Annotated in this window: 54 protein-coding genes; 30 read left to right on the top strand and 24 right to left on the bottom strand. The window is 59.4% G+C overall.

All coding sequences use genetic code 11. The features are described 5' to 3' along the window. Positions 1-212 precede the first annotated feature (212 nt). From H8S56_RS19125 to H8S56_RS19135, 3 genes are all read right to left on the bottom strand, one after another. The gene (locus H8S56_RS19125; RefSeq protein ID WP_024688041.1) at positions 213-854 is read right to left on the bottom strand and encodes an oxidoreductase; all 642 of its coding nucleotides are present in this window, start codon (positions 852-854) and stop codon (positions 213-215) included. A gap of 27 nt (positions 855-881) precedes the next feature. Then, on the bottom strand, positions 882-2609 hold the full coding sequence (locus tag H8S56_RS19130) for a C13 family peptidase (RefSeq protein ID WP_187519507.1): 1728 nt from the start codon (positions 2607-2609) through the stop codon (positions 882-884). A gap of 137 nt (positions 2610-2746) precedes the next feature. Beyond that, entirely contained in the window at positions 2747-3202 is a 456-nt protein-coding gene (locus tag H8S56_RS19135) for a MaoC family dehydratase (RefSeq protein ID WP_024688039.1), read from the bottom strand. Positions 3203-3406: 204 nt separating this feature from the next. Between H8S56_RS19135 and H8S56_RS19140 the strand changes: the two genes are divergently transcribed. Genes H8S56_RS19140 through H8S56_RS19150 form a run of 3 tightly spaced genes read left to right on the top strand, consistent with a single transcriptional unit; the run spans position 3407 to position 5083 of the window. Continuing rightward, positions 3407-3769, top strand: a complete 363-nt coding sequence (locus H8S56_RS19140) for a CidA/LrgA family protein (protein WP_187519508.1) — start codon at positions 3407-3409, stop codon at positions 3767-3769. Further along, entirely contained in the window at positions 3766-4482 is a 717-nt protein-coding gene (locus H8S56_RS19145; RefSeq protein WP_024688037.1) for an LrgB family protein, read from the top strand. The genes H8S56_RS19140 and H8S56_RS19145 overlap by 4 nt, the downstream gene beginning before the upstream one ends. Before the next feature lie 10 nt (positions 4483-4492). After that, a complete protein-coding gene (locus H8S56_RS19150) occupies positions 4493-5083 on the top strand; it encodes an LON peptidase substrate-binding domain-containing protein (RefSeq protein WP_024688036.1) in 591 nt (196 codons plus the stop codon). Positions 5084-5222: 139 nt separating this feature from the next. Here H8S56_RS19150 and H8S56_RS19155 read toward each other — a convergent pair whose 3' ends face one another. Both H8S56_RS19155 and H8S56_RS19160 read right to left on the bottom strand, forming a co-directional pair. After that, positions 5223-6539 (bottom strand): bifunctional DedA family/phosphatase PAP2 family protein, encoded by a 1317-nt coding sequence (locus tag H8S56_RS19155; RefSeq protein ID WP_024688035.1) that lies wholly within the window; start codon positions 6537-6539, stop codon positions 5223-5225. Between the two features lie 3 nt (positions 6540-6542). Next, entirely contained in the window at positions 6543-7214 is a 672-nt protein-coding gene (locus tag H8S56_RS19160) for a DNA-3-methyladenine glycosylase (protein ID WP_187519509.1), read from the bottom strand. 271 nt (positions 7215-7485) lie between these two features. Between H8S56_RS19160 and H8S56_RS19165 the strand changes: the two genes are divergently transcribed. From H8S56_RS19165 to lipA, 12 genes are all read left to right on the top strand, one after another. Beyond that, positions 7486-8751, top strand: coding sequence for a glutamate-5-semialdehyde dehydrogenase (locus tag H8S56_RS19165; protein WP_024688033.1), 1266 nt, complete (start codon positions 7486-7488; stop codon positions 8749-8751). 13 nt (positions 8752-8764) lie between these two features. Continuing rightward, on the top strand, positions 8765-9433 hold the full coding sequence (gene nadD, locus H8S56_RS19170) for a nicotinate-nucleotide adenylyltransferase (protein WP_187519510.1): 669 nt from the start codon (positions 8765-8767) through the stop codon (positions 9431-9433). A 61-nt stretch (positions 9434-9494) separates the two neighbouring features. Next, the gene (gene rsfS, locus H8S56_RS19175; protein ID WP_073168650.1) at positions 9495-9881 is read left to right on the top strand and encodes a ribosome silencing factor; all 387 of its coding nucleotides are present in this window, start codon (positions 9495-9497) and stop codon (positions 9879-9881) included. A 9-nt stretch (positions 9882-9890) separates the two neighbouring features. Then, positions 9891-10358, top strand: a complete 468-nt coding sequence (rlmH, locus tag H8S56_RS19180) for a 23S rRNA (pseudouridine(1915)-N(3))-methyltransferase RlmH (RefSeq protein WP_187519511.1) — start codon at positions 9891-9893, stop codon at positions 10356-10358. Positions 10359-10386: 28 nt separating this feature from the next. Continuing rightward, positions 10387-12282, top strand: coding sequence for a penicillin-binding protein 2 (gene mrdA / locus H8S56_RS19185; protein ID WP_187519512.1), 1896 nt, complete (start codon positions 10387-10389; stop codon positions 12280-12282). Positions 12283-12313: 31 nt separating this feature from the next. Beyond that, complete coding sequence (gene rodA / locus H8S56_RS19190) at positions 12314-13417, top strand: rod shape-determining protein RodA (RefSeq protein WP_005753105.1); 1104 nt, start codon at positions 12314-12316, stop codon at positions 13415-13417. 17 nt (positions 13418-13434) lie between these two features. Then, positions 13435-14442 (top strand): lytic murein transglycosylase B, encoded by a 1008-nt coding sequence (mltB, locus tag H8S56_RS19195; protein ID WP_024688028.1) that lies wholly within the window; start codon positions 13435-13437, stop codon positions 14440-14442. Continuing rightward, positions 14442-15467 (top strand): septal ring lytic transglycosylase RlpA family protein, encoded by a 1026-nt coding sequence (locus H8S56_RS19200; RefSeq protein WP_024688027.1) that lies wholly within the window; start codon positions 14442-14444, stop codon positions 15465-15467. Before mltB ends, H8S56_RS19200 begins: the two co-directional genes overlap by 1 nt. A 244-nt stretch (positions 15468-15711) precedes the next feature. Next, positions 15712-16872: a D-alanyl-D-alanine carboxypeptidase family protein gene (locus tag H8S56_RS19205; protein ID WP_073168660.1), complete on the top strand. Its 1161-nt coding sequence runs from the start codon at positions 15712-15714 to the stop codon at positions 16870-16872. A 94-nt stretch (positions 16873-16966) separates the two neighbouring features. After that, positions 16967-17242, top strand: a complete 276-nt coding sequence (locus H8S56_RS19210; RefSeq protein ID WP_024688025.1) for a DUF493 domain-containing protein — start codon at positions 16967-16969, stop codon at positions 17240-17242. Then, on the top strand, positions 17242-17898 hold the full coding sequence (gene lipB, locus H8S56_RS19215; RefSeq protein WP_024688024.1) for a lipoyl(octanoyl) transferase LipB: 657 nt from the start codon (positions 17242-17244) through the stop codon (positions 17896-17898). The genes H8S56_RS19210 and lipB overlap by 1 nt, the downstream gene beginning before the upstream one ends. After that, a complete protein-coding gene (gene lipA / locus H8S56_RS19220) occupies positions 17891-18898 on the top strand; it encodes a lipoyl synthase (protein ID WP_024688023.1) in 1008 nt (335 codons plus the stop codon). Before lipB ends, lipA begins: the two co-directional genes overlap by 8 nt. 162 nt (positions 18899-19060) lie before the next feature. Here the strand turns inward: lipA and H8S56_RS19225 are convergent, their stop codons facing one another. The 6 genes from H8S56_RS19225 to leuS all read right to left on the bottom strand — a co-directional run bounded on the left by H8S56_RS19225 (position 19061) and on the right by leuS (position 25352). Further along, positions 19061-20389, bottom strand: coding sequence for a lytic murein transglycosylase (locus tag H8S56_RS19225; protein ID WP_024688022.1), 1329 nt, complete (start codon positions 20387-20389; stop codon positions 19061-19063). Positions 20390-20471: 82 nt separating this feature from the next. Further along, positions 20472-20627: an alternative ribosome rescue factor ArfA gene (gene arfA / locus H8S56_RS19230; protein ID WP_024688021.1), complete on the bottom strand. Its 156-nt coding sequence runs from the start codon at positions 20625-20627 to the stop codon at positions 20472-20474. Between the two features lie 135 nt (positions 20628-20762). Further along, entirely contained in the window at positions 20763-20963 is a 201-nt protein-coding gene (locus tag H8S56_RS19235) for a hypothetical protein (RefSeq protein ID WP_024688020.1), read from the bottom strand. Between the two features lie 7 nt (positions 20964-20970). Continuing rightward, positions 20971-22008 (bottom strand): DNA polymerase III subunit delta, encoded by a 1038-nt coding sequence (gene holA, locus H8S56_RS19240; protein ID WP_024688019.1) that lies wholly within the window; start codon positions 22006-22008, stop codon positions 20971-20973. Between the two features lie 42 nt (positions 22009-22050). Then, on the bottom strand, positions 22051-22656 hold the full coding sequence (locus H8S56_RS19245; RefSeq protein WP_024688018.1) for an LPS-assembly lipoprotein LptE: 606 nt from the start codon (positions 22654-22656) through the stop codon (positions 22051-22053). Between the two features lie 89 nt (positions 22657-22745). After that, positions 22746-25352, bottom strand: a complete 2607-nt coding sequence (gene leuS / locus H8S56_RS19250; protein ID WP_187519513.1) for a leucine--tRNA ligase — start codon at positions 25350-25352, stop codon at positions 22746-22748. Positions 25353-25663: 311 nt separating this feature from the next. Here leuS and H8S56_RS19255 point away from each other — a divergent pair, with 311 nt between their 5' ends. Next, positions 25664-26014, top strand: coding sequence for a hypothetical protein (locus tag H8S56_RS19255; RefSeq protein WP_187519514.1), 351 nt, complete (start codon positions 25664-25666; stop codon positions 26012-26014). Positions 26015-26116: 102 nt separating this feature from the next. Next, positions 26117-26878: a YdcF family protein gene (locus H8S56_RS19260; protein WP_187519515.1), complete on the top strand. Its 762-nt coding sequence runs from the start codon at positions 26117-26119 to the stop codon at positions 26876-26878. An 86-nt stretch (positions 26879-26964) separates the two neighbouring features. On the opposite strand, the gene lnt is transcribed toward H8S56_RS19260, so the two are convergent. From lnt to miaB, 5 genes are all read right to left on the bottom strand, one after another. Further along, the gene (gene lnt / locus H8S56_RS19265) at positions 26965-28485 is read right to left on the bottom strand and encodes an apolipoprotein N-acyltransferase (RefSeq protein ID WP_187519516.1); all 1521 of its coding nucleotides are present in this window, start codon (positions 28483-28485) and stop codon (positions 26965-26967) included. Between the two features lie 29 nt (positions 28486-28514). Then, the gene (locus tag H8S56_RS19270; RefSeq protein WP_024688013.1) at positions 28515-29357 is read right to left on the bottom strand and encodes an HlyC/CorC family transporter; all 843 of its coding nucleotides are present in this window, start codon (positions 29355-29357) and stop codon (positions 28515-28517) included. A gap of 5 nt (positions 29358-29362) precedes the next feature. Beyond that, the gene (ybeY, locus tag H8S56_RS19275) at positions 29363-29860 is read right to left on the bottom strand and encodes an rRNA maturation RNase YbeY (RefSeq protein ID WP_024695648.1); all 498 of its coding nucleotides are present in this window, start codon (positions 29858-29860) and stop codon (positions 29363-29365) included. Continuing rightward, the gene (locus tag H8S56_RS19280) at positions 29853-30875 is read right to left on the bottom strand and encodes a PhoH family protein (protein WP_024688011.1); all 1023 of its coding nucleotides are present in this window, start codon (positions 30873-30875) and stop codon (positions 29853-29855) included. The genes ybeY and H8S56_RS19280 overlap by 8 nt, the downstream gene beginning before the upstream one ends. Before the next feature lie 168 nt (positions 30876-31043). Continuing rightward, the gene (miaB, locus tag H8S56_RS19285) at positions 31044-32372 is read right to left on the bottom strand and encodes a tRNA (N6-isopentenyl adenosine(37)-C2)-methylthiotransferase MiaB (RefSeq protein ID WP_024688010.1); all 1329 of its coding nucleotides are present in this window, start codon (positions 32370-32372) and stop codon (positions 31044-31046) included. Positions 32373-32500: 128 nt separating this feature from the next. On the opposite strand from miaB, the gene H8S56_RS19290 reads away from it, so the two are divergent. After that, a complete protein-coding gene (locus H8S56_RS19290; RefSeq protein ID WP_024688009.1) occupies positions 32501-32827 on the top strand; it encodes a DUF1820 family protein in 327 nt (108 codons plus the stop codon). A 39-nt stretch (positions 32828-32866) separates the two neighbouring features. On the opposite strand, the gene H8S56_RS19295 is transcribed toward H8S56_RS19290, so the two are convergent. Both H8S56_RS19295 and hemL read right to left on the bottom strand, forming a co-directional pair. Continuing rightward, the gene (locus H8S56_RS19295) at positions 32867-33415 is read right to left on the bottom strand and encodes a tetratricopeptide repeat protein (RefSeq protein ID WP_024688008.1); all 549 of its coding nucleotides are present in this window, start codon (positions 33413-33415) and stop codon (positions 32867-32869) included. 307 nt (positions 33416-33722) lie between these two features. Further along, positions 33723-35006 (bottom strand): glutamate-1-semialdehyde 2,1-aminomutase, encoded by a 1284-nt coding sequence (hemL, locus tag H8S56_RS19300; protein ID WP_024695645.1) that lies wholly within the window; start codon positions 35004-35006, stop codon positions 33723-33725. A gap of 196 nt (positions 35007-35202) precedes the next feature. Here hemL and H8S56_RS19305 point away from each other — a divergent pair, with 196 nt between their 5' ends. Continuing rightward, entirely contained in the window at positions 35203-36648 is a 1446-nt protein-coding gene (locus H8S56_RS19305; protein WP_187519517.1) for a DNA-3-methyladenine glycosylase 2 family protein, read from the top strand. Continuing rightward, positions 36645-37166 carry a methylated-DNA--[protein]-cysteine S-methyltransferase gene (locus H8S56_RS19310; RefSeq protein WP_024695643.1) on the top strand — a complete coding sequence of 174 codons (522 nt, stop codon included), beginning with the start codon at positions 36645-36647 and terminating at the stop codon, positions 37164-37166. The genes H8S56_RS19305 and H8S56_RS19310 overlap by 4 nt, the downstream gene beginning before the upstream one ends. Positions 37167-37330: 164 nt before the next feature. Here the strand turns inward: H8S56_RS19310 and thiE are convergent, their stop codons facing one another. After that, on the bottom strand, positions 37331-37960 hold the full coding sequence (gene thiE / locus H8S56_RS19315) for a thiamine phosphate synthase (RefSeq protein WP_073168706.1): 630 nt from the start codon (positions 37958-37960) through the stop codon (positions 37331-37333). A 23-nt stretch (positions 37961-37983) separates the two neighbouring features. Continuing rightward, entirely contained in the window at positions 37984-38781 is a 798-nt protein-coding gene (locus tag H8S56_RS19320; RefSeq protein ID WP_024685289.1) for a hydroxymethylpyrimidine/phosphomethylpyrimidine kinase, read from the bottom strand. A 409-nt stretch (positions 38782-39190) separates the two neighbouring features. On the opposite strand from H8S56_RS19320, the gene H8S56_RS19325 reads away from it, so the two are divergent. The 4 genes from H8S56_RS19325 (at position 39191) to H8S56_RS19340 (ending at position 45167) form a co-directional block, all read left to right on the top strand. Next, the gene (locus H8S56_RS19325; RefSeq protein WP_187519518.1) at positions 39191-41185 is read left to right on the top strand and encodes a sensor histidine kinase; all 1995 of its coding nucleotides are present in this window, start codon (positions 39191-39193) and stop codon (positions 41183-41185) included. Between the two features lie 117 nt (positions 41186-41302). Further along, positions 41303-42952: an acyl-CoA dehydrogenase family protein gene (locus H8S56_RS19330; RefSeq protein ID WP_187519519.1), complete on the top strand. Its 1650-nt coding sequence runs from the start codon at positions 41303-41305 to the stop codon at positions 42950-42952. Between the two features lie 52 nt (positions 42953-43004). After that, a complete protein-coding gene (gene amn / locus H8S56_RS19335; protein ID WP_187519520.1) occupies positions 43005-44468 on the top strand; it encodes an AMP nucleosidase in 1464 nt (487 codons plus the stop codon). Positions 44469-44534: 66 nt separating this feature from the next. Further along, positions 44535-45167: a pseudouridine synthase gene (locus H8S56_RS19340; protein WP_235986819.1), complete on the top strand. Its 633-nt coding sequence runs from the start codon at positions 44535-44537 to the stop codon at positions 45165-45167. 22 nt (positions 45168-45189) lie between these two features. On the opposite strand, the gene H8S56_RS19345 is transcribed toward H8S56_RS19340, so the two are convergent. Continuing rightward, positions 45190-45669, bottom strand: coding sequence for an Lrp/AsnC family transcriptional regulator (locus tag H8S56_RS19345; protein ID WP_024685294.1), 480 nt, complete (start codon positions 45667-45669; stop codon positions 45190-45192). A 392-nt stretch (positions 45670-46061) separates the two neighbouring features. Here H8S56_RS19345 and H8S56_RS24725 point away from each other — a divergent pair, with 392 nt between their 5' ends. Continuing rightward, positions 46062-47255, top strand: coding sequence for a DUF6515 family protein (locus H8S56_RS24725; protein WP_328803431.1), 1194 nt, complete (start codon positions 46062-46064; stop codon positions 47253-47255). Positions 47256-47261: 6 nt separating this feature from the next. Here the strand turns inward: H8S56_RS24725 and H8S56_RS19355 are convergent, their stop codons facing one another. Both H8S56_RS19355 and H8S56_RS19360 read right to left on the bottom strand, forming a co-directional pair. Next, a complete protein-coding gene (locus H8S56_RS19355) occupies positions 47262-48155 on the bottom strand; it encodes a cation diffusion facilitator family transporter (protein WP_187519521.1) in 894 nt (297 codons plus the stop codon). Between the two features lie 27 nt (positions 48156-48182). Beyond that, positions 48183-48602, bottom strand: coding sequence for a polyribonucleotide nucleotidyltransferase (locus tag H8S56_RS19360; RefSeq protein ID WP_024685298.1), 420 nt, complete (start codon positions 48600-48602; stop codon positions 48183-48185). A gap of 481 nt (positions 48603-49083) precedes the next feature. On the opposite strand from H8S56_RS19360, the gene hrpB reads away from it, so the two are divergent. Then, positions 49084-51618 (top strand): ATP-dependent helicase HrpB, encoded by a 2535-nt coding sequence (hrpB, locus tag H8S56_RS19365; protein WP_187519522.1) that lies wholly within the window; start codon positions 49084-49086, stop codon positions 51616-51618. Positions 51619-52295: 677 nt separating this feature from the next. Continuing rightward, the gene (locus H8S56_RS19370; protein WP_187519523.1) at positions 52296-53156 is read left to right on the top strand and encodes a hypothetical protein; all 861 of its coding nucleotides are present in this window, start codon (positions 52296-52298) and stop codon (positions 53154-53156) included. A gap of 545 nt (positions 53157-53701) precedes the next feature. On the opposite strand, the gene H8S56_RS19375 is transcribed toward H8S56_RS19370, so the two are convergent. After that, positions 53702-54106, bottom strand: coding sequence for a hypothetical protein (locus tag H8S56_RS19375; RefSeq protein WP_187519524.1), 405 nt, complete (start codon positions 54104-54106; stop codon positions 53702-53704). 52 nt (positions 54107-54158) lie between these two features. On the opposite strand from H8S56_RS19375, the gene H8S56_RS19380 reads away from it, so the two are divergent. From H8S56_RS19380 to H8S56_RS19390, 3 genes are all read left to right on the top strand, one after another. Beyond that, complete coding sequence (locus H8S56_RS19380) at positions 54159-54641, top strand: hypothetical protein (protein ID WP_187519525.1); 483 nt, start codon at positions 54159-54161, stop codon at positions 54639-54641. Between the two features lie 155 nt (positions 54642-54796). After that, positions 54797-55621, top strand: a complete 825-nt coding sequence (locus H8S56_RS19385) for a hypothetical protein (RefSeq protein ID WP_187519526.1) — start codon at positions 54797-54799, stop codon at positions 55619-55621. A 280-nt stretch (positions 55622-55901) separates the two neighbouring features. After that, the gene (locus tag H8S56_RS19390) at positions 55902-56801 is read left to right on the top strand and encodes a HEPN domain-containing protein (RefSeq protein ID WP_187519527.1); all 900 of its coding nucleotides are present in this window, start codon (positions 55902-55904) and stop codon (positions 56799-56801) included. The last annotated feature ends 81 nt before the right edge of the window (positions 56802-56882 follow it).

Genomic DNA, 56882 nt, shown 5'->3' on the forward strand with positions numbered 1-56882 from the left:
ACCTGTAGGAGTGGACTTGTCCACGAAGACTGCCTTCCAGACGCACCACTTCGGCTGAATACACCGCCCCTTCGCGGACAAGTCCGCTCCCACGGGATGAATGTACCGATCTATTCGCGAGCAAGCTTGCTCTCACGAAAGCGCGTGTAATCGGTAAGTTGCGTTGGGTTCGACAGGATCAGGCATGTGCGCTATCGCCGCGCGTGTGCTGTTTATTTCCCGAGCTTGCGCAGTTCATCCGACTCGACGATACGCTCGCCATCCTGCTCTTCCAGCGCCAGTCGCCAGAGGGCTCGGGCCAGTTGGCAGGCTTCGATGGCGCCGTATTTGCCGGGGATCAGCTTGGCGATCGGCGCAGCCAGTTGTTCGGCCCAGCGGGTGTCCGGGCGATTGCCTATCAGCAGAGAGGGGCGGGCAATGGTCAGTTGCGGCCAGTCCTGACTTTTGAGCGCCTGTTCCATCTCGCCTTTGACACGGTTGTAGAACACGCTGGATTTCGCGTCGGCACTCACGGCACTGATCACCAGCAGGTGCCGGGCTCCCAGCTCGCGTGCACGCTTGGCAAATGCCACGACCAGATCCAGGTCCACAGCCTTGAAGGCGTCCTGCGAGCCGGCCTGCTTGATGGTCGTGCCCAGGCAGCAGAAGGCGATGTCTACCCGACCACCCAGCGACGGCAGCAGCGTGGTCAGGTCGCCTACCGGGTTTTCAAGATGGGGATGTTCAGCCAGAGGCCGGCGAGTCGGGGCGAGTACACGGCTGACGGTGGGCTCATTGAGCAGGCGATCCAGCAGATGTTCGCCGGTCAGGCCTGTCGCACCTGCGAGCAGAATGTGTTGCGGCGTCAAGTACATAATGTTTCTCCCTTGATACGGATAAGCCTAGCGGCTAGTCGAGGTCTTCGCTTCCTTGCGATTCAACGCCGTATTCAGCGCGCGTTCTGCCTGATTCTTGCGTAACAGCTGCCAGCGGGCAATAACGCCTTTGGGGGCCCAGATCTGCGGTTCTGAAGCTTCAAAATTATCTTCGGTTTCGCGTCGGGCGACATAGGCCTTGGCGTCGTTGAACGCCTGCTGCAAGTCATCGGTTTGGACCAGCGCCCTGCCGAATAGTGCATCGCCGAAATAGGTGAAGTCTGCCTCTTCCGAGCAGCCGAACGAAACCCGGTCGGCGCGCGATGCGGTCATCACCAGCGTGCGCTCGTCTTTGAGGTCCGGAATGAACCCGCCGGAGTAACAGGCCGAAATCACCACGACCTTGTCGCGATTCTTCAACGGGGCGAGGGCCGCGGCCAGCGCGTCGGCGGGCAGGTCGGCCAGCGACAGGCGTGGCTGGTCCAGCACCAGTTCATGGTCCTGAGTGCCGTGGCTGGTCAGGTAGATGAATATCAGGTCTTCAGGGCCGCTGCGCTGCGCCAGTGTCTGCACGGCACGGGTGATGGTCTCGCGGGTGGCCATCGGCCGGTCATCCATGTGGTCGCGATGGTTGACCAAGCTGATCTGTCCCACTGCGCCAAAGCGTGTGGCCAGCAGATTGCTGACATAGTCCGCTTCGCGCATGAAGACACTCTGCTTGCCATCGCCGCCCACTACCAGGCTGTACAGCTCAGGCGTCGAGGTGGAGGCGGGCACGGCGGCCAGCGCTTTTTCCAGTAGCGAGCCCTGTGCGAGCAGGCCCGCTTCCAGCGCGTCGGGCAACAGTTTGCCCTTGGCGTCGCGAATGCGTTGGCCATTGGCCCAGATGCCGCGCTGCACGGCTCCATCGGCCGCCGTCAGGACGCCGTCACCGTGGTAGGTGTCGTCAGCGAACTCTCCGACATACTGACTGCCATCGGGCAGTTGCAGTCGACCTTGTCCAGAGAAGCGCCAGTTGTTGAATTCGCCCTGATAGCGGCTACCGTCGGAGCCGATCAGCTCGCCCTTGCCTGTCAGCGCGCCTTCTCTGAACTCGCCGCTCCACACATCACCGTCGCTGTTTTCATAGCGGCCGGTGCCGTCGAGTTGATTGTTGCGAAAGCGACCCACGTACTGGTCGCCATCAGCGCTGCTGAAGCTGCCGTTGCCTTGCAACTGGCCATCGACGAACGTGCCGCTGTACTGATTGCCGCTGGCATCGCTGCGCACGCCTTCGCCGTTGGGTCTGCCATTGGCGAAAAGGCCTTGAAACTGGCTGCCGTCTTCAAGCTCCAGGCGGCCTGGGCCCTCATACACGCCCGCCTTGAACTGGCCGCGGTACAGCATGCCTTTGTCTTTCTGGGTGCCTTCGCCGTCGCGCAGCCCCAGCCTGAAGCCGCCGACATAGGTCGCGCCGCTGCGAGTGGTCAGTCGACCCTGGCCGCTGTAAAGGCCCTGTTCGAAGCCACCTTTATAAATGTCGCCATTGCTGGCGTGCAGTTCGCCCGCACCTTGTCTCATGCCGTGATCGAACTGGCCCTCATACCAACTGCCGTTGGGGTAATCGATGCGGCCCCGGCCCTGCAGCAGGCCGTCAACCACATCGCCGCGGTAACGCCCGCCATCCGCAAGACGGCCGTCGGGAGGCAGCAGTGATTCGCCATCACCGCAACCTGCGATCAAGAGTGTCAAAGCCAGTGGGGCGAGCGCGCGCATGTGAGATCCCGAACGAGTGATTCAGCGTTGAACCGGCTCTGCTGGGCAGATGTATTGGTTTCAACCGTCGGAGAGTATGCCGCAGTGAGTAACGGGTACGAAACAGTCTGTTACGACTGTTTCGTTTTTCAGAGGTGTTACACGAAGCACATGGACAGCGGTTCAGCCACAAAGGCCGGCTTTTCCTGGCCCTCTATCTCCAAGGTCGTGGTTGCCTTGAGCAGCCATTGGCCAGGCTTCTTTTCCGTGGCGTCGGTCAGCACGACCTTGAGGCGCACGCGGGAGTTGACCAGCACCGGCTGGATGAAACGCACGCTGTCCAGTCCATAGTTGATCACCATCTTCATCCCTTCCGGCATCACCAGCAGGTCACCCATGAGCTTGGGGATTAGCGACAGCGAGAGAAAACCGTGCGCGATGGTGGCGCCAAACGGGGTGTGTGCAGCCTTGACCGGGTCGACATGGATGAACTGGAAATCCCCCGTCGCTTCGGCGAACAGGTTGATACGCTCCTGATCGATGGTGAGCCAGTCGGAACATCCCAGTTCCTTGCCGATGTAGTTCGTGAGTTCTGAAACAGGTACAACAGGCATGTCACTCTCCTTGTCTTTTGGTGTTGTAGCGTAATGCTGATGACCGCGTAGGATATCGCCCGCGGGCGAACCACAAGATCAGCAGAGGGTTGCCGGTTGGTCAAGCAGCGTCATGCGTGCGAATACCTGCTCATAGGCACTGGCGTGTCATGTTTATAATGCGGCCGTGAATTCGCCGGATCTGTCTAGCGTGCGGGAGTGCTCATGTTGCTACGGGGTTTGACATGGCTGGTGCTGTTCCAATTGTTGGGAACGGCGCTCAACCATCTGTTTCTATCGATGCTGCCAGGGCCGATCATCGGCCTGGTACTGCTCATGGGCTATTTGATGCTGCGCGGTGAGGTGAGCGAGCCGGTCAGCATGGCCGCCAGTAGCCTGCTGCGTTATCTACCGCTGCTGCTGGTGCCGCCAGCGGTGGGCGTGATGGTGTACGCCGCCGCCATCGCCGAGGATTTCTGGGCCATTTTCGGCACCCTGTCGCTGTCCTTGATGATTTCGCTGACATTCGTGGGCTGGCTGATGCAGAAGCTTATCGAGCGTCAGGCTCGCCGCCGGGAGCCGTCATGAATCTGGACTGGTACGGCGCGTGGGCATCGGTGATCCACCATCCGTTATTCGGGATTGCCATCACACTGGGTGCTTATCAACTGGCTATCGTCGCGTATGAGAGAACCCGTTGGCTGTTTCTACAGCCGGTGCTGGTGTCCATGCTGGTGGTGATCGGTATTCTGCTTATTTGTGGTCTGGATTACGCCGAATACCGTAAAAGCACTGAAATACTCGGCATTCTGCTGGGCCCTGCGACGGTTGCGCTGGCCGTGCCGCTTTATCTGAATCTGCGCCGGATTCGCCAGTTGTTCTGGCCGACCTTGACTACGCTAGTGATTGGCGGCGTTTTTGCGACGGGGCTGTGCGTGGTATTGGGAATCCTGTTCGGCGCCGATCACATGATTCTGATGACCATGGCACCTAAATCGGTCACCTCGCCCATTGCCATGCTGGTGGCCGAGCAGATGGGTGGCGTGGCCGCGCTGGCAGCGGTGTTCGTGTTGATTACCGGCGTTTTCGGTGCCATTTTCGGCCCAGGGCTGTTGTCGTTGGCCGGTGTCGAAAACCACGCTGCCCGAGGCATGGCGCTGGGCCTGACCGCACACGCGGTCGGCACGTCCGTCGCGCTTCAGGAAGGCGAGGAGGCAGGGGCTTTCGCTGCGTTGGCGATGAGTCTGATGGGGGTTGCGACGGCATTGTTTCTGCCGTTGGCAATGTCGTTGGTCGTTTGAGGGGCTTGTTATGACGTTGCCTTTGTTTCCACTGAACGCTGTGCTGTTTCCGGGGTGCGTGCTCGACCTGCAACTGTTCGAGGCGCGCTATCTGGACATGATTGGCCGCTGCATGAAGCAGGGTGCTGGGTTTGGTGTCGTGTGTATTACCCAGGGCAGCGAAACCGGTTCGGCACCGGGTGGCTACTCGCTGATTGGCTGCGAGGCGCTGGTTCAGGACTTTCAGCAGCAGGACAACGGCCTGTTGGGCATTCGCGTGGTGGGCGCACGGCGCTTTCGGGTGGTGGGCGCAGAGGTACAGCGCGACCAGTTGCTGGTAGGTGAGGTCGAGTGGCTGGAAGAACCCGAAGAGCGCCCGCTACAGGAAGAGGATGCCGATCTGGTGGCGCTGCTCGAAGCGCTGGCCGAGCACCCGATGGTCGCGTCGCTGAACATGGGCGTGACCGCTGAAGGACAGCAATCGCTGGCCAATCAACTGGCGTACCTGCTGCCGTTCGCTGAAGAAGACAAGATCGAACTGCTGGAAATCGACGATCCCGAAGAGCGTCTGGATGCGATTCAGGAATTGCTGGATGAAATGCAGGGCGATTTGCAGGCTTGAGCCTGCGCCGCCTGGCAGTTGATCAAGCTGTGGGAGGCGGCTTGCCGGCGAAGCGGTATCTGAAGCGCCTGATGAGTGACTGATCAGGCGCAATCGCCGGAAAGCCGCCTCCCACAAGTTTTGCGTTTATCCAGCACCATCAATACTGATAACGCAGCACACCATGCGACAAAGCGTGCACCGCAAAGGTACCCAGCAGCGCAGTCAGGGTCGGTAGGACCAGCCACCAGACCTTGGGCGACATGGCAGGCAGCGGTTCTTTGTGCTGAATGATCGCAAGGCTCGCGGCGCAGATGCAGAATGCCAGCAGCATGCCGGCCAGGATATCCGTTGGCCAGTGCACGCCCAGATAGACCCGCGACAGGGCAATCGCCAGGGCCGGAATTCCGAATACAAGTAACCAGGTCAGGCGCAGGCGCACCGGCTGGCCTCGGCCCGCCAGGACCGCCAGAGTCATGAACAGCGCAAACGCCGCCGAACTGTGTCCGCTCGGCATGCTGTAAGTGGTGAGTGGATCGACCAGTACTTCTGGCCGGGCGCGGGCAAAAAATGCTTTCAGCGTGCCGTTCGCGACGGCGGTGCCCAGCGTGGTCGCCAGTGCGAACGCTGCATGACGCCATTGCCTTGCGACCAGCAGCGCTATGATCAGCAGCGCAGCCGCCAGCAGTTGCGCCTTGAAGTCGCCGATGCTGGTGACCAGCACCACAATGTGTTGAGCGGTTTCGCTGCGGTGCTCCTGCACCAGGGTCATCAGGCCATTATCGAAATCCGTCAGGTACGGCCAGCCGATGAACAATGCGGCAACCAGTGCCAGGCTGATCAGTGAAATCGCCTTGGTCGCGTAGCGTTTCTGCCGAATGCTGCTTTGAATGCTCAAACCGAACAGCAGCGCCAGACCTGCGCCGACGAACGCGGCCTCGGTCCAGAAACCTTCTGGGAGTGGCAGCCTGATCGCCGCACCGGCTGCCCACCCTGGCATCAGGTAAGCGATCGACCAGCCAGCGGCGGCCACGACACTCACCGCCGCAAAACGCGGGAACGGCATGTCGCACATGCCGGCGATCATCGGCAGCATGGGCCGCAGCGGCCCGATGAAGCGTCCGACCAGCAGGCTGGCAATGCCATACTTGTGGAAATAGGACTCAGCACCTGTCATCCATTCCGGGTGCGTTCGCAGCCCTGGCAACTGGCGGATGTTCTGGTGGAAGCGACGGCCGATGAAATACGAGACCGCATCACCCAGCAACCCGCCCAGAAAACCCAGCAACAACACTTCGCTCAACGGCAGGATGCCACTGCCGGCCAGCGCGGCAATGGCGAACATGATCACTGTGCCCGGCACAACGATCCCGACAATCGCAACGCATTCTATGAATGCCACCAGAAAAATCGCGACGGCAACCCAGGAAGGGTTTGCCGTCAGCCAGCCGGTCATGCCATTGAGCAGGTCGCCCATGGGTCAGTTTCCTTGATCGAGAAGTAAGTAGTCGCGGCCTTCGACCTGACCGCGCCTGAGAGGGTTCCGCGTACAGAAACGCGCGTAATCGGCATCGACGAAGCGGTACATCAGGTGTTCATCACGACCGGCAGGAATGCCGAGCCGAGTGGTCTGGATGATGCGGGTCGGTTGCTCGCCCACATCCTCCACCAGCAACCTGAGGGGATCGAAACGTTTTGCGTCCCACGTCGGGACTTTCAGGCCCAGCGCCTTGCACAGCAGGGTCTGGCCTGCGCACAGTCGCTGTGGCGGGCGCATGGCACCGCTAGCATCGGGGTTGTTGAGCTGCATCTGTGCCAGCGCGTTTTCGTCGCTGACGGCATCTATCCACGGATGTGCTGACTTGATCAGCACCGCGTTGCCGGGACCTTCAGCGCTGAAGTTCAGCGAGTCGCCGCCCCGCGCGTAGTACATATAGATGTGGCCGCCTTCCAGAAACAGCGCCTTGCGCTTCTCGGTGTAGCCCAGCGAGGCGTGGCTGCCTTTTTCTGCGCAGTAATAGGCTTCGGTTTCGATGATGCGCACGGCGAGCCATAGCCCGCCGACCTTGTGCCGAATGACCTTGCCGAGCAGATCGCGCGCGAGCACCTGGGCGTCGCGATTGAAAAAACAGTCGGGAAGGGCGGTGGGCATAGGCAGGCAACTGAAAACGGGAAGGTGCCGATAATAACAAGCGCATTTTGAATTGCAGCTGAATGTGTCATCCAGGGCGACTTTGTTGTTTCTGAACGTGACTGGCTGCACACACGTCTGATGCCGCCATGGCGGTGTCTGGACCACTCCCGATCACGGCAGTTGCAGAAAACTGCGCACTGTTATCGACCATCCGCCTGTCTGCGCTGTCGTTCGGGCGGCACGACAGCTATAATCGGCCGCTTTCCTCTCTGCCAAGACCTCTGAGACCATGACTGAGTCCGTTCTTGACTACATGACCCGCCTGGGTCGCGCCGCCCGCGAAGCTTCGCGAGTGATCGGCCGTGCCAGCACCGCGCAGAAAAACCGCGCCCTGCTGGCTACTGCCGCCGCTCTGGACGAAGCCCGTGCCGAGCTGTCTGCCGCCAATGCGCTGGACCTGGCCAACGGTCAGGCCAACGGTCTTGAGCCGGCCATGCTGGAACGTCTGGCCCTGACCCCCGCACGCATCGATAGCATGATCGTCGGGTTGCGTCAGGTCGCCAGTCTGCCGGATCCGGTGGGTGCTATCCGCGACATGAGCTATCGGCCATCGGGTATTCAGGTCGGCAAGATGCGCGTGCCGCTGGGTGTTGTAGGCATCATCTACGAGTCGCGTCCGAACGTGACCATCGACGCTGCAAGCCTGTGTCTGAAGTCCGGTAACGCGACCATTCTGCGCGGCGGTTCCGAGGCCATTCATTCCAATCGTGCGATTGCCGCCTGCATCGAACGGGGTCTGGCGGACGCCGAACTGCCGGCTGCTGTGGTGCAAGTGGTCGAAACCACCGACCGCGCTGCCGTGGGCGCGTTGATCACCATGCCTGAGTACGTGGACGTCATCGTACCGCGTGGCGGCAAGGGTTTGATCGAGCGCGTCAGCCGTGACGCCCGCGTGCCGGTCATCAAGCACCTGGACGGTATCTGCCATGTGTATGTGAGTGCCCATGCCGATCTGGCGAAGGCGCAAAAGATCGCGTTCAACGCCAAGACCTATCGTTACGGTATTTGCGGCGCGATGGAAACCCTGCTGGTCGACCAGACCGTCGCCGCCGATTTCCTGCCGCCGATGGCTGCGCAGTTTCGTGAGAAGGGCGTCGAGCTGCGTGGCTGTGAACGCACCCGCGAGCTGATCGACGTGATTGCGGCGACCGAAGAAGACTGGCACACCGAGTATCTGGCGGCGATTCTGTCGATTCGCATCGTCACCGGTCTGGATGAAGCCATCGAGCACATCAACCACTACGGCTCGCACCACAGCGATGCCATCGTCTCGGACCATCAGGGTCAGACTCGCCGGTTCATGGCCGAGGTCGACTCCAGTTCGGTCATGGTCAATGCGCCGACCAGCTTCGCCGATGGCTTTGAATACGGGTTGGGTGCCGAGATCGGCATTTCTACTGATAAGCTGCACGCCCGCGGTCCGGTCGGCCTTGAAGGGCTGACCTGCGAGAAGTACATCGTGATCGGTGACGGTCAACTGCGCGGACAAGCCTGACTTGAGCGAGCCCATGACAGCGTTGCCCAGACGTATCGGCATGCTTGGGGGCACGTTCGATCCGGTGCACATCGGTCACTTGCGCGGAGCGCTGGAAGTGGCCGAGCTGCTGGAACTCGATGAGTTGCGCCTGACGCCCAGCGCCAGGCCACCGCATCGCGACATGCCGAGTGTCACGGCCGAGGATCGTCTGGCGATGGTCCGCAGTGCTGTGCAGGGCGTGTCACTTTTGACGGTGGATGACCGTGAGCTGAAACGGGACAAACCGTCGTATACCCTCGACACCCTGGAATCGATGCGCGCCGAACTCGCGCCTCAGGACCAGTTGTTTCTGTTGCTGGGTTGGGATGCCTTTTGCGGGCTGCCCTCCTGGCATCGGTGGGAAGAATTGCTGGAGCACTGCCATATCGTGGTGCTGCAACGCCCGGACGCAGACAGCGAGTCGCCAGATGCCATGCGCAACCTGCTGGCGGCACGCGCTGTAAGCGGTCCCAAGGCCCTTAAAGGCCCGGGCGGCAACATTACATTCGTCTGGCAGACGCCTTTATCGGTGTCTGCCACCCAGATCCGTCAACTGCTGGCCAGCGGTAAGTCGGTACGTTTTCTGGTGCCAGACGCGGTACTGGCCTATATCGATGTGCACGGGCTTTACCGTGCGCCGAACACAGATGGGTCGTCCTGAAACTGCTTTTTACAGATAAGCGTTTGGACGCTCCCACACATACGAGCTGAATGAGTTTTATATGACAAAGCAAAAAATGAGCAGTGAAGAAGTCGTCGCCGTGGCAACCGCCGCACTGGAAGACGTCAAGGGCGCAGACATTCTGGCCATCGACGTGCGCGACAAGACCAGCATCGCCGACTACATGCTGATCTGCACCGGTACTTCCAACCGCCAGTTGAACGCTCTGGTCGACAGCGTTCGCGAGAAGGTCAAGGCTGCAGGCCTCATGCCGTTGAGCGAAGAAGGCAAGGGCGACAGCGACTGGGTATTGCTGGACCTGGGCGACGTCATCGTTCACGTGATGACTGCTGCTGCACGCCAGTTCTATGACCTGGAGCGTCTGTGGCAAGGTGCCGAGCAGAGCCGCGCAGCCAGCGCTGCACACCACACTCCAGGTAACGAATAAGGCATTATCGTGCGTTTGCGTCTGATCGCCGTTGGTTCGCGCATGCCCAAGTGGGTGGAAGAAGGTTGGCACGAGTACGCCAAACGGATGCCCTCCGAGCTTGCGCTTGAACTGGTGGAAATTCCGCTCAATACCCGTGGCAAGAACGCTGACGTCGCGCGCTTCATTCGTCAGGAAGGCGACGCGATGCTGGCCAAGGTTCAGCCGGGCGAGCGGATCGTCACGCTGGAGGTGCACGGAAAACCGTGGAGCACCGAGCAACTGGCGGTCGAACTCGATCGCTGGCGCCTGGATGCCCGCACGGTCAACCTGATGGTCGGCGGCCCCGAGGGGCTGGCGCCGGAAGTCTGTGCACGCAGCGAGCAACGCTGGTCGCTGTCGCCGTTGACCTTGCCGCACCCGTTGGTGCGTATCCTGATCGGCGAGCAGATGTATCGCGCCTGGACCGTTCTGTCCGGGCACCCTTATCACAAGTAGCATCGTTTTTATTGTGAATACGGCCTAAATGTCTCAACCGATCCGCCTAAAAGACCACGAGAAAGACGCACGCCTGGTGCGCGGCAGGGTCGTGTTCGGTGCTGTGGCGGTCGTGTTGCTGGTGTGCGTGCTGGTCGCTCGTTTGTATTTCCTGCAGGTCATTCAGTACGACTACCACTCGACCCTGTCTGAAAATAACCGGGTTCACGTTCAGCCGATTCCACCCAGCCGTGGCCTGATCTACGACCGCAACGGCGTGGTGGTAGCCGATAACCGGCCCAGTTTCAGCCTTTCTGTCACACGCGAGCGCTCCGGCGACTGGTCCGCTGTACTGGACACCATTGTCGAGATCCTGCAACTCACGCCTGACGACCGCATCATTTTCGAAAAGCGCATGAAGCAGGGGCGACGGCCGTTCGAGCCGGTGCCCGTCCTTTTTGAGCTGACTGAAGAGCAGATTGCGCTGATTGCGGTCAATCAGTTCCGCCTCCCGGGCGTCGAGGTGGTGGCGCAACTGGTTCGGCATTATCCGCAGGGGCCGCACTTCGCGCATTCGGTCGGTTACATGGGCCGGATCAACGAGAAAGAGCTCAAGAGCCTCGATCCGGTCAACTACAGCGGCACCCACCACATCGGCAAGACCGGCATCGAGCGTTTCTACGAGCCTGAGTTGCATGGTCAGGTGGGTTATGAAGAAGTCGAGACCAACGCCCGAGGCCGTGTATTGCGGGTGCTCAAACGCACCGATCCTATCCCCGGCAAGGACATTGTCCTGAGCCTGGACATCAATCTGCAGGAAGCCGCCGAGGCCGCGCTGGGCGGGCGTCGAGGTGCGGTCGTGGCGCTGGACCCGAAAACCGGTGAGGTGCTGGCGATGGTCAGCGCGCCGAGCTTCGACCCGAACCTGTTCGTGACCGGTATCAGCTTCAAGGCCTACGCCGAGTTGCGCGATTCCATCGACCGGCCGCTGTTCAACCGCATTCTGCGCGGCTTGTATCCGCCCGGTTCGACCATCAAGCCGGCGGTGGCCATTGCCGGGCTGGATGCCGGTGTCGTGACACCTGCTTCGCGGGTGTTCGATCCGGGCTTTTATCAGTTGCCCAATTACGACCACAAATACCGTAACTGGAACCGTACCGGTGACGGCTGGGTCGATCTGGACACCGCCATCATGCGCTCCAACGATACCTACTTCTACGATCTGGCCCACAAGCTGGGTATCGATCGGCTTTCCACCTATATGAACAAGTTCGGCATCGGCCAGAAGGTCTCGCTGGACATGTTCGAAGAGTCCGCAGGCCTGATGCCGTCGCGGGACTGGAAACGCGCCACTCGCAGGCAAGCCTGGTTCCCCGGCGAGACGCTGATTCTGGGGATCGGCCAAGGCTATATGCAGGCCACACCGCTGCAACTGGCGCAGGCCACTGCGCTGGTGGCCAACAAAGGCGTGTGGAACCGGCCGCATCTGGCCAGAACCATTGAAGGCAAGCCGCCGGTGGACGAGAACCCGATGCCGGACATCATCCTGCGCGACCCGGCCAACTGGGCCAGGGTCAACCACGGCATGCAGGAAGTGATGCACGGCGCGCGCGGTACGGCGCGCAAGGCCGCCATCGGTGCGCAATACCGCATCGCCGGCAAAAGCGGCACGGCGCAGGTCGTGGCAATCAAGCAGGGCGAGAAGTACGACCGCACCAAGGTTCAGGAACGGCATCGTGACCACGCCCTGTTCGTCGGCTTCGCGCCTGCCGACAATCCAAAAATCGTTGTGGCAGTCATGGTGGAGAACGGCGAGTCCGGCTCCGGCGTGGCTGCTCCCGTGGTCCGTCAGGTGATGGATGCCTGGCTGCTCGACGAGAACGGCCAGCTCAAGCCTGAGTACGCCGGCTCCCTGAATCTGGAGGCTGCGGCCCGTGAAGAGTAATTTCGACCGCATCCTGTCCAGCGAAGATGTGATGCGCCGTCGCGCCACCTTCCTGCAGCGCATCCATATCGATGGTCCGCTGCTGATCCTGCTGCTGACGTTGGCGGCGGGTAGCCTGTTTGTCCTGTATTCGGCCAGCGGCAAGAACTGGGACCTGCTGATCAAGCAGGCCAGCTCGTTCGGCATCGGTCTGGTCGCCATGGTGGTCATCGCCCAGCTCGAGCCCCGTTTCATGGCCCGCTGGGTGCCGGTTCTGTATGTGCTCGGCGTGCTGTTGCTGGTGGTCGTGGACGTGATGGGCCATAACGCCATGGGCGCGACCCGCTGGATCAACATTCCCGGGGTCATTCGCTTCCAGCCCTCGGAATTTCTCAAGATCATCATGCCGGCGACCATTGCATGGTACTTGTCCAAGCGCACCTTGCCGCCGCACCTCAAGCATGTGGCCGTGAGCCTGGCGCTGATTGGCGTGCCGTTCATTCTGATCGTGCGTCAGCCGGACCTTGGCACGTCGTTGCTGATTCTGGCTTCGGGTGCATTTGTGCTGTTCATGGCCGGCCTGCGCTGGCGCTGGATCATCAGCGTGCTGGCCGCGGCCGTACCGGCGGCCGTCGCGATGTGGTTTTTCTTCATGCACGATTATCAGAAGCAGCGCGTGCTGACGTTCCTCGATCCTGAAAGTGATCCGCTGGGCACCGGCTGGAACATCATCCAGTCCAAGGCGGCCATCGGTTCGGGCGGCGTGTTTGGCAAGGGTTGGCTGCTGGGCACGCAGTCGCATCTGGACTTCCTGCCGGAAAGCCACACCGACTTTATCATTGCGGTACTGGGTGAAGAGTTCGGGCTGGTGGGGATCTGTGCGCTGCTGATCATCTATATGTTGCTGATCGGTCGCGGGCTGGTCATTACCGCTCAGGCGCAGACGCTGTTCGGTAAATTGCTCGCAGGCGCGCTGACCATGACGTTTTTTGTTTACGTTTTCGTCAACATCGGTATGGTCAGTGGCCTGCTGCCGGTTGTAGGTGTCCCGCTGCCCTTCATTAGTTACGGCGGAACTTCGCTCGTGACCCTACTGTCAGCGTTTGGGGTTTTGATGTCGATCCACACACATCGCAAATGGATCGCTCAGGTTTGATTAAGGTGAACAACTCAATGCAAGCAATGCGTAACTGGGCTCGATATGCTCCGGTGGTCGGCCTGGTGGGCATCCTTGGATCGGTGCAGGAGGCTTTGGCCGGGGATTACGAAGGCTCGCCCCAGGTAGCCGAGTTTGTCGGCGAAATGACCCGCGACCACGGCTTTGCCGGTGAGCAGTTGATGGCGCTGTTCCGTGAGGTCGAGCGCAAGCAGCCGATTCTCGATGCGATCTCCCGTCCTGCCGAGCGTGTCAAGCAATGGAAAGATTATCGGCCGATGTTCATGACCGACGCTCGCATCGCGCGCGGCGTGGATTTCTGGCGTCAGCACGAGGCCGCGCTGGCCCGTGCCGAGCAGGAATATGGCGTTCCGGCACAGATTATTGTGTCGATCATCGGCGTTGAAACCTTTTTTGGCCGCAATACCGGCAATTACCGGGTGATCGACGCATTGTCGACGCTGGGCTTCGATTACCCGCCCCGCGCGCCATTCTTTCGCAAGGAGTTGAGGGAATTCCTGCTCCTGGCACGTGAACAGCAGGTCGACCCGCTGACACTGAAGGGCTCCTACGCCGGAGCCATGGGGTTGCCGCAGTTCATGCCGAGCAGCTTTCGTGCTTACGCCGTGGACTTTGATGGCGACGGCCATATCAACATCTGGACCGATCCTGACGATGCAATTGGCAGCGTGGCCAGCTACTTCAAGCGCCATGGCTGGGTCGCCGGGCAGCAGGTCGTCAGTCGCGCGGATGCCCGAGGCGACCGCGTCGATGAAGGTTTGAGTCCTGCCCTTGATCCGGTGATGTCGGTCGGGGAGTTGCGAGGCCTGGGCTGGGCGAGTCATGATGCGCTGCGCGACGACCTGCCGGTGACAGCGTTTCGCCTGGAAGGCGACAATGGCCCGGAATACTGGATGGGTTTGAACAATTTTTACGTAATCACCCGTTATAACCGCAGTGTGATGTACGCCATGGCCGTGTATCAGCTGTCTGAATCGTTGGTTCAAGCTCGAGGCGTCAAGTAATGCGGGCATTGCCGATTCGTACATCATTGAAGTTACTGGGCTTTACAGGGCTGGCCCTGTTGGTCGCCAGTTGCTCGTCTCCTTCACGCACCACACAGCAGTCGCCCAAAGGCGGCGCGGTGGTGCGCTCCATGCCCGGGCTGGACATCAACCGTGCCCACAAGGACGGCGCGCCGTGGTGGGACGTGGATGTTTCACGCATCCCGGATGCCACGCCGACCCTGCACACCGGTCCCTACAAGGCCAACCCTTATACCGTGCTGGGCAAAACCTACTTTCCGATGAGTGAGTCCAAGCGCTATGTCGCTTCGGGCACCGCATCCTGGTACGGCACCAAGTTTCATGGTCAGAACACCGCCAATGGCGAGGTCTACGACCTGTATGGCATGAGCGCGGCACACAAGACCCTGCCGCTACCCAGCTACGTCAAAGTGACCAACCTGGACAACAACCGCACGGTGATTCTGCGGGTCAACGACCGCGGGCCGTTCTATTCCGATCGCATCATCGACCTGTCTTACGCGGCCGCCAAAAAACTCGGTTACGCCGAAAGCGGAACTGCGCGGGTCAAGGTCGAAGGTATCGATCCACAGGAATGGTGGGCCCAGCGCGGTCGTCCAGCGCCGCTGATGCTCAATCAGCCGCAAGTGATGGCCCAGGCCACACCGCCTGCGTTGAGCACGTCCACCGGGACGGTCGAGCAATACACGCCGCCGCCTCAGCAACACGCCGCTCCCGTTGTACCGGTTCAGGTTGACGCAAAAAAAAACGCTTCAGGACAAGCCGCTGGGCTATTTCTCCAGGTGGGAGCCTTCGCGAATCCGGACGCTGCGGAGCTCCTGAGATCGAAGCTGAGCGGGATGGTTCGAGCCCCGGTTTTCGTGAGCTCGATAGCACGCAATCAGCAAACGCTTTACCGCGTGAGGATGGGACCCGTCGGCACGCCGGGTGAAGCCCAGCAGTTGCAGGACAGCGTCCGGTCGGCCAACCTCGGCCAGCCAAGCGTCGTGACATCTGACCAGTAACGGATTTTTTGACAGTCGTCCTCCGGCAACAGTGGAGGATGAACGGCAGTCGCAGGCGGCGCGTATTCGCCATCAGGCAAGCGCCGCCGGTAACTGCCCCACGAGGTCGTGTGTCGAACAGACGACTTTGTCAGCCAGGGATGTAGCCTGGCGCCACGAGCCGTACCGAGGCGTATATGCTTCGCCGGTCTGTTCAGCTTTGCCCGCAAGGGCATGTTTGCCCATTAGCATTTTCGAGAGACGGATGAACATCACCACCTTTGCAAAACGTTTGTGCCTGCTTGTACCCCTGATAATCACTCCGGCTGCCTGGGCCGCAGAGCAGATGACACCGGCTGCGCCGCAACTGGCCGCCAAGTCTTATGTTCTGATGGATGCCACCAGTGGCAATGTCCTGGTCGAGAACAATGGTGATCAGCGTCTGGCTCCCGCGAGTCTGACCAAGCTGATGACCGCCTACATCGCGACTCTGGAAATCCGTCGTGGCCAGATCGGCGAGAACGATCCGGTGACCATCAGTGAAAATGCCTGGCGCACGGGCGGTTCGCGGATGTTCATCAAGGTCGGCAGCCAGGTGACCGTCAGCGACCTGCTGCACGGCATTATCATTCAGTCGGGTAACGACGCCAGCGTCGCGATCTCCGAGCACATCGCCGGCAGTGAAGATGCGTTCGCCGACATGATGAACAAGACAGCTGGCGATCTGGGCATGACCAACAGCCACTTCATGAACCCGACCGGTCTGCCGAACCCCGAGCACTACTCGTCGGCTCATGACATGGCGAAGCTGGCCCGCGCGATCATCCACGAAGACCCGGCTCACTACGCGATCTACTCGCAGAAAGAGTTCTTCTGGAACGGCATCAAACAGCCTAACCGCAACCTGTTGCTGTGGCGCGACAAGACCGTTGACGGTCTGAAAACCGGCCACACCGAAGAAGCAGGCTACTGCATGGTGTCGTCGGCCGTACGTGACGGCATGCGTCTGATTGCCGTGGTGTTCGGCACCAACAGCGAACAGGCTCGTGCCGCCGAGACCCAGAAGTTGCTGACCTATGGTTTCCGTTTCTTCGAAACCCAGAACTTCTACCAGAAAGGCACTGAGCTGGCCCAGGCTCCGGTCTGGAAAGGCACTGTGCGTCAGGTCAAGGCCGGTCTGGCTGACGATCTGAGCATGACCATGCCAAAAGGCGACATGAAAAAACTGTCGGCCAGCATGACCATGAACCCTCAGCTGGTTGCACCTATCGCCAAGGGCGATGTGATCGGCAAGGTTGAAGTGAAGATGGAAGACAAGGTGGTTCACACCGCTAATCTGATTGCGCTGGAGCCTGTCGAGGAAGGTGGCATTTTCCGCCGCGTGTGGGATAGCATCCGCCTGTTCTTCTACGGCTTGTTCAACTGACCTTATTAGTAATCAATGCCGACCTTCTCGCGGCCTGCTCATGATCTGAGCGGGCCGCGTGTCCGTCGTCACGGCTTGTGAGACCTTTACTGCCATGACCGATACCGACGTCAAGTCGCACAAAATCGAATTTCCCTGCGCCGACTATCCGATCAAAGTGATCGGTGACACCAGCGTTGGCTTCACGGATGCTGTGATCGAGGTCTTGAGCAAGCATGCCAAGATCGACATCAAGACGCTTGCCGAGCGTCAGAGCAGCAACGGCAAATACACCACCGTACAACTGCACATCGTCGCCACCGGCGAAGACCAGTTGCGCGATATCAATAGTGCTCTGCGCGCTACGGGTGTCGTGCACATGGTGCTCTGATGGGCGAGACCCTGGGCTTTCGTGATCTGGGTCTGATCGATTACGAAACCGCCTGGCACGCCATGCAACGTTTTACCGACGGTCGCGGCAAGGATGCCGCGGACGAAGTCTGGCTGGTGCAACATCCTCCTGTATTTACCCAGGGCCAGTCTGGCAAGGCCGAACATTTGCTGTTGCCGGGCAATATTCCTGTCGTACAGGTCGATCGTGGCGGCCAAGTGACTTATCATGGCCCCGGTCAACTGGTGGTCTACCTGATGCTGGATGTCAGGCGCCGCGGTTTCGGCGTGCGCGATCTGGTGACCCGGATTGAAAACACGCTCATCGCCCTGCTGGACAGTTACGGGGTGGCGGCGGCCGCCAAGGCGGATGCCCCTGGCGTTTACGTCGACGGGGCCAAGATCGCGTCGCTGGGTCTGCGCATTCGCAATGGTTGCTCGTTTCATGGTCTGGCGCTGAACGTCGACATGGACCTTGAGCCGTTCCGCCGGATCAACCCGTGTGGCTACGCCGGGCTGGCAATGACCCAACTGTGCGATCACGCAGAGCAGATAGAATTTTCCGAGGTAAGTGCCCGACTGCGCGCGCAGCTCGTCAGACACCTCGACTACGCTGAGCAGGCGACCCTAACGGGCGGAATAAACGAATATGACTGACACCGTGCAAACCTTGATCCCGGCGCTCGACGTATCCGAGCGCGTGGCCCGTCCGAAAGTCGAAGCCGGCGTGAAGCTGCGCGGTGCGGAGAAGGTTGCGCGCATCCCGGTGAAGATCATTCCGACCGTCGATCTGCCGAAGAAGCCTGACTGGATTCGCGTCCGTATTCCGGTCTCCCCGGAAGTCGACCGCATCAAGCAATTGCTGCGCAAGCACAAGCTGCACAGCGTCTGCGAAGAAGCCTCCTGCCCGAACCTGGGCGAGTGCTTCTCCGGCGGTACCGCGACCTTCATGATCATGGGCGACATCTGTACCCGTCGCTGCCCGTTCTGCGATGTGGGTCATGGTCGTCCGAAGGCGCTGGATACCGATGAGCCGATGAATCTGGCTGTCGCGATTGCCGACCTGCGTCTGAAATACGTCGTGATCACCTCGGTTGACCGTGACGACTTGCGTGACGGTGGTGCTCAGCACTTTGCGGACTGCATCCGCGAAATCCGTCGTTTGTCGCCGGGCGTGCAGCTCGAAACGCTGGTGCCGGATTACCGTGGCCGAATGGACGTGGCGCTGGAAATCACTGCGGCCGAACCACCGGATGTGTTCAACCACAACCTGGAAACCGTGCCACGTCTGTACAAGGCGGCGCGTCCGGGTTCGGACTACCAGTGGTCGCTGACCCTGCTGCAGCGCTTCAAGCAGATGGTCCCTCACGTACCGACCAAATCCGGCCTGATGCTGGGCTTGGGTGAGACCGATGAGGAAGTGATCGAAGTCATGCAGCGCATGCGCGAGCACGACATCGACATGCTGACGTTGGGTCAGTACCTGCAGCCGTCGCGCAATCACTTGCCGGTACAGCGCTTTGTGCACCCGGACGTGTTCGCCTGGTTCGCCGAAGAAGGTTACAAGATGGGCTTCAAGAACGTCGCTTCCGGCCCGCTTGTACGTTCGTCGTACCACGCTGATGAGCAGGCCAAGATCGCCAAATCGATGCTTTGACGTCTTGCGGCAATACAAAACGGGCCAGGTAGTGATACCTGGCCCGTTTTTTTATTCCGGTATTATCGAGTGTGCCTGCAATCCTGAGCGCTTGAATGGGCCTCAGGCAGATCTATGCAAGGCAGCGTAAGCGGTGACGTGCCTAAGCGTTTTGTCGCATTCTCAAGGCTTGCGCAGGTTGTTCAGCAACTCATGTGTCGGATAACCATCGGCGGGCCAGCCGAATGACTGCTGTGCGCTGCGGATAGCCTTGCGCGTATTGGCGCCGATAATGCCGTCTGGCGCGCCTGCGTCGTACTGACGGGCCGAGAGCAGTGTTTGCAGTTCGATGCGCTCAGAACGGCTTAGCGGCAGGTCTCCGCGTGGCCAACTGCCCACGACATAACCCGCGCCCTTGAAACGGTCGGACAACAGGCTGATTGCCAGCGCATAGGACGTCGAGTTGTTGTACTTGAGGATCGCGCGGAAGTTATCCAGCACCAGAAATGCCGGGCCACGATAACCGGCAGGCAATAGCAGCGCCGCTTGCTGTTGGCTGGCGGCGACCGGGATTGCTGAACCGTCAGGCTGTTTCAAACCTAATTGCTGCCACTCGGCCAGGCTCTTGCGTGTGGTCGAGTCAGCCAGCGCGTAGTCGAAGCCCGAACTCAGGACCACTTCAAAGCCCCACGGCTGACCCCGCTGCCACCCCGAGCTTTGCAGATAGTGGGCTGTAGACGCCAGGGCGTCGGCAGGGGTATTCCAGATGTCGCGGCGGCCATCGCCATCGAAATCGACGGCATGGGTGTTGTAGGTGGTCGGAATGAATTGCGTCTGACCCATGGCACCCGCCCAGGAGCCCAGCATCTTGTCTGGCGTGATATCACCGTGCTGCAGGATTTCCAGCGCTGCGAGCAACTGGCTTTGCGCAAAGCCAGGGCGACGACCTTCGTAGGCCAGCGTCGCCAGCGAGCGGATGACCGACTGTGAACCCTGGAACTGGCCGAAGTTACTTTCCATGCCCCACACCGCGACCAGCGCCTGACGATCGACGCCGTATTGCTGTTCGATCTTTTGCAGGTCATCCGCGTATTGCGAAAGCAGGGCCTGGCCCTTGCGCACGCGGGCGGCAGAAATTGCGCCATCCAGGTATTCCCACACCGGGCGGCTGAACTCAGGCTGGCTGCGGTCGGCCTTGACCACGCTCATGTCTGGGGTCACGCCGGCAAACGCCTGGTCGAAAACATCAGCGCGAATCCCTGCCTTGAGGGCCTGGGCGCGAAAGCCGGCTTGCCATTCAGCGAAGCTCACGGCGGGCTGAATGGTCAACGAATCATCCACAACCAGTGCGGGCGTTGGCGCTACGGCCGGAGGGGCGGTCTGGGCTTTGCTGGCTTGCAGAGGAGTTGCATCGGCTGCAGTAGGTTTTTCTGCGCAAGCTACCAAGGCAATAAGGCTGGAGGCGGCGATGAGTTGGCGCAACTGCGGGCGATAGGTAAAACAAGAAGGCATGCTTGAGTCCAATGGTATTACCGTTAGATGCAGACCATAACACGGCCAAGGCGTTGAAAGCGCCCCGCACATGCTGCCCGGTTCAGGCGGCCATAATGCAAGAAGCCTCCCAGCTTTTAGACTGGAAGGCTTCGCGGCGGTAGCTGCCTTTGCCTTTGGAGGGACGTTCCTGTCGGCTGCGGAACAAAGGCTGGGCGATGATGGATTTGGCCTTGTTCGGCCGTTTTGGCTTGCTCATGGCGGGGTGCTCCTTGGCGGGGTATCGGTTGCGCTGTGAATGATCGGGCAGCGCGGGGCAGCTGTCCAATAGTCGTGCGCTATAGCGGTTGATATGAGCTGAGTCTTCAGATGCCATGTCGCCTGATGGGGTGTGTTAAAAAACAAACTGACCAAAGAGGGCCATCATCAGGACCACCAGGACCGCGAGCCCGGTTCCGACAGCCCATTGTGCTGGCGCCGTTTCCGAGAACCACGAACCGGGCAAGGGATATTTGCCTCGCGTCACGAGTTTCACGATTGGCCAGCCGATGGGATAGCAGATCGCTGTCAAGACTACTTCCAGCAGTGCTTCCAAATCAGGCTTACTCCGCTGGTAAAGGCAGCCGTTGTCCGGCCATCAACAGCGCCAGCCGACTCAGGCTGCTCCACGGCGAACCCGCAGCCTGACCTTTGATCTGCGCATCGATGCGTTGCGCATCCATGAGCAACTGGCTCCAGCGTTTGGCCGAGAGGCGTTGCAGGGCCTTGCTCATCAACGGTTTGCGTTTGTCCCACACGGGTGGGCGCGCCGAGCTGAAGATTTTGTCCAGTGGCACGCCCTGGCTGAATTGCAGCGACATGTTGGCCAGCGCGCGCAGTTCACGGGTCAGCGCCCAGAGAATGACAGGGGTTTCGACCCCTTCGCCGCGAAGTCCCTCCAACATGCGCAGGGCGTGTGCCGCTTCGCCGTTGAGCACGGCGTCGGTCAGGCCGAATACATCGAAACGTGCGCTATCGGCCACGGCAGCCTGCACGGTTTCGACCGTGATCTGTCCGTCTTCGGCCATCAGCTTGAGTTTTTCGATTTCCTGCGCGGCGGCCAGCAGGTTGCCCTCGACGCGAGCGGCGATCAGTTCGACTGCATCCTGGGTCGCGGCCAGACCTGCCTGCGAAAGACGCTGACGAATCCATTGCGGCAACTGACCGATGTCCACCGGCCAAATCTGCACAAATTGAGTGTGCGCGCCTTCGACCAGCGCCTTGCCCCACTTGGTTTTCTGCGCGCTGCCGTCAAGCTTGGGCAGGCTGATCAGCAGCAGCGTGTCCTCGGCGGGGCGGGCGCAATATTCCATCAACGCAGCAGCGCCCTTGTCGCCAGGTTTGCCGGAGGGTAGACGCAGTTCCAGAAGGCGACGCTCGGCGAACAGCGACATGCTGGCACCGGCCTGCAGGAGCGTGCCCCAGTCAAAGCTGGCATCGGCACTGAACACCTGACGTTCGTCGAAACCTTGCTGGCGAGCAGCGGCACGAATGGCGTCGGCGGCCTCCTGGCAAAGCAGGGGGTCGTCGCCGCTGATCACATACACAGGCGCGAGCGCACCTTGCAGGTGTTTACCGAGTTGGGCGGGGGCGAGTTTCATCGTTCAGAGAATGCCGGGGCCAGGCGGGCTGGCCCCGAACACTTAGCGGCTCGGAATTTCGACAGGCGACTGCTGAGGCGTTTCGTCACGGATGCGTTGAGCTGCTTCCAGTGCATCGGCTTCAGCCTTGGCTTGTGCGTCAGCCTTGGCCTGCAGTTCATCCAGACGGCCTGGCGTCAGCTGTTGCAGGCGCGAGAGCATTTTCTGGATCAGCTCGTTGCGCATTTCCTGACGAACCTGAGCCGCTTCCTGATCGGAGCCTGTCAGGTTGTTGCCATCGTGTACGTAGGAGCGATCAACGCTGACCTTGTCGCCCAGCAGGAAACGGTCTTTCTCACCGCGCATTTCATAATTGAGCGTGGTGGTGAGCTGGTACTCGGCAGAGCGGCCTGAGCCCGAGAAGCTCGCGGTACGCTGGGTTTCTGCTTCATTGACCAGGACCAGCTTGTAAGGCGCACCAGTGTAGACCTTAACGCCCGAGCTTTTCAGCAGGCGGTCGAGCTGGGTGACGGTTTCGCCATAGGCATTGCGAGCGCTGACATCCAGTTCCGTGATGGCCAGTTCGGTGGTGCCGGTGCCACGCAGCTGGAAGCCACAGGCACTCAAGAGAACGGCCAGGCCCATCACCAGCAAATTGCGTTTGATCATCTTGTTGCTCCCCTTGAATCCGTGTGGGCCGACTTCGCGGCCCTTGGCAATATGTTCAGCGCCCGTCACAGGACGGGCGCCTGATCCAGTCAGCTTGCGACGATGTTGACCAGCTTGCCTGGTACGACGATCACTTTGCGGATCGTCAGGCCATCGGTGAAGCGCAGTACGTTTTCGTTGACCCGCGCCGCCGCTTCGACGTCTTCGCGGCTGGCGCTGGCTGGCATTTCGATATGCCCGCGCAGCTTGCCGTTGACCTGAATTACCAGCTGCAGGCTGTCCTGCACCAGTGCGCTTTCATCCAGCACTGGCCAACCCGCGTCGATCACCGCAACGTCGTGGCCCAGTTGCTTCCACAGCTCATGGCTGATGTGCGGCGTGATCGGTGCGAGCAGCAGGGCGACGGTTTCCAGTCCTTCCTGAAGCAGTGCACGATCCTGAGCTGTCGCTTGCGCTGCTTTTTCCAGGACGTTCATCAGCGTCATCACTTGCGCGATGGCCGTGTTGAATTTCTGGTTCTGGCCAATATCCTGGCTCGCCTGCTTGATCGCCTGATGGATCGAACGGCGGATGGCTTTCTGTTCATCGCTGAGTGCCGCCAGATCCGGCTTGCCTGCAACGCCCTGGCCAACATGGGCCTGCGCCAGACGCCAGACGCGACGCAGGAAACGGTGCGAGCCCTCGACGCCGGAGTCTGACCATTCCAGGCTCGTGTCTGGCGGAGACGCGAACATCATGAACAGGCGGCAAGTGTCTGCGCCGTACTGGTCGATCATGGTCTGTGGGTCGATGCCGTTTTTCTTCGACTTCGACATTTTCTCGGTGCCGCCGATTTCAACCGGCAGACCGTCGCTGGTCAGCCTGGCGCTGATGACCTTGGCCTTTGCGTCACGCTCAAGCGTGACGTCAGCAGGGTTGATCCAGGTCTTCTTGCCGCTGGCTTCCATACGGAAATAGGTTTCAGCGTTGACCATGCCTTGGGTCAGCAGGTTCTTGAACGGCTCGTTGGACGTGACCAGACCTTCATCGCGCATCAGCTTGTGGAAGAAGCGTGCGTACAGCAGGTGCAGGATCGCGTGCTCGATACCGCCGATGTACTGGTCCACCGGCAGCCAGTGGTTGGCCGCGTTCGGCTCGACCAGGCCACCCTCGTAATGCGGGGAAGCATAGCGGGCGTAGTACCAGGACGATTCGACGAAAGTGTCCATCGTGTCGGTTTCACGCTTGGCCGGTGCACCGCATTTCGGGCAGTTGCACTCGTAGAACTCGGGCATGCGCGCCAGCGGCGAGCCAGCGCCGTCAGGCACGACGTCTTCCGGCAACACGACAGGCAGTTGATCTTCAGGCACCGGAACGTCACCGCAGGTGTCGCAATGCACGATCGGAATCGGGCAGCCCCAATAGCGTTGACGGCTGATGCCCCAGTCGCGCAGGCGGAACTGGGTACGGGACTGCCCCAGGCTTTTCTTGACCAGTGCGGCTTCCATGGCGTCGAAAGCGGCGGTGAAGTCCAGGCCGTCGAACTCGCCCGAATTGATCAGCGTGCCGTGCTCGCCATAGGCTTCCTGCCAGGGTGCAGGGGTTTCGTCACCGGCGCTGGTGCGCACCACGGCCTTGATCGGCAGGTGGTACTTGGTGGCGAATTCGAAATCGCGTTCGTCGTGCGCCGGTACGGCCATGACCGCGCCGTCACCGTAGTGCATCAATACGTAGTTGGCGACCCAGACCGGCAGCTTCTCGCCCGTCAGCGGGTGCTCGACGAACAGTGACGTCGGCAGGCCTTTCTTTTCCTGGGTCGCAACGTCGGCTTCAGCAACGCTGCCGCCTTTGCATTCATCGATGAATGCTTGCAACTGGGCATCGTCCTTCGCCGCCAGGGTCGCCAGCGGATGCTCGGCAGCCACAGCCACATAGGTCGCGCCCATCAGCGTGTCGGGGCGGGTGGTGAAGACTTTCAGCGCGCCGGCTTCGCCGATGCTGGTCTGGTCGTACGGGAACTGCACTTCCATGCCACGGGATTTGCCGATCCAGTTGCGCTGCATGGTCTTGACCTGTTCAGGCCAGCCTGGGAGCTCGTCAAGGCTCTCCAGCAGCTCGTCCGCATAGGCAGTGATCTTGAAGTAGTACATCGGGATTTCGCGCTTCTCGATCAGCGCGCCCGAACGCCAGCCACGGCCGTCGATGACCTGCTCGTTGGCCAGGACGGTCTGGTCGACCGGGTCCCAGTTCACGGTGCCGTTCTTGCGGTAGATCACGCCTTTTTCGAACAGGCGAGTGAACAGCCATTGTTCCCAGCGATAGTAGTCAGGCTTGCAGGTGGTGATTTCACGCGACCAGTCGATGGCCAGACCCAGGCTCTTGAGCTGGGTCTTCATGTAGTCGATGTTTTCGTAGGTCCACTTGGCCGGCGCGACATTGTTGTCGATGGCGGCGTTTTCAGCGGGCATGCCGAAAGCGTCCCAGCCCAGTGGCTGCAGGACATTCTTGCCCAGCATGCGCTGGTAACGGGAGATCACGTCACCGATGGTGTAGTTGCGCACATGGCCCATGTGCAGCTTGCCGCTGGGGTAAGGGAACATCGACAGGCAGTAGTAGGTTTCCTTGCCTGGCTGTTCACTGACTTCAAAAGACTTTTGCTCTTCCCAGAAGGTCTGGGCGGCGGCTTCGATTTCGCGGGGCTGATAGAGTTCGTGCATGGCTACTTTTGACTAAAGATTAGTGACCCTTGACCTCTTCATTGCTTCGCCGAGTCAGGTCTGCATCGCTTGCCGGACAATTGCAACTGTCTGTGCGGTGCGTACGGGCTCAAGAGCGCGGAAGTGGAATGACAGGAAGCGTCGTAGCATACATGAGCGCCGTCTATCGAGGGAAACCCTGATTGCTTTGTACGCCTCTCAAAGCCCGCACGAGGGCGCTCTCTGGCCGTTGGTCGCCGTTTTCTGCTGGTTCCGGCAGCAGCGCTAAGCTGAGGGTCGAGGGTATGTTCTATCTTCGATGAGGTGAACGGATGACAGAGTTGCAGCACACAGTAAGCACTTCTGAGCTGTATGAACGTTTGATTGATCGTCTTGGGCTTGCACTTGAAACGGCAAGTACTGCGGTTCGGCTCCGAAACGAGTCGCCTGCCGTACTTGAGCTCAAAGGGTTGAGCAGTGCGGAGTTCGAATTGATCGAGGCCTACCTTGAGAAAGGTGTGATGGCGGCAAGCGGGGCTGTTAAGGGCAAGTCAAAGGGCAGTTTCACCGCACTACCGGAGCAGACCAGTCCGGCCAGGGCGCCTAAACAATCAGCCACTATCATCTGGCTGAAAGACAGACGGCGCGCCCGGTCCTCGATCAGGTCAGGCCGCAATAACTGATACGACCTTCAGGCGTTATCCCGGCAGGCTTCGGGCCTGCTTCATAAGCATTGTTGCTTAGCTTCAAACATTCTAGGCTTCGGGCATCTCTGGAGATGTCCGATGCCTTTGCGTTACCTGCTCAAAACCCTTCTGCTACCGCCCGGTATTCTTTTTCTGTTGCTGATTGCGGCCTGGTGGCTGCGCCGTTCGCGCCCGCGTCTGGCCGCTCTTTGTTTCCTGACGGGCCTGGGCGGGCTGTGGCTGATGAGCCTGCCGGTGGCGGTGGAGTGGGCGGCGGGCAAAATGGAGCAGGTCGCGCCTTTGCCACAGTCTCAATGGGCGGACCTTGCGCAGCAGGCCGATGCGATTGTGGTGTTGGGCAGCGGGCGCGAGCGCAACTCGCCGACCTGGGGTGGCGACGTGCCGACAGGCATCGGTCTGGAGCGACTTCGGCTGACGGCGCGCCTGTCCAGGGCATCCGGGCTGCCTGTGCTGACCACAGGCGGTCTGCACTATGACGAGCCGCCCAGCGAAGCCGCCATCATGGCCCAATCGCTGCAGGATGATTTTGGCGTTGCGGTGCGTTGGCAGGAAGGCCTGAGCCGAACCACCTGGGAAAACGCCACGCTGAGCGCAGGTCTTCTGCAGCCGCAGGGCATCAGGCGCATCGTGCTCGTGACGCAGGCCTGGCACATGCCGAGGGCGCGCTGGAGCTTCGAAAAGGCAGGTTTTACGGTGGTGCCAGCACCCGTAGGATTTCTGGGTGTGGATAACGCCCGGCCGTTTAGTGGCTGGCTGCCGGAAAGTCGCGTCTTCACGCAGAGCGGTGTGTTGCTCAACGAAGCGATCGGCTCGCTGGTTTATCCGTGGATCTATCCTTAGGCTCTGAACCTAAAGTCGGCGAGCGCAGCCCGTTTGCGTAAAGAGCCTGGGCAACGACCTTGAGTGGCCGTCGCCTGAGGGGCTGATCAGACAGTCTTGGCAATACGCGCCGCCAGCAACGCCCAGCCGAACAGAAGCAGGCAGACAATCGCCAGGGGCCAGGAACGCCAGTGCAGATAAGGCGTGAGTCCCTGCATCGGCACCACATCGCCGTACAGCACACCACGCTCGAACTGCGGGATTTGCACTGTGATCCTGCCGAACGGGTCGATGAGTCCGGTAACACCATTGTTAGTGGCGCGGATCATCCAGCGTCCGGCTTCCAGAGCGCGCATCTGGGCCATTTGCAAATGCTGCAACGGGCCGATCGAGGTGCCGAACCAGGTGTCATTGCTGACCGTGAGCAGCAGGTCGCTCTTGGCTGACAGGCCAGCGGCGAACTCGGGATAGACCACTTCGTAGCAGATGAACGGCGCGATGTGATAACCCTTGGCTTGCAGCAGTGCCTGATCATCCGGACCACGGGCGAAGTCGGACATCGGCAGATCGAAGAACGCGATCAACCCACGCAACACGTCCTGCAGCGGCACGTATTCGCCGAACGGAACGAGCTTCTGCTTGTAATAAGTGCCATCACCCTGGCCGGTCACGGTAATGCCGTTGTAGTAACGGTATTCGCCGCGTCCGGTCAATTCACGCACCGGTACGCCAGTGATCAGTGCTGCGTTGCGGTCGGCCGCGAACTTGCCCATCATCGACAGGTAGCCTTCTGCGCTTTCCTTGAGGACCGGCACTGCGGTTTCCGGCCAGACGATCAGGTCGGCCTGCTGCGATCTGAAGGTCATGTCGCGATACAGCGCCAACTGGTCGTTCAGCTTCTGCGGGTCCCACTTCATGCTCTGTTCGATGTTGCCCTGCATGGCGACCACTTTCAGTGGTTTGCCGGACGGCGCTGTCCAGGCGTAACCCTTCAGTGCCAGCCCGGCGATCCAGGGTGCAAGCAACAGCAGCACCCCGGCTGCGAGAAATGACTTGCGCGCCCGCAAGCGGTGCAGGTTGCACAACAATGCAGCGGTCAGTCCCAGCGCAAAGGAGATCAGCCAGACGCCGCCGACCGGCGCCAGGCCCGCCAGTGGTCCGTCGAGCTGACTGTATCCGGAGTACAGCCACGGGAAACCCGTGAGAAACCAGCCGCGAAACGCTTCCTGGCCCAGCCACAGTGCCGCAAAAGCGAGGGCGTCAGCCAGCGGCGCTTCATTGCGCCTCAGCCAGCGCGCCCACACCCAGGCGGGGAGGGCGAAGAACAGCGCGATGGCGGCGATGAATGCCAACATCAACAGTCCCGCCAGCAGCACCGAAGCGCCGCCGTAGGTGTGGATGCTCACATAGATCCAGCTGGTGCCTGCGCCGAACAGGCCGAAGCCATAGCACCAGCCGCGCCCGAAGGCCTGGCGCGGGCTCAGCTCGCGCAGCCCGAGATAGAAGACCGCGACCGCGATCAGAATCAGCGGCCAGATATCGAACGGCGCCAATGCCAGGGTCGTGATCCCGCCGGCGACGACGGCCAGCAGGTTGCCGGGCCAGCCGGGACGCGTTATCCAGCGCATGTAGATTCCTTAAAGCGGCAGCAGAGTGGTTACGGGCGTGAGATCGGGCTCAGGCGCAGCAAGTGGATGCGGCGGCTGTCTGCGCTCAGGATGCGGAAACGATAGGCACCGATTTCGGTGATTTCGTTGCGCTTGGGCAGATGGCCGAAAGCATTCATCACAAGGCCGCCGACGGTGTCGAACTCATCGTCGGAGAACGCGCTGTCGAAGAATTCGTTGAAGCTTTCGACCGGCGTCAGGGCCTTTACCAGAAAGTCGCCGCTGGGCAGCGGCTTGATGAAGCTGTCTTCCTCGACGTCATGCTCGTCCTCGATGTCGCCGACGATCTGTTCCAGCACGTCTTCAATCGTCACCAGACCCGCCACGCCGCCGTATTCGTCAATGACGATGGCCATGTGGTTGTGGTTGGCGCGGAACTCGCGCAGCAGCACGTTCAGGCGCTTGGACTCGGGCACGAAGGTCGCCGGGCGCAGCAGCTTCTTCACGTCGTCGCTGTCGCCGTCAGGCTTGAGGATCAGCGGCAGCAGATCCTTGGCCAGCAGCACGCCGAGCACGTCGTCGTGGCTCTCGCCGATCACCGGATAGCGCGAGTGCGCAGCGTCGATGACAGCGGGGAGGAATTCGCGGGGTGTCTGGGTCGCCTTGATGCTGATCATCTGCGAGCGCGGCACCATGATGTCGCGTACTTGCAGGTCGGCAACCTGTATGGCGCCTTCGACGATGGCCAGCGCTTCGCTGTCCAGCAGTTTGTTCTGGTGGGCTTCGCGCAGCAGCTCAAGCAGCTCCTGGCGGTTTTTCGGCTCATGGACAAAAGCCTGGGTCAGTTTACCCAGCCATGACTTTTGTCCGTTGCTCGATCGGTCTTCGCTCATAGCCCTTACTCGTGGTCCTTGCTTGGTGTATCTGAATGTTGAGGTTCGGTGTCGTCGTCGGCATAAGGGTCGGGGTAGCCCAACTCTTCAAGCAACGTTCGTTCCAGCGCTTCCATCTCTTCGGCTTCTTCATCGTCGATGTGGTCAAAGCCGAGCAGATGAAGGCACCCATGTATCACCATGTGCGCCCAATGGGCGTCAACGGCCTTGCCTTGTTCAGCCGCTTCGCGGTTCACCACCGGTACGCAGATGACCAGGTCGCCCAGCAGCGGGATGTCCAGCATGTCGTCTGGCACATCCGCTGGAAAGGACAACACGTTGGTGGCGTAGTCCTTGTGCCGCCAGGTGTGATTGAGTTCACGTCCTTCGACTTCGTCGACCAGTCTGATGGTCAATTCGGAGTCGGCACTGCGCGCGCGCAGGCCCATTTCACACCAGAGGCGGAATTGGGCTTCGGTTGGCGCAGGGGTCTGACTGGCAACTTGCAGGTCCAGCTCAAGCATCGCGGTTCTTGTCCCGTGAGTAACTGTTGCTGTTCGACGAGCCATCGCTCAAACGATCATCGAAACGCTCATAGGCTTCCACAATGCGCTGCACCAATGGGTGACGAACCACGTCCTTGGGCTTGAAGTGCGTGAAACTGATGCCTGGCACGTCCTTGAGCACGTCGATGACATGCGTCAGGCCGGACTTGGTGCCCTTGGGCAGGTCGACCTGAGTGATGTCGCCGGTGATCACGGCGGTGGAGCCAAAGCCAATACGGGTCAGGAACATCTTCATCTGCTCGACGGTGGTGTTCTGACTTTCGTCGAGAATGATGAAGCTGTTATTAAGGGTGCGTCCGCGCATGTACGCCAGCGGTGCCACCTCGATGACCTGCTTCTCGATCAGCTTGGCCACGACCTCGAAGCCGAGCATCTCGTAGAGCGCGTCGTAGAGCGGTCGCAGGTACGGGTCGATCTTCTGCGCCAGGTCGCCGGGCAGGAAGCCCAGTTTTTCACCCGCTTCGACTGCCGGGCGCACCAGCAGGATGCGACGGATCTGCTCGCGTTCCAGGGCATCCACCGCACAGGCAACCGCCAGGTACGTCTTGCCGGTACCCGCAGGGCCAATGCCGAAGTTGATGTCGTTGCCGAGGATCTCTTTGACGTAACGCTGCTGATTGATGCCGCGCGGGCGAATCATGCCCTTCTTGGTGCGCAGCGCAACGCCGACTTCGGCGGCAGGGTGGTTGTCCAGCCCGTCGACGCCTGATTCCTGCAGGAACAGGTGAACCATGTCCGGCGTCAGGTCGGTACCCTTGGTTTCCCGGTACAGACGGCGCAACAGATGTTCGGCCGAGGTGGTTTGTTTAGTGTCGCCAATAAGCTCGAATTGATTGCCGCGATTGCGGATCTCGATCTCCAGGCGTTGTTCGATCAAGCGCAGATGCTCGTCGAGTTGCCCGCACAGGTTGGCGAAACGATGGGCCTCGAAGGGTTCGAGGGTAAAACGATGAGGTTCTATGGGTGCGTTCAAGGTCTTTTAATGGCCGTCCGGCGGCAATTGAGATGTATTGAAGAATACCCCTAGCGGTGGTCAGGCGAAAGCCTTGCCTTCTGCTTAGAGGATTCACCGTGCTCAATGGTAGGGACCGCACGGAAACGAATTCATTCGGCCATTCGTTTCCGTGTCGGGGCGCAAAGGTTATTGAAGCAGAGATCCGCGCAGGGAATGGGGTTGTGCATCATCAATATGTACATCGGCGAACTGCCCGATCAGCTTGGGGTTGTCACAGCGGAAATTGACGATCCGGTTGTTCTCGGTACGGCCCTGCAGCTCGCCAGGGTCCTTTTTGGAGTAATCGGTCACCAGAATACGCTGCGTGCTGCCGACCATCTGCCGGCTGATCTCGAAGCCCTGCTGATTGAGGCGATGCTGCAGCGCAGCCAGACGCTCCTTCTTCAAGGCTTCTGGCGTCTCGTCTTTGAGGTCGGCCGCCGGGGTGCCGGGACGCGGGCTGTAAATGAACGAGAACGAGAAGTCGAACCCGACGTCTTCGATCAGCTTCATGGTGTTGTCGAAGTCTTTCTCGGTTTCACCCGGGAAGCCGACGATGAAGTCGGAGCTGATGCAAATGCCCGGTACAGCCGCCTTGAGCTTGCGCAGCTTGGACTTGTATTCCAGCGTGGTGTGGTTGCGCTTCATGGCCGCCAGGATACGGTCCGAGCCCGACTGCACCGGCAAGTGCAGGTGCTTGACCAGCTCCGGCACTTCGGCGTGGGCCTGGATCAGGCTGTCGGAGAACTCCAGCGGGTGCGAGGTGGTGTAGCGAATACGATCAATGCCATCGACGGCTGCCACCACGCGTATCAGGTCGGCCAGATCCGCGACACGTCCATCGTGCATGGCGCCGCGATAGCCATTGACGTTCTGGCCCAGTAGCGTGATTTCACGCACGCCATGTTCGGCCAGGTGAATGACTTCGGTCAGGACGTCATCGAACGGCCGGCTGACCTCTTCGCCGCGTGTATAAGGCACAACGCAGAAGGTGCAGTACTTGCTGCAACCTTCCATCACCGACACGTAAGCGCTAGGGCCATCGACACGAGGCTCGGGCAAATGGTCGAATTTTTCGATTTCCGGGAACGAGACGTCGACCTGCGGCAAGCGCGTGATGCGTGCGGCGTCGATCATTTCCGGCAAACGGTGCAGGGTCTGCGGGCCGAAGACCACGTCCACGTAGGGCGCGCGGTCGCGGATGGCCGCGCCTTCCTGACTGGCCACGCAGCCGCCGACGGCAATCACCATTTCCGGGTTGGCCAGTTTCAGTTCGCGCCAGCGACCCAGTTGGGAATAGACCCGGTCCTGGGCGCGTTCGCGAATCGAGCAGGTGTTGAGCAGGATCACGTCGGCGTCTTCCGCGCGGGCGGTGACTTCCAGGGCCTGATGTTCGCCCAGCAGGTCGACCATGCGCGAGCTGTCGTACTCGTTCATCTGGCAACCGTGGGTTTCGATATAAAGCTTCTTGGCCATTCGTGATCATCAGCTGATTCAAAGAACCGCGCATTATAGGGGCGAAGTGCTTGGGTTCCTAGGGGCGATCCGACGGGCATGCTATAGTGCGTGCCCCTTTTTCATCCGCGAATCGTTACCTGCCAACCATGACCAAACGCGAAGCTCCAATCTACAAGGTGATTTTCCTCAACCAGGGCCAGGTGTTCGAGATGTACGCCAAGCAGATCTATCAAAGCGATCTGTGGGGGTTTCTGGAAGTGGAAGAATTCGTCTTCGGCGAGCGAACGACCGTCGTGGTGGACCCGAGCGAAGAAAAGCTCAAGGCCCAGTTCGAAGGCGTAGTGCGCAGTTTTGTGCCGATGCATTCGATCGTGCGCATCGATGAAGTCGAGCGCATGGGCACGCCGAAAATCAGTGAAGCGCGGGGCGTGAGCAACGTGATGCCGTTTCCCATGCCGATGCCGGAAAAATAGCAGGAAGGAAGTTGAAACTATTGCCCTGCGGACACGCGATCAGGGCAATGGAGAGAAGGGACTGCGCCCTTCGGCTGTTTGCAGTTCCATGAGGTATTTGCGGAATATCTGGCCCAGCACCTGAGTGGCGACTTCAAGTTCGTCGCGCTTCATTTTGGCCGAGACTTCATCCGCTGCATCCAGTGCTTCTTCCGAACCATTGACCGCAGCCATCTTCAGCACGATATACGCCTGAATATTATTGGCCTGTACGCCTTCGCCGCGACTGAACATCAAACCCAGCTGATATTGCGCCTGCGCATGACCCTGCAACGAAGCCTGCTCGAAATAACCGAGGGCCTTGGGCAGATCGCGAGGTGCACTCTTGCCTTCGTAATAGAACTCACCCAACTCGTATTGTGCCTGCGCATCCCCGGACTCAGCTGCCTGCTGACAGGCCGACAGCGCAGCGGGCAGGTTCTCCGGCTGCGTATTGAGGGTGCAGCGACCTACCGCTGGGATCAACAACGAGTTGCTGCCGGCATTAGCCAGCAGGGGATAGACAAGCAACAGGCAGCCCAATGCAAGGGTGCGGCCGGTGCGGTTCATGGAAATCGACTTACCTCTGAAAAAGGTGCGGGCGTACCCGACCAGCTAAACGTGCTGGCTGCGCATTATGAAATAAGCAGAGCCAACCTTACAAAGTCTTTACGGATTTTCTGCTGCACGGCCTGTAAAAAAGTCCGTTCACAAGGTAAAGACCCTTGAGCAAGACAATCGCTTCCCATGTTCACATCAATTGATCACGTCAATGGTATTGCAGTGTAGAAGCTAATTGGAGCGACAACGTTCCGTTTATTTCAAGAAGTTGACGCGTACAGGTCAGACCTCACCTGCACGCGTCATCACCTTCGGCTTATTTAAGTGCCGCGAAGGCTTTCTCGGCCGCATCCAGCGTCAGCTGCAACTCGGCGTCGCCATGCGCGATGGAGGTAAAGCCAGCTTCGAATGCGCTGGGCGCCAGGTACACGCCGCCTTCGAGCATCAGATGGAAGAACCGCTTGAAACGGTCGGCGTCGCTGGTCATCACGTCCTGGAACGTAACGATTTCCTTGGCGTCGCTGAAGTACAGGCCGAACATGCCGCCCGCCTGGGTCGTTACGAATGCGATGCCCGCGGCATCGGCACGTTGCTGCAGGCCTTCGAGCAGACGACGGGTGTAGTCGCTCAGTTCATCGTGAAAGCCCGGACGGCTGATCAGGCGCAGGGTGGTCAGGCCAGCGGCCATCGCCAGCGGGTTTCCTGACAGCGTGCCTGCCTGATAGACCGGGCCGAGCGGGGCGATGTGCGACATGATTTCGCGTTTGCCACCGAAGCAGCCGACCGGCATGCCGCCACCGATGATCTTGCCGAAGGTGCTCAGGTCCGGCGTTACGCCGTAGTAAGCCTGAGCGCCGCCGAGCGCCACGCGGAAACCGGTCATGACCTCGTCGAAAATCAGCACCACGCCGTGTTCGTCACACAGCTCGCGCAAGCCTTGCAGGTAGCCCGGCGCTGGCGGAACGCAGTTCATGTTGCCGGCCACCGGCTCGACGATGATGCACGCCACTTCCTGGCCTACCTGGGCGAGCATTTCACGCACCGCTTCCAGGTCGTTGAACGGCACGGTCAAGGTGTGTTTGGCGAACGCTGCCGGTACGCCAGGCGAACTCGGCACGCCCAGGGTCAGCGCGCCGGAACCGGCCTTGACCAGCAGGCTGTCGGAATGACCGTGGTAGCAGCCTTCGAACTTGATGATGCTGTCGCGGCCGGTGTAGCCACGGGCCAGGCGAATGGCGCTCATGGTGGCTTCGGTGCCGGAGCTGACCATGCGCACCATTTCCATGGACGGGACCAGCGAGCAGACCAGGTCGGCCATCTCGGTTTCCATCGCCGTCGGTGCGCCGTAGGACAGGCCGTGCTCCAACTGGTTGCGCACGGCATCGAGCACTTCCGGATGGCTGTGGCCGAGAATCATCGGGCCCCAGGAGCCGACGTAGTCAACGTAACGTTTGTCGTCTTCATCAGTCACGTAAGCGCCAGCAGCGTGTTTGAAGAACAGCGGCGTACCGCCCACGCTCTTGAAGGCGCGAACCGGCGAATTCACGCCACCGGGAATGTGTTTTTGGGCATTGGCGAACAGTGTTTCGGAACGGGACATGATCGGGTCTCTGCTTTGAAACGGGGAAGTCGTGTCTACGCCGGGGTCAGCCGAGGTGAGCAGTGAATGCTTTATTGGAGTGGCTTGAGCCAGAGAAAGCGCAGGAAGCGGCACTATATCAAATGCCGGGCGACTGCCGGATGCACATGTCCGAATTCAGCCAGACTTTTGTAGGAGGCTGGCATACAGTCTGCCCATGAACACTCTCGATCCCGACATTTGCTACGCCGCGTTTATCGCCAGGGACCGCCGGTTTGACGGTTGGTTTTTCATGGGCGTGTCGTCGACCGGTATCTATTGTCGGCCGATGTGCCCGGTGCGAGCGCCGCAAGCCAAAAACTGCAGTTTCTACAGAACCACTGCGGCGGCGGAGCAGGCAGGATTTCGTCCGTGCTTGCGCTGCCGCCCGGAACTGGCGCCCGGACAGAGCCTGCTGGACATGTCGAGCCGGTTGGCACAGGCCGCAGCCCGGCTGATCGAAGAAGGCTTTCTGGGCGGCAAGACACTGGATGCGCTGGCCGAGCGGGTGGGCGTCACGTCGCGGCATCTGCGGCGGATCTTCGAGGCCGAATTCGGCGTCTCAATGATCGACTTCGCCCAGACGCAACGCCTGCTGGTTGCCAAGCGCCTGTTGACCGATACCGGGCTGTCCATGACGGAAGTCGCTCTGGCGGCAGGCTTTGGCAGCGTGCGGCGCTTCAATGATGTCTTTCAGGCGCGCTATGGATTGAATCCCACCAGGCTGAGGAAAACCGTGAAGAGCGCCGACGATGCAGGTCTGCGCTTCGAGTTGTCCTACCGGCCACCGTTTTCATGGAAAGGCGTGTTGGCCTTTCTCGCGCATCGTTGCATCGCTGGCGTCGAGCATGTGGCCGATGACGTCTATGCGCGTGTCATCGAGGTCGAGCATGCGGGGCAGATGCTCACCGGCTGGATCAGCGTGACCGATGCCCCGCAGCGACATGCGCTGGTGGTGACGATGTCGGCTTCGTTGCAGTCGGCGGTTGCGGTGGTGCTGGGGCGTGTACGGCGGGTCTTCGATACGGGCTGTCGGCCGGACCTGGTGGACGCGCACCTTGGGCCGCTGATTGGCGATCTGCAAGGCATGCGTGTTCCGGGTGCGTTCGATGGCTTCGAAATCGCAGTGCGGGCGGTGGTCGGGCAGCAGATATCGGTGCTCAATGCCCGAGCGATTCTGAGCCGGATTGCCGAGCGATTTGGCACGCCGGTGAGCGATGCACCTTTTGGACTGCATCATGCGTTCCCGACGGCGCAGGCCGTTGCAACGCTGCACGATGAAGACCTGATCGCCACGAGGCTAATCCGTATCCGGGCCGAGGCGATCCTTGCGGTCGCTCAGGAAGTTGCAGCAGGGCGCATCCGGCTTGAACCGCTAGTGCCGCTCGATGAAACGCTGGCTGCGCTGCGTCATATTCGCGGCATCGGCGAGTGGACCGTGCAATACATTGCCATGCGCGCCCTTGGCTGGCCCAATGCGTTCCCTGAGGGCGATGCCGTGCTCAAAAAGCGCCTGGGTTGCACGACAGCCGCGCAACTCAATGAGCATGCGAGTCAGTGGGCACCGTGGCGGGCTTACGCGACCGTGCATGTCTGGCATCAACGTGAGGAGACACCATCATGATTCCCGGCTACCTGCTTTCCAGCCCGTTAGGCGACATTGCCCTGCGCGCCGAGGATGATGCGCTGACCGGCGTTTACTTCATCGGCCAGAAGCATTATCCCGGTCTGGTGATGATGCCCGATGACCAGCACGTGCCCAGAGTGGTGCGGCGTGCGCAGGAACAACTGACCGAATTCTTTCGCGGCGAGCGTCGGGTGTTCGATGTGCCGCTGCGCATGCGCGGCACGCCGTTTCAGGAGCAGGTCTGGGCAGAACTGGCGCGCATTCCTTACGGCGAGATGATTTCCTACGGAGCGATGGCGAGGAAGATGGGCCTGAGCCCCGGTCATTCGCGGGCCGTGGGAACGGCCAACGGCAAGAACCCGATCTCCATCATCGTGCCGTGCCATCGGGTCATCGGCGCGGGCGGCGACCTGACAGGCTATGCCGGTGGCGTCGACCGCAAGCGCGCACTGCTGGCGCTGGAGAACGCCACCGGTATGCCGGATTTCGAGTTCAAACTGGTGGGGCAGGCTTGAACGTCGGCCTCATAAAACGACGGATGACTGACTGAAGAAAAGTTGTTTGTGGGAGGCGGCTTGCCGACGAGATGTTTTAACAGGCGCCATGTCAGTGACTGAAATGACGCCATCGCCGGCAAGTTGCCTTCCACATTAAGGTGAACAGCGAGACAGTGCTTCGCTCAGCGCTCGCTGGCCAGCAGCGTTGTAAATGCCTTGGCCCGGCGGGTGACTTCCTGGGTGGTTTCGGCGCCGAACAGGCCGTGCACGACGGCCAGCAGGTCGGCGCCATGCTCGACCAGTTGCGGGGCGTTTTCCAGGGTGATGCCGCCGATGACCGCGATAGGCAGGTGCACCTTGGCGCGGACCTGAGCGATCAGGTCCAGCGGCACGGCAGGTGCGTTGGGCTTGGTCTGCGAATTGAAGAATCGGCCGAATGCCACATACGTCGCACCGTCTGCCTTGGCGCGCTCGGCCAGTTCCAGCTTGCCGTGGCAGGTCGCGCCGACAATCGCCTTGTGCCCCAGCAAGGCACGCGCGTCCGGCAGCGAGCCGTCGGTCTGCCCCAGGTGCACGCCGACGCCCAGGCGCGCAGCCAGTTCGGCATCGTCATTGATGATCAGTCGGGTCTTGTAGCGCTCACACAGTTTGAGCAGTTCGGTGGCCTCGCGCAGGCGGCGCGATTCGTCTTCGGTCTTGTCCCGGTATTGCAACAGGGTGACGCCGCCGTCGAGCGCGGCTTCGACGTAGGACAGGAATCTGCCGGTCAACAGTTGGCTGTCGGTAATGGCATAAAGGCCACGTAGTTTCATGAATCGAGCCTCATGGCAGAGCGTTACGAGCAAAAATCCAGCGGCAGACGACGCGGGACGAACTGCCCCTTGCCCAACTGCTCGGCGTCGCGCAACGTGCGCCAGGTGTAATCCAGCGCTGAGCGAACGGCACTGACCGTTTCTTCGCCTTGGGCCAGGCGTCCCGCCAATGCGCTGGCCAGCGTGCAGCCGGAACCATGGTAGCTACCCGGCAGTCGCTCGCAGATAAAGGTATGGGTCTGACCGCCGCGAACGTACAAACGATTATGGATCTGCTGTTCATCACCGTGGCCGCCGGTGATCAGCAGGTGCTCGCAGTAAGGCAGCAGCTTTTCAGCGCACTCGTCCGCTGTGCCTTCGGGTAGTTCCGCGAGGATGCGGGCTTCCGGCAAATTGGGCGTGGCGATCGTCGACAAGGGCAGCAATTGTTCGCGCATGGCATAGCCGACTTCGTCCTTGCCCAGCCGTCCGCCGCCGCCCGCCCGCAACACCGGGTCGCAGACCATCGGCAGATGCGGGTTGGCCTGTAGCAGTTCGACAACGGTGCCGACCATTTCAAGCGAACCGAGCATGCCCAGCTTCACAGCGGCTACGCTCGAATCATTCAGAACGGCATGGGCCTGGGCCAGCACCCAGTCGCGGTCCAGCACACGAAAATCACTGACGTTGACGGTGTCTTGCACCGTCAGGGCCGTGATGACGGGAGCGGCGTGGCAGCCCTGAGCGAGCAGGGCTTCTATATCGGCCTGCATGCCGGCACCGCCACTAGGGTCGTGGCCGGAGAGGCAGAGGACAACGGGGCGGGAGCTATAGATATTCATGGTGCGCGAGCTTATCACTAAACCTTTCCCGGGCCGCTTGTCGGTGACGTTTTTCTTGCCTGTCCGACACCGCTGCCGGTCATCGGTGCCTGGCTCGGTCCGAAAAGTGACTGCGCTTGGTGATGCTGCGCTTCGTACCGAGCCTGACATTCAGTGAGGAAAATATTCATGTTTGCTCCGCAAGGGCCGAGATAGAGCTATTACTCTGATTTTTAAAGCCATAGAGCCTTAGCGCCATAAGCGGCTATGCTTCAATGTTCTGACAGAGTGCCGTCAATCGGGTAGCCGCTGTCGGAAAGCGGTCATACGTAATTGCCTGTCTGGGTTCATCAGCCTGTTTCAAGGATAGATATTGCAGGGCGTCGCCATCAACGGATGGAGTGACCGCGACGACCACCTTGGGGCTTCAATGCGCTATTTGCTGATAATGCTGGCTGTCTGGCTACCGTTGCTGGCTCATGCTGTCGAATTCGACGAGAACACCCGGTTACTTCCGTTGGGCCGCATGATCCAGGTGTTCGAGGACCCGACCGGCAAAGCGACCATCGAAGACGTGCGCTCCGAGGCGGGCGCTCAGGCGTTTCGTCCCGTTGATACGGGCACGTTCAATGCCGGTTACTCGTCCGCGGTTTTCTGGTTGAAAGTTGATCTGCTGTATCGCCCGCGTGATGCTGGTCAGCACACCGACTGGCTGCTGGAACTGGCCTATCCGCCGATGGATTACATTGATTTTTACGGCCCGGATGCTGCTGGCACCCTGAGGCTGCTGGCACAGACCGGTGACATGCTGCCGTTCGCCAGTCGTCCCTTCAAACAGAACAATTATATCTTTCAGCTGGATCTGGCTCCCGGGCAGATCCACACCGTCTACCTGCGTATCCATAGCGCCGGGTCGGTACAGGCACCGCTCAACCTGTGGTCAACCCATGCTTATCTGGAGGCTCAGCCCGCCCGGATCTATGCGTTCGGTCTGATATACGGCGTGCTGTTGGGAATGCTGGTCTACAACCTGTTCATTTTCATCAGTGTTCGCGAGCCGGAGTATCTGTATTACATCCTCTATGTGGCGTCGTTTGGCTTGTACCAGATGTCGATCAATGGGGTCGCCATCGAGTACTTGTGGCCCGACAGCCCGTGGTGGGCCAACGCCTCGACGCCTTTCCTGATGGCGATGGCGACGCTGTTCGCCTGTCAGTTCTCCCGCAGTTTTCTGGGAACCCGCCGCCTTGCCAACTGGGTAGACCGGCTCTTGCTGGGCATGATCGGCGTCGCCGCCGTGGTCATGTGCATGGCGCTGTTCGTGGGCTATGGGCCTGCATTGCGTGCGGCGACCTATCTGGTGCTGGCGGGCTCCTTGACGATTTATCTGGCGGGCATCGTTGCCGTCGTAAGCGGCGAGCGCGTCGGTCGTTATTTCGTGATCGCCTGGTCGGTCTTTCTGGTGGGCGGGCTGATTTTCAGCCTGATGCTATTGGGGCAGTTGCCCACTACGTTCCTGACCATGTATGCCTGCCACATCGGCACCGTGCTGGAAATGGCGCTGCTGTCGATGGCGCTGGCCGACCGAATCAACCACACCCGGCGAGAACAGGAAAAAACCTTGCTGGCGGCCGGCAGTGATTTGGAATACCTGAACCTGCAACTGGCTACCAGTAACCGGCTAAAGGACGAGTTTCTGGCCACGCTTACCCATGAACTGCGCACGCCCATGAACGGCGTGATCGGCTCGCTTGAGCTGATGCAGACCATGAGTCTGGGCGAGGAGCTGGAGATGTACCAGCAGACCGCCGCCAGCTCTGCGCAGGACATGATGCGCATGATCAACGGCATTCTGACTCTGACCGAACTGCACGCAGGTGTGCTGTATGCCCAATGCGAAAGCTTCGATGTACCTGACCTGTTGGAACACGTGCGTGTGCGTTTCAGTGGTCCCGCCTGCGCCAAGGGCCTACGGCTGAACCTGGAACTTGATGAAACGCTGCCTGTTACGGTGCGTGGTGATGTCCACAAGCTTTACCAGTGCGTCGAGTGCCTGGTGGACAACGCGCTCAAATTCACCCGCGAGGGTACGATCAAGGTACGTATCAGCGGCCAGCCGCAAGACGCCGATCACTTGCGCTTACGGGTCGAGGTGATGGACACCGGCATCGGTTTCAGCCACCTGGAAGAGGCCAACCTCTACAAACATTTCTTTCAGCTCGATGGTTCGATGACAAGGCAGTACGGCGGCTTGGGCATTGGTCTGGCCATCTGTCGCAAACTGGTCGAGTTGCAGGGCGGCGAGCTGAGCCACCATTCCGAGCCAGGCAAGGGCAGTTGCTTCACCTTGAACCTGCCCATGCTGACGGACATTGCGGGAGCGGTGCGCAAAACCCCCGAACTGAAAGCCCATTGGGGTATTTGAGCCCATCAATGCAGGGCAAAAGCGCCGGTCATTAGGCGCGTACGGCACTTTTTAAACGCGAAGGCTTGAGCGCATGATTCACCACTGCTTATGAAACGCGCAGGGAGGACATGGCTCATGAACCTGAATCAATTCGCCGAAACCCACGAAGTCACCAATCAGCCGCCGCCACTCGACGGGGCTAATCTGTATCGCATCGATTTGCCCTTGCAGGAGTGGAGCAAGCGCTACGAGGCAGGATGGGCCGAGTCGCGCATCGATGCCTACGGCGCGCTGGCCGGCGGGCCGCTGATGGAGGCTGGATTTCTGGCCAATCAGAACAAGCCGGTGTTCGCCAGCCATGACCGTTACGGGCACCGCATCGACCTGATCGAATTCCACCCTGCCTGGCATCAGTTGATGGCCACTGCCATCGAGCATGGCATCCCGTCGCTGCCCTGGACCGATCCGCAGCCCGGCGCGCACGTTGCACGAGCGGCCATGACCTACCTGCATACCCAGGCCGAGCCCGGCAGTGGCTGCCCGTTGACCATGACCTTCGCCAGCGTTCCGGCCTTGCGCCTGCAGCCGGAGCTGGCCGAGGTCTGGCTGCCCAAGGTGCTTTCTACCCGGTACGACTCGCGCAACATCGGCATTGCACACAAGACCGGTGCCACCATTGGTATGGCCATGACCGAGAAGCAGGGCGGTACCGATGTGCGCAGCAATACCACGCGCGCCTGGCCGGTCGGCGCAGGCGGACCGGGGCAGGCGTACGAACTGGTCGGGCATAAATGGTTCTGCTCAGCGCCGATGTGCGATGCGTTCCTCACGCTGGCGCAGACCGACAAGGGGCTGAGCTGCTTTCTGCTGCCGCGCCATCGGCCAGACAACACACGCAACGCGTTCTATATCCAGCGCCTGAAAAACAAATTGGGCAACTGGTCCAACGCCTCCAGTGAAGTCGAGTTTCGTGGCGCGCTGGCCTGGATGATCGGCGAAGAAGGGCGCGGTGTGGCGACCATCATCGAAATGGTCGGCATGACCCGCTTCGACTGCATGATCGGTTCCAGCGCGTTGATGCGCCAGGCGCTGACCCAGGCCACCCATCACTGCGCACACCGCTCGGTGAGTGGTCGTCTGCTGGTCGATCAGCCGTTGATGCAAAACGTGTTGGCCGATCTGGCGCTGGAAAGCGAAGCCGCGCTGGCGCTGACGCTGCGCATGGGCCGTGCGCTGGACCATCTGGATGACGCCCATGAAGCACGCTTCGTCCGTCTGGTGACGGCAGTGGGCAAGTACTGGATCTGCAAACGCGCCCCGGCAATGATCAACGAAGCCGCCGAGTGCCTGGGCGGTGCGGGCTATGTCGAGGACAGCATCCTGCCGCGTCTTTACCGCGAAGCGCCGGTCAACTCGACGTGGGAAGGCTCGGGCAACGTGCAATGCCTCGACGTGTTGAGGGCGTTGTCCAAGGAGCCGGGCGTGCTCGATGCGTTATTCGATGAACTGGGTGACGGCCATGGCGACCGGCGTCTGGCCGCACACATCGCCACCTTGAAAGACGCCTTTACGGACTTGAGTGACATCCAGTACCGCGCGCGGCAACTGACTGAGGACATCGCAATCGCGCTTCAGGCCAAGCTGTTGCTGGAAGCTGGCAATGCAGTCGTCAGCGACGGCTTCATCGCCGGTCGAATAGCCACTGGCGGGCGAGTATATGGCGCATTGCCGCGAGGCGTTGATGTCGAAACATTGGTGGCCAGAGCGTCGCCGCAGGTGGCATGAGCACGCGAACCCGTTACGATGCAGGTCTGCAAGTTCAGACAGGACATGAAACGTGACCCAAGCCTTTGTTGTTGTAGACACTGCCGAGCAAGCGGTTGAGCGGCTCGCTGAACTGCACGAGCGTGCAACCAGCGCTCTGAGCCAGGCGCTCAAGCGGTACCTGAAAGACCGCGTCGAACCCAGCGCCGAAGAACGAGCGCAGTTCCGCTACCCCGAATTGCGCTTGAACTATGAGTGCCACGGCGAAGTGCCGCTTACCACGCGCGCCTACGCCAAGGTCCAGCTGCCGGGCACTTATAGCGTAACCGTCACGCAGCCCAAGGCGTTTCGCAAATACTTGCTGGAACAACTCGGCCCGCTGATGAACGATTTTACCGTGACGGTCGAAGTCGGCATGAGCGAGCAGAACATCCCTTATCCGTACGTGGTGGAGCAGGGTGACGAGTTGGCCGGCTCCGGTGTGACCGCTGCTGCACTGGCGCGGGTTTTCCCCAGCACCGACCTGTCGGCGGCGACCGATGGCATTGCGGACGGCCTGTACGACTGGGCCAACGTCGACCCGCTGCCACTGGCGCTGTTCGACGCCGCCCGTGTGGATTTCTCGCTGCGCCGTCTGGTGCATTACACCGGCAGCGACTGGCGTCATGTGCAGCCCTGGATCCTGCTGACCAACTACCACCGCTATGTCGACCAGTTCATCCTGCATGGCCTGGAAAAACTGCGTGAAGATCCGCGCTTCGTGCGCATGGTTCTGCCGGGCAACGTGGTGGTCGACAAGAGCATGAGCCAGGATGAAGCGCAGGCCATCGTTGCCAGCGTGGTCTGGCACCGTTACCAGATGCCGGCCTACCACCTGATCGCAGAAGACGGCCATGGCGTGACCCTGGTCAACATTGGCGTCGGCCCGTCCAACGCGAAGAACATCACCGATCACCTGGCGGTATTGCGCCCGCATTGCTGGCTGATGATCGGTCACTGTGGTGGTCTGCGTCAGTCGCAGACCATCGGCGATTACGTGCTGGCCCACGCCTACATGCGCCGCGACGGGATTCTGGACCGCGTGCTGCCGCCACACATCCCGATTCCGGCACTGGCCGAAGTGCAATTGGCCCTGCAGGAATCGGCGGCGCAGATCACCGGCGAGCGTGGCGAAGAACTCAAGAAGCGCCTGCGCACCGGCACCGTGCTGACCTACGACGACCGTAACTGGGAATTGCGCTGGGCTCAGGAGCGTCCGCTGATCAACCTGTCCCGCGCCGTGGCCGTGGATATGGAAAGCGGCACCATCGCCGCCCAGGGTTATCGCCTGCGCGTGCCTTACGGTACGTTGCTGTGCGTTTCCGACAAGCCGTTGCACAGTGAAATCAAGCTGCCAGGTTCGGCCAACGCCTTCTACGAGCGCGCTGTCAGCCAGCATCTGAAGATCGGCATCGCAGCGCTGGATCTGCTGCGCACCGAACTGAATTCGCTGCACTCACGCAAACTGCGCAGCTTCGACGAGCCGCCTTTCCGCTGATTGCAGTTGGTATTTGCACAGAGGGCCACTAAAGTGGCCCTTTCTGTTTTCCGACTGCCCATTCCCATGTCCCGCATCCAGCGTCCCGCGCCCCGCCGTACTCAAACCAGCCCGACAGGTGCCCCCAGGCGCGTTGCCAAGGCACCGCCCGCCGAGCCGAAACTGATCCTGTTCAACAAGCCGTTCGACGTGCTGACGCAGTTCAACGATGAACAGGGGCGGGCGACGCTCAAGGATTTCATCAAGATCCCTGGCATCTACCCGGCAGGCCGGCTGGATCGTGACAGCGAAGGCCTGTTGTTGCTGACCAACGACGGGCAGTTGCAGGCGCGTATTGCCGATCCGAAGCACAAGCTGGCCAAGACGTACTGGGTGCAGGTCGAGGGCGAACCGAGCGAGGAGCAATTGCAGCAACTGCGTGAGGGTGTGCAGCTCAACGACGGCCCGACCTTGCCCGCCGAAGCCCGGCAGATCGAAGAGCCTGTCCTCTGGCCGCGCAACCCGCCGGTGCGCTTTCGCAAAAGCGTTCCAACCCATTGGCTGGAACTGGTGATCAAGGAAGGTCGCAATCGGCAGGTGCGGCGCATGACCGCCGCCGTGGGCCTGCCGACCCTGAGGCTGGTACGTGTCAGGATCGGCGACTGGACCCTCGAGGGGCTCGATCAGGGGGAATATCGCGAAGTGCCCGCCAGGCTTTAAGCGTACCGGTCACATCCATTGATCAACTGCGCAGATGAACCAGTGGCATCTCGGTGCTGGCCAGCACTTGATTGAGCACAAAGCTCGACCGCACGCTGGTCACGCCTTCAATACGCGTCAAATGCCCCAACAGCAGCTTCTGATAATGGTCCATGTCAGGCACGACGACTTTCAGTTGATAGTCGGCCTCCATCCCGGTGACCAGACTGCATTCCAGTACTTGCGGCAGATTGCGGATCTGCTGCTCGAAGTTCTCGAAACGCTCCGGCGTGTGACGGTCCATGCCGATCAGCACGTAGGCGGTCAGGTTCAGGCCCAGCTTCTTGCGATCCAGCAAGGCCACCTGCCGCACGATGTAGCCGTCGTCTTCCAGTTGCTTGACGCGGCGTGAGCAGGGCGAAGGCGACAGACCAATGCGTTCCGCCAGTTCCTGGTTAGAGATGCGCGCGTCCTTTTGCAATTCGGCCAAAATGCTCAAGTCATATCTGTCGAGCTTGCTCACGATCTACCCCTTTATGATTTGGATTGCGCAGGATTATTGATATGAAGTCAAAAATTGCGCAAGTCATGTTTTATTGAGCAACATTAGCAATCGCCTGCCAGCGCCTCAGGCCTATTCTTTTAAACAGAATCACTGCCCGGACACAGCGTCCAGCGCGACCCGCCGAATCAGGCCAGTCGCGGCCTCCCACCCAACCGGGTGCGCCAGGCCCCCGGGCTACATACTGTCCACAAGACGGCATGAAGTGAGCCGACGTCATAAGCGTCGCGCAGGACGAAGTATCCCAAGGGGGCCATCTGGCCCCCTTTTCTTTGCGTCCTGATAAAGTGCGCAGAACGGCGTATCGCTATTACAGTCTTAACAACGTCTATCTGCGTTCTAGTGAGGAAAGCATGAAATCTGGCATCTGGCAGTTCGCGGGCTTGAGTCTGTTGTGCCTGAGCATAAGTACCCATGCCCTCGCCGACGAGCGTGACGATTCGCGTGGCAACGCCCTCGACGGCGCGTCGTCGCGACAGCAACAGCAGAACCAGCAGCAGAACCAACAACGTCAGCAGCAACAACAGCGCTTCCAGCAGCAGGAAAATCAACAGCGCCAGATGCAGCAGCAACAGAATCAGCAGCGCAACGTTGAGCGTCAGCAACAGCAGCAGATCGATCAGCAACAGAACAATCAGCAACGTCAGATCCAGGAGCAGCAGAATCAGCAGCGCCAGGTGGAACGTCAGCAGCAACAGCAGATTCAGCAGCAGGAACAGCAGCAGCGCAATGTCGAGCGCCAGCAACAACAGCAAATCAACCAGCAGCAGCGCGAGCAACAGCGCCAGATTCAGGAACAGCAGAATCAGCAGCGCCAGCAGCAACAGCAGTTGAGACAGAATCAGGACAACCTGCCGATTCAGAGCGGCCCTCGTGAAGCCTGGCAGACCCAGCAACCGCGCCAGGGTTATTACCAGGACATTCCGCGCGGCAACACACGCAACTGGTCCGCTGGCAATGGCAGGCCTGATGATCGCTGGAATGGCCGTCCTGACGGACACGGCAATGGCTGGGGGCCGGGCCCGCGTTATCGCCCTGGCTATGCCATTGATCGCGTACCGGGCGGTTATTCACGGGTTCCCTATCGCGGGCAGGATTATTTCTATTCCGAAGGTTACTGGTATCGGCCGCAAGGCCCTCGCTACGTGGTCGTGACCCCGCCCTACGGCGTGCGCGTGCGTAGCCTGCCGTCGTATTCGCAGGAAGTCTGGATTGGCAGCAGCCTGTTGTTTCTGGCAGCGGGCACGTACTACGCGTATCAGCCTGACAGCCAGGAGTATGTGGTGGTCAACCCGCCGCAGAACGGGACGGTGTATTCAGAGCCTGCCCAGCAACAGAGCAACGGCTACGATCCTGTTGCCTATCCGCTTAACGGCCAAAGCCAGCAGCAGGTCGAGCTGGATCATTACCAATGCTACCGCTGGGGCGTCGACCAGAGCGGGTTTGACCCGGCCAACATCACCTCCCAGCCTCAGCCTGCCGTTGTCGACCTCTATCGACGTTCGATGGGTGCTTGTCTCGCCGATCGTGGCTACAGGGTCAATTAAAGCCGATCAGGCGTAGGTCTGCTTCACCACTTCCTGCGGGTCGGCGTGCACCAGCACTTCGGCCTTCGGGTATTTGGCGTGAATGGCATCGACAACCTGATCGCACAGCGCATGAGCGACTGACAGCGTCAGCGTGCCCGGCAGCTCCAGATGCAGTTGCACGAACCAGTGGTTGCCGGAAATCCGCGTGCGCAGATCATGTGCGCCCAACACCCCCGGTACGCCGCACGCCAGCTCCAGCATGTCAGTGCTGACGTCGCTGGGTAACTCGGCGTCCATCAGCACGGAAACGGTTTCCCGTGCGATCTGGAACGCGCTCCACAGGATGTAAAACGCAATGCCCAGCCCGAAATACGCATCCAGCTGCTGCCAGCCAAAGTACGCCAGCGTGAGCGCTACCAGAATGCTGCCATTGAGCAGCAGGTCAGAACGGTAGTGCAGCGAGTCGGCCCTGATCGCGGCAGAACCGGTCGCCTTGATCACTCGGTATTGCAAGGTCAGCAGCGCCAGCGTCAGCGCAATAGACACCACCATCACCACCATGCCGAGCAGCGGCGCACCTAACGGCTCGGGGTGTTGAATACGCTGAATGGCCTGAAAGGCAATCAACACACCGCTGACGCCGATGAACAGCGCCTGCGCCATTCCCGACAGGGCTTCCGCCTTGCCGTGGCCGTAACGATGGTCGTCATCGGCCGGGCGCAGGGCGTAGTGCACCGCCAGCAGATTGAGGAAAGATGCCGCCCCATCGAGCAGTGAGTCGGTCAGTCCTGCCAGCATACTGACCGACCCGCTGATCCACCACGCCACGCTCTTGGCCAGAATCAGGGTAACGGCAACCCCAAGCGAAGCCCGCGTTGCGAGACGCAACAGTCTGCTGTGTTCGGCACTGGTGCTCATGAGGCGTCCTTCAAACCTGAAAAAATATTACGCTGCCGGAATCAGACCCAGCGACGCCAGTTGCTCGACACTGCCCTTGTGCTGAATCAGGCGCGGGTCGTTCAACGGCAGCGAACGGCCCAGCTCGGTTTCGAGAATGGCTTGCAGCTTGATGTTGTCGACACTGCCATCGGCCTTGATCGCCGGTTGCAGCTTCTGCGGATCGATCTGCGCATGCTCGCCCGGCCCGTAGTAAATCGCACCGGTCGCGAAGTCCACCGCAAAAGCGATCACCCCTGGGATGATATAGAACAACAGACCAAAGGCATCCAGCGCCGCAATGGCCGGATCGATCTTGCCATCAATCTGGCCACGACGGTCAGGGTAGAAAATACTGCCGCAGGCAGTCAGTTGGGTCAGCAATGTGGCGACCACAACGCCACCGATCAAACGGGAAGGAATGCGCATGGAAAGCTCCTGAGATGAAGAGGGCAACTATACAAGGCAAAGGCTGCAAGGCTAAGACTATTGAGCGGTGGGGTGGTTCTGGTGGGTGATTTATCAGATGTGCTCGCCTCAACGCTGATCGTTCCTCACGCTCAATCGCGCTTACACCATGGCGGCAGATCAGACTGTGGGAGGCGGCTTGCCGGCGATCTGCCGGGAACCGGCAGCAAAACTAGCGAATGGGGTGGATCAGATGCAGTCAAGGCCCGCTGCGCAGCCCATCGCTGCCGTCGTAACCTGCGAAAGCTCCCACGCCCTCTGGGCAGAAGCAACGTTCAGCGCTGTCCCGGACGTTGGGTGATGTTTGATAAGGATTCGCCTGTTATTCAGTGACACCTGCGTATTAAAGACGAGCGCCCTGCGTTGGCACGATCAGCTCCCGATGAGCTTTAGGTTTGCACACACCACACCCGTATAATCAGCCGCCTGTTCTGGAGCTGCCATGATTTCCCTGCCCATCGATGCCGTTCTACCCGCATTGCGCCAAGCGCTGTCCACCCGCCACGAGGCTGTACTCGAAGCCCCTCCCGGTGCGGGCAAGACCACGCGCGTACCGCTCGCACTGCTGGAGGAGACCTGGCTGGCCGGGCAGACCATTCTCATGCTGGAACCGCGTCGTCTGGCGGCGCGTGCTGCCGCCGAGCGGCTGGCCAGCGAGTTGGGTGAGAAGGTCGGCGAAACCGTGGGTTATCGCATCCGACTGGAAAGCAAGGTCGGCCCCAGGACCCGCATCGAAGTGGTCACCGAAGGTATTTTGACCCGGCGTCTTCAGGACGATCCGGCGCTGGAAGGTGTCGGGCTGCTGATTTTCGACGAATTCCACGAGCGCAGTCTGGATGCCGACCTGGCACTGGCCCTGAGTCTGAATGGACGTGAGCTATTCCGAGATGATCAGCCGCTGAAAATTCTGCTGATGTCGGCGACGTTGGAGGGCGAGCGTCTGGCAGCGTTGCTGGATGACGCGCCGGTGGTGCGCAGCGACGGGCGCATGTTCCCCGTCACGATGCAGTGGGGACGCCCGTTTCAGCCCGGAGAGTTCGTCGAGCCGCGCGTAGTGCAGACGGTGCTCGATGCGCTGGGCAGCGAGTCCGGCAGCCTGCTGGTGTTTCTACCGGGGCAGGCCGAGATTCGTCGGGTCAATCAGCAACTGGCCGATGCGCTGGGCGAGCGGGCTGACATTCTGCTGTGTCCCTTGCACGGCGAGCTGGACCTGAGCGCTCAGCGGGCGGCCATCGAGCCTGCGCCCAAGGGCACGCGCAAGGTGGTGCTGGCGACCAACATCGCCGAGACCAGCCTGACCATCGACGGCGTGCGGGTGGTGATCGATGCCGGGCTGGCGCGGGTGCCGCGATTCGATCCGGGCAGCGGCATGACGCGTCTTGAAACCCAGCGCATCTCCCGCGCCAGTGCTACTCAGCGCGCTGGACGGGCAGGGCGTCTTGAGCCGGGCGTGTGCTATCGCCTGTGGTCTGAGGCGCAGCACGATCTGTTGGCGGCCTACGGTACGGCGGAAATCCTGCAAGCTGACCTTGCCGGGCTCACGCTGCAACTGGCGCGCTGGGGCGTGACGCCGACTCAACTGGTCTGGCTGGATGTGCCGCCTGCGGCCGCTTATGCACAGGCGCAGGACCTGCTGGTGCGGCTGGAAGCACTGAGCAATCAGCCAGGCCAGACGCGCAGCCTGACGCCCCACGGCCAGACCATGGCTGAATTGCCCGCGCACCCGCGCATTGCGCATTTGCTGTTGCGCGGCCATGCGCTGGGGCTGGGTGATCTGGCCTGTGACGTCGCCGCGCTGTTGGGCGAACGGGATATTCTGCGGGGCGCAGGGGCCGATCTGCACAGCCGTCTGACCTTGCTGGCCGGCACCGAGCGTGCAGCGCGCGGCGCACAGGGTGGCGTGCAGCGGGCCAAACAACTGGCGCGTCAGTACCGTGGCTATTTGCGTGGCAAGGCTGACAGCCCGGTCAGTGAACCCGATCATCCACGCTGGCTGGGTGCCTTGCTGGCGCTGGCCTACCCGGACCGCGTTGCACAGCAGCGTCGAGCAGGCGGTGCTGAATATCGGCTGGCCAACGGTCGCGCTGCGTTGTTTGCCGAGGCCGATGCGCTGATGAAACAGCCCTGGATCGTCGTGGCAGATCTGGGCAGCCGCCAGGGGCAGCGCGAAGAGCGTATCTATCTGGCTGCCGAGTTCGATCCGGCGCTGTTCGATTCCGTGCTGGCCGAGCAGGTTACGTTGCTCGATCAGATCGACTGGGACGAACGCGAAGGCGTGTTCCGCGCTGAACGGCAACGCAAGGTGGGCGAGCTTATCCTCAGTCGTGAACCCCTCACCGGGCTCGACGAAGCCACACGCAGCCACGCCTTGCTCGCATTGGTCAGGCGTAAGGGACTGGAGTTGTTGCCATGGACGCCGGAACTGCGCCAATGGCAGGCGCGGGTCGCCTTGTTGCGTCAACTGGATCTGGAAAAGCAGCCTTCCAGCGAATGGCCGAATGTGAGCGATGCCAGCCTGCTCGCCACGCTGGAAACCTGGCTGCAGCCGTATCTGGGCAAAGTCACGCGGCTCAGCCATTTCGGCAACCTGGACCTGTCCTCGATCCTGCGCAACCTGTTGCCCTGGCCGTTACCGCAACGCCTCGACGAACTTGCGCCCCATCATCTCAGCGTGCCGTCTGGCTCATCGGTGCGCCTGGACTACAGCGAACACCCGCCCATCCTCGCCGTGCGCCTGCAAGAACTGTTCGGTCTGGCCGATACCCCGCGCATCGCCAATGGCAGACAGGTCGTCAAACTGCACCTGCTCTCACCCGCCCGCCGTCCGGTGCAGGTCACGCAGGACCTGGCCAACTTCTGGCGCAGTACGTATGCAGACGTGAAGAAGGACCTGAAGGGCCGGTATCCAAAGCACTACTGGCCGGACGATCCGCTGGTGGCCGAGGCGACGGCGCGGGTCAAGCCGAGGGGGACCTGAGGGTTCAGGAAGAGAGGGCTTGTAGTGGTCAACTGATACCTGACACGACATCCCTCAATAAAAGTGACTCCGCAGATGGCTGACCGGAGACCAAAAGCTTTTATGGCCTGGCAATTACCTGCTACCGAACTACCGAGAGCGTTGGTAGATCTTTTCAGCGCCCTGTATTTGAACCGCGTCGATCTATTGGGCTTCGTCAAAGACAAAGATGAATCGGGACTGCGAGAGCATCTGGATCAATGACGCTCCGAGGGGTGTCAGCCTGATTGATGCACAAGATCATGAGGTCGATGTCCGAGGGGGACGGGGAACATCTAGCAACAGACCCGAACAAATACCACTCACTCCCGTTGCAAACCGAGCCAGGTTTTTCAGCGATTTCACACATGGCAGTGACAGCTGCCTCCCGCTTCATTTGCCTGGCCAACGCAAGAAGTCTCCGGACATGAGTGCTTCAATCAGCCTATCAAAAATTGCCGTTTTCGACGCCCTTCGCGTTGGATAGAGGGATCTTGGGACGGACCGCTACCGCTTTCGGCCAATAGCAGCCATTCACTTTGCGAACTGGGCGTTGGTACCTACTATCCGCGCCTCAGTTCAAGGGGTTGGAGCATCTCACACTCATCAATGTCCGCCGGATGCCGATATACCTGCATAGATCAGCATTAGGACGACCAATGTCTAAGCACCACATCCAGGAAACTCTCCAAGCGGGAAACATGGGCACCTACCGCCCCAACGCACTATTCACGCGGATAAGCTCAGAAGGTGATCTGGAGCCAGAGTATGGCGATCCCCTTCCCGGCGCGGTAGCGCTGCATGCTCACGAATACACACATTACCTGCACAACCTCTCTACGAACGCGGGAGCGATGTCTCTGGTGAGCAGCTTTTGGCTCATACATCCGTTCATAAAAAATGCTGATAGAAACGCTCGGATATTGGTGTCTAGTGAGTCGGCAGTGGACGACGATGTCATCTCCGCATTCAAGGTTATGAATGTCATGAGAGGAGTAACTCGAGGTATACCTAAGGGCTATTCCTGGCCATCTGCGAGGTCTTGGGATTTCAAACAGCCAACTTTAGCTGTTCACGAAGTTACTCATTCGTCCGAAATCGTGGCCAAGGTAAACGTATTTACTATCAAATCTAGAGCAGTTTTTTCAGACGACCACTCACTGGATATTGAGATACAGCCCGGGCTTGATTTCATATCCGAGGGCGTAGCGTACGAGATTGAGCGCGAGATCAGGCGACTTGCAGGCATATCTGATGATTTTTTGGATTACCAAACTCCCAGCTATCCCTATCTAACCTTCCGCCCTCTGGTAGATTTCCTCATCGGTCAACCAAGCACGGCTGAAGAACGCATACTTTTAGGCACTTTCGCACTGCTTGACCATTCACCATCTGAAGGCTTGATCAAAGCTTGTAGCGTGATAAGAATGGAGCTCCAAGAAGGTCTAGAGGGTGGTTTTTCGAACTATTTAAACCAGGCACTTTACCACTTCAAAAAGTATGCGAATGGCATAATTTAGAGTCAACTTCCGGCTATATCGAAAATTCTATCTCAATCCCAAACGCTGTCTGCTGGCGTCGAAATTTACTGCAAACTTATTAAAAAATCACTCGAAAATCGCCAGAAATCCCCGGTCATGGAGGCAGTTTTTATCCAGTCAAAAATGACAGCGGAAGATTTTCTTAGGAAATCATTGAACATACTCGAGCGGCAAGTCTGCCAAGAAAAGCCAGGTTCAGCGAGCGTCATTTCTTGGATAGGCTTGAAAGGTAGTATCGCTGACGAATCAGATGAAACTCTGCAAGCATTCAGCGTCCTTCAGGCAGCAGTTCATTATGTGCAGCAGCACTTTACAATTAACGCAATCGTCCCCACAGCTGATATCCCAGAAACCCGATGTCCCTTCAGTAGAGCATGTGAGATTCAAACTAAAGCCAATTTTCCTGAAGCTTGTGACACCAAGCCTTGGGAGTTTCAGCTTACGAACGATCGGACAAAGGTATGCTTTTACGAGGCAGCGCGAATCGCGCTTGCCTCCCGGATATTTAGTGAATCATCCTAGGTTTAGGAGATGCTTTTAATGAAGAACTGCCTGTGGTTCAGGCATCCACACCAGAACGTCAGCTTCGTGTCGATGCTGCCCGTCACGAACGGCAGAAATCGGCCAAAAGCGGCCATTGTCTCACTACCATTGCGGTAAGGCTGGGCGGCAGATACAAAAACGTGTGGTACAGCCGGGCTATCGGCCGCTGTCGTGGCACTACTGCTGGGGCAGTCGTTATCAGGATGGTGGGTACGCCGCCCGGTGAACACTGGCCCTAGCGCGACGCCCCCTTGGCGCGGCACATTGGCAAACGCTGCGACCAGATAGCCGAAGTATGCCACCGTCATGAAGGCGCGCTGCTTCACTGCTGCCGCTGTGTGCATAACAGCTGGAATCTGCCGTGTTGATGCTGCTTGCAAAAGCATGAAAAACGGTTGTGCTTATATAACACTTTGTATAAAGACGGGGAGGTGCTTTTTGGGTAGTTATACAAATTTTATGATGGGTGTAATATGTCATATCGTTAAAAAGACACCGAGTTTATTTTCTGTGCGTATGAGGCTTGCTAGTGAGGGTTATTTCAGGAGTCTGGATGAAATCAGAAATAGTACTGATGTTCAGAGTTCAGAGTATATTGCTCAATACAGTTTGCTATTTCCTCACTACGACTGGACATTTACGGGGATTCGGCATTTGCAGCCCTTGTCTATGTCAGATGCCGTTAAAGCGGTACGCTGGGGGGAAAGCAATAGTATTTGGAAGAAAAATCGTGTAGAGATCAATCCGACTGCTTCTCGTGAGGTGAGTTTGGATAGACTTTTTTTCAGGGCATCATTGATGGTCAGAAGATACCGGAAAATCGGCGCATTAATGCTAATAGTCAATGGGTTACACACTGTTTCTTGTCTGTGGTTGAGCTTAAAGGTGGCTATTACTTTTTATCTACACACTGGTATTTAACCGATGCCGCAGCAACGCTACTGCAGCGTGTGTCAGTTGAGGATATCCCCCTCAGATCCATAAATTATGAGACCTGTAACCCTTTTAGGTGCAATTTTTCCGCTGCCACCCTCCCTGGGCGTTTAAATAAAAGCGAGGATAGAATTGTTAGCAACATGGACAAGCTTCATCAGGAAATAACACGACTGGAAAAATTAGTGCGCGCTCGCCTGGGCATTAAAAAAAAGCATGAAGGAGTCTATACTCTGGATGCATACAATAATAGTGATCGCACTTACTTTGATCTTGATCTTCCGCATGCGTTCAGAGGAAACGCTGCTGATGACAGGCATGTGATAGACACCAGCGTCTCCAGTGCTAGCCTTATTCTGGGGGAAAAGGGTGATAAGGAGTTTTTGATCACATCGAATACGCTGAAGCATGCAAAAATTCCTTATCTAGCTATTTACTCCGTGCCTGCTGTCGATGAGCAAGGAAACAGAAAGCATATCCCTCGCGATAAGGTCTTCGCATCAGTCGAGAATTCCGTTCATATTTTTCAATTATTATTCCTGCTGAGGCGAAAATTTGACGAAACTGTCAAGGTCTATAGCAAGGTCATTGTGTCTGGTCTCAAAAGCCCAGGTAAGAGCTACAGTCGGCTGTATGATGCAAGCATTGAATTAATGGAGAGTGTTCGCATAGCAGAGATACTTGAAAGCGATGAAAGCCTCTATAAGTACAAGGTTAGAGATAAGCCTGCTGCCCGTATGCGGGATTTGGTTGTTCGGCACTTAAAAGACTTTAAAAGTATGAATGAAGATGTTGCGCTAATAAAACAAATTTGTAGCGAGAAGGTTTCTGCTGAGAATCTTGTATATCAACGGAGAATGACGTATCTCGTTGTGTTCCTCGCGGCCCTTCAGGTAGTGATTGCTGCTGCATCGATGAGTGAGTTGAAGGTGGGATTGGGGGCGTTTTGGCGCGCGCTCACTATGTAATTTTGACTTGTGACTGGATTTGCTAATGATCCTGTCAGTAGACACTGGAACTGATGCATGACCGGTGTGTCGAGGCGGCTGTTTTAGGTCGTTAGCTGCCACTCACAAACGGCTGCTTTCGACCCATTGCGGCCAGTGGCGGCAGACAGATCATCGATCCACCGCGACAGATTCTGAGTAATGTATTTCGGATGAAAGTATCTATTTTGTGGCGTTGGCTGTTTTTCCCGTGATATAGAACACCTCATCACGTCAAAATCTGACCTTTGAGGGATCAACGGTGTTTTCTTACTCCTTTGCGGTGAAGCTCACCGATCGCAACATTAGTTTAGATAGCTCAGAAGCTGTGTTCGAGAGCGAAAACCGAATGCTAAAAGTTGAGCGCAAAGAGGACAACGTCCTCCTCATTTCCTCTGATGGCTACTCAAGCAAGGAGGATGCGCTCCAGCAACTGGCTACAATGCTGATGAAAACAAAAATTGCGCTCCTCAAGCTCAACATACCCCACCTTGACTGGTTGTCCTTTGACAGCACTCAGCGCTTAGCGACGAATACCGTTGGTAGCTTCTTTGAGAAAGCAAAGATTGTGGCGGTGAGCTACAAGCCCCAAGCCTATGAAACCGGGCGAATTCAACATTGGTCTGGTGCAATGCCCGCAGGCGAAAAATTTGATCTTAATACACTGACAGAGATTGCCCTCCCTGACTGTGAGTTTAACTTCGGAACTCTTCGGGCGCTGGAAGCTTTGAATGTACTTGGGCTTGCCTTGGCGGATCCGCACGCTAAATCCAAGCTGATTCTCGCAATGACTGCGGTGGAAATCCTCAGCGACCGAGGGCGAGTAGAGAAGGCGGTCGAGGAGGCACTTAATGGCCTCAAGAAAAAAGTCTCGGAGATTCAGGCCGCCGATGAGGTAAAGCAGTTTCTCAAAAGGGTGTTAGGTGAAGCTAAGAAGGAGTCGATTTCAAAAGCAGGGAAACGCTTGATTCAAGCAGTGCTCGGAGAAGAGAGGGCTGAAGAGTTCGACAAGCTTTATAAGTTAAGATCCGAATTAGTACACGGCAATGATTCACGCCTTGCCATTAACATCCAAGAGCATACAGAGATTGAAGAAGAAGCTGAGAAAGGCTTCCGATTGGCATTGGATCTAACTTTGTCGTTTCGTGACGCCGCAAGCTAAATTTGACAGATTCTCTTCAAGGTTCTTTTGAGAAAGGGGGCAAAGATAGAGAGTAAAGGGGGGCCATTGGCCAGTATTACG

Source organism: Pseudomonas triticifolii, assembly GCF_014358015.1.
Taxonomy (GTDB): domain Bacteria; phylum Pseudomonadota; class Gammaproteobacteria; order Pseudomonadales; family Pseudomonadaceae; genus Aquipseudomonas; species Aquipseudomonas triticifolii.

Bases quoted from the DNA above. Each gene is read 5' to 3' on its own strand.
- H8S56_RS19320 (WP_024685289.1), bottom strand. From the start codon at position 38,781: ATGAATATCTATAGCTCCCGCCCCGTTGTCCTCTGCCTCTCCGGCCAC.
- H8S56_RS19305 (WP_187519517.1), top strand. From the start codon at position 35,203: ATGAACACTCTCGATCCCGACATTTGCTACGCCGCGTTTATCGCCAGG.
- miaB (WP_024688010.1), bottom strand. From the start codon at position 32,372: ATGGCCAAGAAGCTTTATATCGAAACCCACGGTTGCCAGATGAACGAG.
- rsfS (WP_073168650.1), top strand. From the start codon at position 9,495: ATGACAAAGCAAAAAATGAGCAGTGAAGAAGTCGTCGCCGTGGCAACC.
- leuS (WP_187519513.1), bottom strand. From the start codon at position 25,352: ATGCACGAACTCTATCAGCCCCGCGAAATCGAAGCCGCCGCCCAGACC.
- ybeY (WP_024695648.1), bottom strand. From the start codon at position 29,860: ATGCTTGAGCTGGACCTGCAAGTTGCCAGTCAGACCCCTGCGCCAACC.
- thiE (WP_073168706.1), bottom strand. From the start codon at position 37,960: ATGAAACTACGTGGCCTTTATGCCATTACCGACAGCCAACTGTTGACC.
- H8S56_RS19135 (WP_024688039.1), bottom strand. From the start codon at position 3,202: ATGCCTGTTGTACCTGTTTCAGAACTCACGAACTACATCGGCAAGGAA.
- holA (WP_024688019.1), bottom strand. From the start codon at position 22,008: ATGAAACTCGCCCCCGCCCAACTCGGTAAACACCTGCAAGGTGCGCTC.
- H8S56_RS19205 (WP_073168660.1), top strand. From the start codon at position 15,712: ATGAACATCACCACCTTTGCAAAACGTTTGTGCCTGCTTGTACCCCTG.
- H8S56_RS19130 (WP_187519507.1), bottom strand. From the start codon at position 2,609: ATGCGCGCGCTCGCCCCACTGGCTTTGACACTCTTGATCGCAGGTTGC.
- H8S56_RS19200 (WP_024688027.1), top strand. From the start codon at position 14,442: ATGCGGGCATTGCCGATTCGTACATCATTGAAGTTACTGGGCTTTACA.
- H8S56_RS19340 (WP_235986819.1), top strand. From the start codon at position 44,535: ATGTCCCGCATCCAGCGTCCCGCGCCCCGCCGTACTCAAACCAGCCCG.
- H8S56_RS19260 (WP_187519515.1), top strand. From the start codon at position 26,117: ATGCCTTTGCGTTACCTGCTCAAAACCCTTCTGCTACCGCCCGGTATT.
- H8S56_RS19270 (WP_024688013.1), bottom strand. From the start codon at position 29,357: ATGAGCGAAGACCGATCGAGCAACGGACAAAAGTCATGGCTGGGTAAA.
- mltB (WP_024688028.1), top strand. From the start codon at position 13,435: ATGCAAGCAATGCGTAACTGGGCTCGATATGCTCCGGTGGTCGGCCTG.
- H8S56_RS19165 (WP_024688033.1), top strand. From the start codon at position 7,486: ATGACTGAGTCCGTTCTTGACTACATGACCCGCCTGGGTCGCGCCGCC.
- mrdA (WP_187519512.1), top strand. From the start codon at position 10,387: ATGTCTCAACCGATCCGCCTAAAAGACCACGAGAAAGACGCACGCCTG.
- nadD (WP_187519510.1), top strand. From the start codon at position 8,765: ATGACAGCGTTGCCCAGACGTATCGGCATGCTTGGGGGCACGTTCGAT.
- H8S56_RS19385 (WP_187519526.1), top strand. From the start codon at position 54,797: ATGGACAAGCTTCATCAGGAAATAACACGACTGGAAAAATTAGTGCGC.
- lipA (WP_024688023.1), top strand. From the start codon at position 17,891: ATGACTGACACCGTGCAAACCTTGATCCCGGCGCTCGACGTATCCGAG.
- H8S56_RS19140 (WP_187519508.1), top strand. From the start codon at position 3,407: ATGTTGCTACGGGGTTTGACATGGCTGGTGCTGTTCCAATTGTTGGGA.
- lipB (WP_024688024.1), top strand. From the start codon at position 17,242: ATGGGCGAGACCCTGGGCTTTCGTGATCTGGGTCTGATCGATTACGAA.
- H8S56_RS19155 (WP_024688035.1), bottom strand. From the start codon at position 6,539: ATGGGCGACCTGCTCAATGGCATGACCGGCTGGCTGACGGCAAACCCT.
- H8S56_RS19225 (WP_024688022.1), bottom strand. From the start codon at position 20,389: ATGCCTTCTTGTTTTACCTATCGCCCGCAGTTGCGCCAACTCATCGCC.
- arfA (WP_024688021.1), bottom strand. From the start codon at position 20,627: ATGAGCAAGCCAAAACGGCCGAACAAGGCCAAATCCATCATCGCCCAG.
- H8S56_RS24725 (WP_328803431.1), top strand. From the start codon at position 46,062: ATGAAATCTGGCATCTGGCAGTTCGCGGGCTTGAGTCTGTTGTGCCTG.
- H8S56_RS19160 (WP_187519509.1), bottom strand. From the start codon at position 7,214: ATGCCCACCGCCCTTCCCGACTGTTTTTTCAATCGCGACGCCCAGGTG.
- H8S56_RS19370 (WP_187519523.1), top strand. From the start codon at position 52,296: ATGTCTAAGCACCACATCCAGGAAACTCTCCAAGCGGGAAACATGGGC.
- H8S56_RS19145 (WP_024688037.1), top strand. From the start codon at position 3,766: ATGAATCTGGACTGGTACGGCGCGTGGGCATCGGTGATCCACCATCCG.
- H8S56_RS19245 (WP_024688018.1), bottom strand. From the start codon at position 22,656: ATGATCAAACGCAATTTGCTGGTGATGGGCCTGGCCGTTCTCTTGAGT.
- H8S56_RS19330 (WP_187519519.1), top strand. From the start codon at position 41,303: ATGAACCTGAATCAATTCGCCGAAACCCACGAAGTCACCAATCAGCCG.
- hrpB (WP_187519522.1), top strand. From the start codon at position 49,084: ATGATTTCCCTGCCCATCGATGCCGTTCTACCCGCATTGCGCCAAGCG.
- hemL (WP_024695645.1), bottom strand. From the start codon at position 35,006: ATGTCCCGTTCCGAAACACTGTTCGCCAATGCCCAAAAACACATTCCC.
- H8S56_RS19295 (WP_024688008.1), bottom strand. From the start codon at position 33,415: ATGAACCGCACCGGCCGCACCCTTGCATTGGGCTGCCTGTTGCTTGTC.
- H8S56_RS19325 (WP_187519518.1), top strand. From the start codon at position 39,191: ATGCGCTATTTGCTGATAATGCTGGCTGTCTGGCTACCGTTGCTGGCT.
- H8S56_RS19290 (WP_024688009.1), top strand. From the start codon at position 32,501: ATGACCAAACGCGAAGCTCCAATCTACAAGGTGATTTTCCTCAACCAG.
- H8S56_RS19255 (WP_187519514.1), top strand. From the start codon at position 25,664: ATGACAGAGTTGCAGCACACAGTAAGCACTTCTGAGCTGTATGAACGT.
- H8S56_RS19310 (WP_024695643.1), top strand. From the start codon at position 36,645: ATGATTCCCGGCTACCTGCTTTCCAGCCCGTTAGGCGACATTGCCCTG.
- H8S56_RS19375 (WP_187519524.1), bottom strand. From the start codon at position 54,106: ATGCTTTTGCAAGCAGCATCAACACGGCAGATTCCAGCTGTTATGCAC.
- H8S56_RS19125 (WP_024688041.1), bottom strand. From the start codon at position 854: ATGTACTTGACGCCGCAACACATTCTGCTCGCAGGTGCGACAGGCCTG.
- H8S56_RS19210 (WP_024688025.1), top strand. From the start codon at position 16,967: ATGACCGATACCGACGTCAAGTCGCACAAAATCGAATTTCCCTGCGCC.
- H8S56_RS19150 (WP_024688036.1), top strand. From the start codon at position 4,493: ATGACGTTGCCTTTGTTTCCACTGAACGCTGTGCTGTTTCCGGGGTGC.
- H8S56_RS19355 (WP_187519521.1), bottom strand. From the start codon at position 48,155: ATGAGCACCAGTGCCGAACACAGCAGACTGTTGCGTCTCGCAACGCGG.
- lnt (WP_187519516.1), bottom strand. From the start codon at position 28,485: ATGCGCTGGATAACGCGTCCCGGCTGGCCCGGCAACCTGCTGGCCGTC.
- rodA (WP_005753105.1), top strand. From the start codon at position 12,314: ATGCGCCGTCGCGCCACCTTCCTGCAGCGCATCCATATCGATGGTCCG.
- H8S56_RS19360 (WP_024685298.1), bottom strand. From the start codon at position 48,602: ATGCGCATTCCTTCCCGTTTGATCGGTGGCGTTGTGGTCGCCACATTG.